48 protein-coding genes (2 of these 48 running past the window's edge) are annotated in these 57671 nt (G+C 66.8%); 24 read left to right on the plus strand and 24 right to left on the minus strand.

The annotated features are described in order from the left end of the window. The 6 genes from QW863_RS12730 to QW863_RS12755 all read left to right on the plus strand — a co-directional run. A protein-coding gene (locus QW863_RS12730) for an acyl-CoA dehydrogenase family protein (protein WP_315713988.1) crosses the window boundary here: on the plus strand, positions 1-958 show its 3' portion. Its footprint begins 209 nt before the window's first position; the window shows 958 of its 1167 coding nt (coding positions 210-1167); its start codon lies beyond the left edge, outside the window; its stop codon occupies positions 956-958. Between the two features lie 9 nt (positions 959-967). Continuing rightward, a complete protein-coding gene (locus tag QW863_RS12735) occupies positions 968-2080 on the plus strand; it encodes a CaiB/BaiF CoA-transferase family protein (RefSeq protein ID WP_315713987.1) in 1113 nt (370 codons plus the stop codon). A 2-nt stretch (positions 2081-2082) separates the two neighbouring features. Then, a complete protein-coding gene (locus tag QW863_RS12740) occupies positions 2083-2931 on the plus strand; it encodes a MaoC family dehydratase N-terminal domain-containing protein (protein ID WP_315713986.1) in 849 nt (282 codons plus the stop codon). Positions 2932-3105: 174 nt separating this feature from the next. After that, positions 3106-4728 (plus strand): benzoylformate decarboxylase, encoded by a 1623-nt coding sequence (gene mdlC, locus QW863_RS12745; RefSeq protein ID WP_315713985.1) that lies wholly within the window; start codon positions 3106-3108, stop codon positions 4726-4728. Positions 4729-4771: 43 nt separating this feature from the next. Next, entirely contained in the window at positions 4772-5047 is a 276-nt protein-coding gene (locus tag QW863_RS12750) for a hypothetical protein (protein ID WP_315713984.1), read from the plus strand. A 4-nt stretch (positions 5048-5051) separates the two neighbouring features. Next, positions 5052-6836, plus strand: a complete 1785-nt coding sequence (locus QW863_RS12755; protein WP_315713983.1) for a hypothetical protein — start codon at positions 5052-5054, stop codon at positions 6834-6836. 398 nt (positions 6837-7234) lie between these two features. On the opposite strand, the gene QW863_RS12760 is transcribed toward QW863_RS12755, so the two are convergent. Continuing rightward, the gene (locus QW863_RS12760; protein WP_315713982.1) at positions 7235-8929 is read right to left on the minus strand and encodes an outer membrane beta-barrel protein; all 1695 of its coding nucleotides are present in this window, start codon (positions 8927-8929) and stop codon (positions 7235-7237) included. Between the two features lie 510 nt (positions 8930-9439). Between QW863_RS12760 and QW863_RS12765 the strand changes: the two genes are divergently transcribed. Further along, on the plus strand, positions 9440-9751 hold the full coding sequence (locus tag QW863_RS12765; RefSeq protein ID WP_409977923.1) for a MarR family winged helix-turn-helix transcriptional regulator: 312 nt from the start codon (positions 9440-9442) through the stop codon (positions 9749-9751). Between the two features lie 765 nt (positions 9752-10516). On the opposite strand, the gene QW863_RS12770 is transcribed toward QW863_RS12765, so the two are convergent. Next, a complete protein-coding gene (locus QW863_RS12770; RefSeq protein ID WP_315713981.1) occupies positions 10517-11311 on the minus strand; it encodes an SDR family oxidoreductase in 795 nt (264 codons plus the stop codon). 24 nt (positions 11312-11335) lie between these two features. Continuing rightward, positions 11336-12031: a PAQR family membrane homeostasis protein TrhA gene (trhA, locus tag QW863_RS12775; RefSeq protein WP_315713980.1), complete on the minus strand. Its 696-nt coding sequence runs from the start codon at positions 12029-12031 to the stop codon at positions 11336-11338. Between the two features lie 191 nt (positions 12032-12222). Between trhA and QW863_RS12780 the strand changes: the two genes are divergently transcribed. Continuing rightward, positions 12223-13686, plus strand: a complete 1464-nt coding sequence (locus QW863_RS12780) for a YcjX family protein (RefSeq protein ID WP_315713979.1) — start codon at positions 12223-12225, stop codon at positions 13684-13686. Continuing rightward, positions 13683-14711, plus strand: coding sequence for a TIGR01620 family protein (locus QW863_RS12785; protein WP_315713978.1), 1029 nt, complete (start codon positions 13683-13685; stop codon positions 14709-14711). Before QW863_RS12780 ends, QW863_RS12785 begins: the two co-directional genes overlap by 4 nt. Before the next feature lie 3 nt (positions 14712-14714). On the opposite strand, the gene QW863_RS12790 is transcribed toward QW863_RS12785, so the two are convergent. After that, positions 14715-16220, minus strand: a complete 1506-nt coding sequence (locus tag QW863_RS12790; protein ID WP_315713977.1) for a glycosyltransferase family 39 protein — start codon at positions 16218-16220, stop codon at positions 14715-14717. A gap of 224 nt (positions 16221-16444) precedes the next feature. On the opposite strand from QW863_RS12790, the gene QW863_RS12795 reads away from it, so the two are divergent. The 3 genes from QW863_RS12795 (at position 16445) to QW863_RS12805 (ending at position 20086) form a co-directional block, all read left to right on the plus strand. Further along, positions 16445-18172 (plus strand): adenylate/guanylate cyclase domain-containing protein, encoded by a 1728-nt coding sequence (locus QW863_RS12795; protein WP_315713976.1) that lies wholly within the window; start codon positions 16445-16447, stop codon positions 18170-18172. Between the two features lie 252 nt (positions 18173-18424). Further along, positions 18425-18625: a cold-shock protein gene (locus tag QW863_RS12800; RefSeq protein ID WP_315713975.1), complete on the plus strand. Its 201-nt coding sequence runs from the start codon at positions 18425-18427 to the stop codon at positions 18623-18625. Positions 18626-18877: 252 nt separating this feature from the next. Further along, positions 18878-20086, plus strand: coding sequence for a CoA transferase (locus QW863_RS12805; RefSeq protein WP_315713974.1), 1209 nt, complete (start codon positions 18878-18880; stop codon positions 20084-20086). 1 nt (position 20087) lies between these two features. On the opposite strand, the gene QW863_RS12810 is transcribed toward QW863_RS12805, so the two are convergent. Beyond that, positions 20088-21662 carry a hypothetical protein gene (locus tag QW863_RS12810; protein WP_409977922.1) on the minus strand — a complete coding sequence of 525 codons (1575 nt, stop codon included), beginning with the start codon at positions 21660-21662 and terminating at the stop codon, positions 20088-20090. 128 nt (positions 21663-21790) lie between these two features. Then, positions 21791-23722, minus strand: coding sequence for a hypothetical protein (locus QW863_RS12815; RefSeq protein ID WP_315713973.1), 1932 nt, complete (start codon positions 23720-23722; stop codon positions 21791-21793). A 1003-nt stretch (positions 23723-24725) separates the two neighbouring features. On the opposite strand from QW863_RS12815, the gene QW863_RS12820 reads away from it, so the two are divergent. Both QW863_RS12820 and QW863_RS12825 read left to right on the plus strand, forming a co-directional pair. After that, on the plus strand, positions 24726-25031 hold the full coding sequence (locus QW863_RS12820) for a hypothetical protein (RefSeq protein WP_315713972.1): 306 nt from the start codon (positions 24726-24728) through the stop codon (positions 25029-25031). Continuing rightward, positions 25028-25585, plus strand: a complete 558-nt coding sequence (locus QW863_RS12825; RefSeq protein WP_315713971.1) for a hypothetical protein — start codon at positions 25028-25030, stop codon at positions 25583-25585. The genes QW863_RS12820 and QW863_RS12825 overlap by 4 nt, the downstream gene beginning before the upstream one ends. Before the next feature lie 117 nt (positions 25586-25702). Here the strand turns inward: QW863_RS12825 and QW863_RS12830 are convergent, their stop codons facing one another. Further along, positions 25703-26347: a glutathione S-transferase family protein gene (locus QW863_RS12830; protein WP_315713970.1), complete on the minus strand. Its 645-nt coding sequence runs from the start codon at positions 26345-26347 to the stop codon at positions 25703-25705. Between the two features lie 86 nt (positions 26348-26433). Between QW863_RS12830 and QW863_RS12835 the strand changes: the two genes are divergently transcribed. After that, the gene (locus QW863_RS12835; RefSeq protein ID WP_315713969.1) at positions 26434-27402 is read left to right on the plus strand and encodes a YafY family protein; all 969 of its coding nucleotides are present in this window, start codon (positions 26434-26436) and stop codon (positions 27400-27402) included. Between the two features lie 120 nt (positions 27403-27522). Here the strand turns inward: QW863_RS12835 and QW863_RS12840 are convergent, their stop codons facing one another. The 6 genes from QW863_RS12840 to QW863_RS12865 form a co-directional block, all read right to left on the minus strand. Beyond that, positions 27523-28020 carry a TPM domain-containing protein gene (locus QW863_RS12840; RefSeq protein ID WP_315713968.1) on the minus strand — a complete coding sequence of 166 codons (498 nt, stop codon included), beginning with the start codon at positions 28018-28020 and terminating at the stop codon, positions 27523-27525. Positions 28021-28037: 17 nt separating this feature from the next. Further along, positions 28038-28940 (minus strand): YgcG family protein, encoded by a 903-nt coding sequence (locus QW863_RS12845; RefSeq protein ID WP_315713967.1) that lies wholly within the window; start codon positions 28938-28940, stop codon positions 28038-28040. A 15-nt stretch (positions 28941-28955) separates the two neighbouring features. Then, a complete protein-coding gene (locus QW863_RS12850) occupies positions 28956-29567 on the minus strand; it encodes a LemA family protein (RefSeq protein WP_315713966.1) in 612 nt (203 codons plus the stop codon). A 289-nt stretch (positions 29568-29856) separates the two neighbouring features. Beyond that, positions 29857-30873, minus strand: coding sequence for an ABC transporter substrate-binding protein (locus QW863_RS12855; RefSeq protein WP_315713965.1), 1017 nt, complete (start codon positions 30871-30873; stop codon positions 29857-29859). A 40-nt stretch (positions 30874-30913) separates the two neighbouring features. Then, positions 30914-31780 carry an ABC transporter permease gene (locus QW863_RS12860; protein WP_315713964.1) on the minus strand — a complete coding sequence of 289 codons (867 nt, stop codon included), beginning with the start codon at positions 31778-31780 and terminating at the stop codon, positions 30914-30916. Between the two features lie 16 nt (positions 31781-31796). Beyond that, positions 31797-32576, minus strand: a complete 780-nt coding sequence (locus tag QW863_RS12865) for an ABC transporter ATP-binding protein (protein WP_315713963.1) — start codon at positions 32574-32576, stop codon at positions 31797-31799. Positions 32577-32695: 119 nt separating this feature from the next. Between QW863_RS12865 and QW863_RS12870 the strand changes: the two genes are divergently transcribed. The 3 genes from QW863_RS12870 to QW863_RS12880 all read left to right on the plus strand — a co-directional run bounded on the left by QW863_RS12870 (position 32696) and on the right by QW863_RS12880 (position 35289). Next, the gene (locus tag QW863_RS12870) at positions 32696-33361 is read left to right on the plus strand and encodes a response regulator transcription factor (protein ID WP_315713962.1); all 666 of its coding nucleotides are present in this window, start codon (positions 32696-32698) and stop codon (positions 33359-33361) included. Continuing rightward, complete coding sequence (locus QW863_RS12875) at positions 33336-34760, plus strand: sensor histidine kinase (protein ID WP_315713961.1); 1425 nt, start codon at positions 33336-33338, stop codon at positions 34758-34760. The genes QW863_RS12870 and QW863_RS12875 overlap by 26 nt, the downstream gene beginning before the upstream one ends. Before the next feature lie 211 nt (positions 34761-34971). Then, positions 34972-35289, plus strand: a complete 318-nt coding sequence (locus tag QW863_RS12880; RefSeq protein WP_315713960.1) for a multidrug efflux SMR transporter — start codon at positions 34972-34974, stop codon at positions 35287-35289. A 12-nt stretch (positions 35290-35301) separates the two neighbouring features. Here the strand turns inward: QW863_RS12880 and QW863_RS12885 are convergent, their stop codons facing one another. The 5 genes from QW863_RS12885 to QW863_RS12905 form a co-directional block, all read right to left on the minus strand. Further along, on the minus strand, positions 35302-36420 hold the full coding sequence (locus QW863_RS12885) for an amidinotransferase (protein WP_315713959.1): 1119 nt from the start codon (positions 36418-36420) through the stop codon (positions 35302-35304). A gap of 241 nt (positions 36421-36661) precedes the next feature. After that, the gene (locus QW863_RS12890; RefSeq protein ID WP_315767824.1) at positions 36662-37723 is read right to left on the minus strand and encodes a linear amide C-N hydrolase; all 1062 of its coding nucleotides are present in this window, start codon (positions 37721-37723) and stop codon (positions 36662-36664) included. 385 nt (positions 37724-38108) lie between these two features. Continuing rightward, positions 38109-40448 carry a xanthine dehydrogenase family protein molybdopterin-binding subunit gene (locus QW863_RS12895; RefSeq protein WP_315713957.1) on the minus strand — a complete coding sequence of 780 codons (2340 nt, stop codon included), beginning with the start codon at positions 40446-40448 and terminating at the stop codon, positions 38109-38111. A gap of 277 nt (positions 40449-40725) precedes the next feature. Continuing rightward, entirely contained in the window at positions 40726-41601 is an 876-nt protein-coding gene (locus tag QW863_RS12900; RefSeq protein WP_315713956.1) for a dihydrodipicolinate synthase family protein, read from the minus strand. Between the two features lie 194 nt (positions 41602-41795). After that, positions 41796-41963: a hypothetical protein gene (locus tag QW863_RS12905; protein WP_315713955.1), complete on the minus strand. Its 168-nt coding sequence runs from the start codon at positions 41961-41963 to the stop codon at positions 41796-41798. 129 nt (positions 41964-42092) lie between these two features. Here QW863_RS12905 and QW863_RS12910 point away from each other — a divergent pair, with 129 nt between their 5' ends. Both QW863_RS12910 and QW863_RS12915 read left to right on the plus strand, forming a co-directional pair. After that, positions 42093-43163 (plus strand): J domain-containing protein, encoded by a 1071-nt coding sequence (locus tag QW863_RS12910; RefSeq protein ID WP_315713954.1) that lies wholly within the window; start codon positions 42093-42095, stop codon positions 43161-43163. Positions 43164-43256: 93 nt separating this feature from the next. Next, entirely contained in the window at positions 43257-44393 is a 1137-nt protein-coding gene (locus tag QW863_RS12915) for a GGDEF domain-containing protein (protein ID WP_315713953.1), read from the plus strand. Positions 44394-44409: 16 nt separating this feature from the next. On the opposite strand, the gene QW863_RS12920 is transcribed toward QW863_RS12915, so the two are convergent. Both QW863_RS12920 and QW863_RS12925 read right to left on the minus strand, forming a co-directional pair. Then, complete coding sequence (locus tag QW863_RS12920) at positions 44410-45339, minus strand: GTP-binding protein (protein WP_315713952.1); 930 nt, start codon at positions 45337-45339, stop codon at positions 44410-44412. Beyond that, a complete protein-coding gene (locus tag QW863_RS12925; RefSeq protein ID WP_315713951.1) occupies positions 45336-46829 on the minus strand; it encodes an amidohydrolase family protein in 1494 nt (497 codons plus the stop codon). Before QW863_RS12925 ends, QW863_RS12920 begins: the two co-directional genes overlap by 4 nt. 216 nt (positions 46830-47045) lie before the next feature. Between QW863_RS12925 and ggt the strand changes: the two genes are divergently transcribed. Then, positions 47046-48719 (plus strand): gamma-glutamyltransferase, encoded by a 1674-nt coding sequence (gene ggt, locus QW863_RS12930; RefSeq protein WP_315713950.1) that lies wholly within the window; start codon positions 47046-47048, stop codon positions 48717-48719. Between the two features lie 3 nt (positions 48720-48722). Here ggt and QW863_RS12935 read toward each other — a convergent pair whose 3' ends face one another. The 4 genes from QW863_RS12935 to QW863_RS12950 form a co-directional block, all read right to left on the minus strand. Next, positions 48723-50273 carry a GMC family oxidoreductase gene (locus QW863_RS12935; protein WP_315713949.1) on the minus strand — a complete coding sequence of 517 codons (1551 nt, stop codon included), beginning with the start codon at positions 50271-50273 and terminating at the stop codon, positions 48723-48725. Positions 50274-50359: 86 nt separating this feature from the next. After that, a complete protein-coding gene (locus tag QW863_RS12940) occupies positions 50360-51694 on the minus strand; it encodes an acyclic terpene utilization AtuA family protein (RefSeq protein WP_315713948.1) in 1335 nt (444 codons plus the stop codon). 113 nt (positions 51695-51807) lie between these two features. Continuing rightward, entirely contained in the window at positions 51808-52932 is a 1125-nt protein-coding gene (locus QW863_RS12945) for a GGDEF domain-containing protein (protein WP_315713947.1), read from the minus strand. A 186-nt stretch (positions 52933-53118) separates the two neighbouring features. Continuing rightward, complete coding sequence (locus QW863_RS12950; protein WP_315713946.1) at positions 53119-53952, minus strand: glucose 1-dehydrogenase; 834 nt, start codon at positions 53950-53952, stop codon at positions 53119-53121. 128 nt (positions 53953-54080) lie between these two features. On the opposite strand from QW863_RS12950, the gene xylB reads away from it, so the two are divergent. The 3 genes from xylB to QW863_RS12965 all read left to right on the plus strand — a co-directional run. Beyond that, entirely contained in the window at positions 54081-55526 is a 1446-nt protein-coding gene (xylB, locus tag QW863_RS12955) for a xylulokinase (RefSeq protein WP_315713945.1), read from the plus strand. Positions 55527-55674: 148 nt separating this feature from the next. After that, on the plus strand, positions 55675-57198 hold the full coding sequence (locus QW863_RS12960; protein ID WP_315713944.1) for a sugar ABC transporter ATP-binding protein: 1524 nt from the start codon (positions 55675-55677) through the stop codon (positions 57196-57198). After that, positions 57191-57671: the beginning of an ABC transporter permease subunit gene (locus QW863_RS12965; protein ID WP_315713943.1), read on the plus strand. Its footprint extends 560 nt past the window's final position; only the first 481 of its 1041 coding nucleotides appear in the window; its start codon is at positions 57191-57193; its stop codon lies beyond the right edge, outside the window. The genes QW863_RS12960 and QW863_RS12965 overlap by 8 nt, the downstream gene beginning before the upstream one ends.

Here is a 57671-nt window from a genome sequence, read left to right on the forward strand (position 1 = left end):
TGCGGCGATCCTCGAGGAGATCCAGCGTGCCGGCTGCAATGGCGGCGGTTGTCACGCCCAGATGTACACGATGGGCACGGTGCTGCGCCACGGCTCCGCCGAGCAGAAGGCGAAGTGGCTGCCGAAGGTCGCCAGCGGCGAGTTGCGGCTGCAGGCTTTCGGCGTCACCGAACCCACTTCGGGCACCGACACGACGTCGCTGAAGACGGTCGCGAAGCGCGACGGCGACAGCTATGTCGTCAACGGCCAGAAGATCTGGACCAGCCGCGCGGAGCATTCCGACCTGATGATCCTGCTCGCGCGCACTACGCCGAAAGAGCAGGCGCAGAAGCGCACCGATGGTCTCTCCGTCTTCATCGTCGACATGCGCGAGGCCAAGAAGGCCGGGCTCACCATCCGCCCGATCCGGACGATGATGAACCACGCCACGACGGAAGTGTTCTTCACCGACATGCGGGTGCCGGCGGAGAACCTGATCGGCGAGGAAGGCAAGGGCTTCCGCTATATCCTCTCCGGCATGAACGCCGAGCGCATCCTGATCGCGGCCGAATGCGTCGGCGACGCCAAATGGTTCATCGCGAAAGCCACCGCCTATGCCAAGGAGCGCGTCGTGTTCGGCCGCCCGATCGGCCAGAACCAAGGCATCCAGTTCCCGATCGCCAAGGCCTATGCGTCGATGCGGGCCGCGGAGCTGATGGTCAAGGAGGCCACGCGCAAATACGAGGCCGGGCTCGACTGCGGCGCCGAGGCCAATATGGCCAAGATGCTCGCGGCCGATGCGTCGTTCGAGGCGGCCAATGCCTGCATCCAGACCCATGGCGGCTTCGGCTTCGCCGAGGAATACGACGTGGAGCGCAAATTCCGCGAGACGCGGCTGTATCAGGTGGCGCCGATCTCGACCAACCTCATTCTCTCCTACGTCGCCGAGCACGTGCTCGGCATGCCGCGCTCGTATTGAGGTCGGGCCATGCTGCCGCTTGAAGGGATCATTGTCGTCGCCGTCGAGCAGGCGGTGGCCGCGCCGTTCTGCTCGTCGCGTCTCGCCGATGCCGGCGCTCACGTGATCAAGATCGAGCGGCCCGAGGGCGATTTCGCCCGCGGCTACGACGCCGCCGCCAAGGGTCAGAGCAGCTATTTCGTGTGGCTCAACCGCGGCAAGGATTCCGTCGTCGTCGACCTTTCAAGACCGGAAGGTCGCGCCGAGCTGGAGAAGCTGATCGCCGGCGCCGACGTGCTGCTGCAGAACCTGAAGCCCGGCTCGATGGACAGAATGGGCTTTGCCCGCGAGCGGCTGCGCAAGGACTATCCGAAGCTGATCTGCTGCACCATCACCGGCTATGGCGACTCCGGTCCCTACGCCGATCGCAAGGCTTATGACCTGTTGATCCAGGCCGAGAGCGGGCTGGCCTCGATCACCGGCGGGCCGGACGGCCCCTCCCGCGTCGGCATGTCGATCGTCGACGTCGCGACCGGCGCGACGGCGCATGCCGCGATCCTGGAGGCGCTGATCAGGCGCGGCCGCACTGGCGAAGGCGCCGACATCAGGATCTCGATGTTCGACGTGATGGCCGACTGGCTCACCGTGCCGCTGCTCAACGCGGAAGCCGGCAATGCGCCGAAGCGCATCGGCCTCGCCCACCCCTCGATCGCGCCCTATGGCGTGTTCACCTCGAAGGACGGCAAGGACATCCTGATCTCGATCCAGAGCGAGCGCGAGTGGAAGACGCTGTGCGCCAAGGTGCTGGACCAGCCCACATTGCCGGACGATCCGCGCTTCGCCAACATGGTCGAGCGCGTGCGCAACCGTGCGCTGACCGACGGCATCGTCGCGGAGCGCTTCGCGGCGCTGTCGCGCGATGAGCTGCTGGGCAAGCTCGCGAGCGCCGACATCGCCTTTGCCGAGGTCAACAGCATGGCCGACCTCGCGGTTCATCCGCATCTGCGGCGGATCGAGGTGAACACGCCGAACGGCGTCGTCAGCTATCCCGCGCCGGCGGCGATCGTGGTCGGCGACGACAGGTGTTACGGCGCCGTGCCCGCGATCGGCGAGGCGGCCTCGCCGCATCAGCGAAAGGGATGATCATGACGGACACGCTCGATCTCGATCACCTCCGGCAATGGGTCGGCCGCAGCGCCGAGGCCACCGACCTCGTCACCCCGCAGCTCACCAAGGGGCTGCGCGCGACGCTGTTCCAGGAGATCGGCGAACCGACAACCGGCGACATCGCGCCCTACACCGTGCACTGGTGTTTGGGCCAGCCGGTGTTTCCACACGATCAGCTCGGCCCCGACGGCCATCCGACCCGCGGCGGCTTCCTGCCGCCGGTACCCTTGCCGCGCCGCATGTGGGCGGGCGGCGAGGTGCAGTTCATCGATCCCTTGCGCGTCGGCGATGTCGCGACGCGCGTGTCGACCATCACCGACGTCGCGCTGAAGAGCGGCTCGACCGGCCAGCTCTGCTTCGTGTCGGTGGAACATGTCGTATCGACGTCGCGCGGGGTCGCGATCCGCGAGCGCCAGGACATCGTCTATCGCGACATGGGTGGCGCCCAGGCTGCGCCGGCGAAGGCGCCGCCGCCTCCGCCGGTCGCGCAGCACAGCGAGACGCGCGTCTCCGATGCCGTGCTGTTGTTTCGCTATTCCGCCCTGACCTTCAACGGCCATCGCATCCATTACGACCGCGACTACGTCACCAGGGTCGAAGGCTATCCGGGCCTGATCTTCCACGGACCTTTGCAGGCCGCGCTGCTGGTCGAGTTCGCCGCCAGACTTAAGGGCAAACCGCCGGCCAAGTTCGCCTATCGCGGCGTGCAGCCCTTGTTCGAGGGCAGCGCGTTCTCGGTGAATGCGAATGACAAGGATGGCGGCCTGGAGCTGTGGACCGCCAACGCCGAGCGACAGCCGACGATGAAGGGCACCGCGAGTTGGTGACGTAGACTCTGTCGTTCCGGGGCGGTGCGTCGCGACAGAATGGCGAAGCCATTTTGGCGCAGAGCACCGAACCCGGAACCTCGAGGTGAGGGAGAAGAACCGCTCGAGATTCCGGGTTCGATGCTTCGCATCGCCCCGGAATGACGACCCACAAAAGCACCCGAGGGAACGCCTTTGGCCAAAACAACGAAAACAACAACCAAACCCGTCACCGTCAAGCAGGCCACCTTCGAGCTGCTGCGCGCCTTCGGCATCAAAAAGGTGTTCGGCAATCCCGGCTCGACCGAGCTGCCGTTCCTCAGCGACTGGCCCGAGGACATCGACTACGTGCTCGGCCTGCAGGAGGCTTCCGTCGTCGGCATGGCCGACGGCTATGCCCAGGCGACGCGCAATGCCGGCTTCGTCAATCTGCATTCGGCGGCCGGCGTCGGCAACGCGCTCGGCAACATCTACACCGCGCACCGCAACCAGACGCCGCTGGTCATCACCGCCGGCCAGCAGGCGCGCTCGATCCTGCCGCTGCAGGCCTTTCTCTATGCCGAACGCCCGTCCGAATTCCCGCGCCCTTACGTCAAATACAGCGTCGAGCCGGCGCGGCCCGAGGACGTGCCGGGCGCGATCGCCCGCGCCTACTACACCGCGATGCAGCCGCCTTGCGGGCCGACCTTCGTCTCGATCCCGATCGACGACTGGATGCATCCGGCGCAACCGATCACCGCGCGCAAGGTAAGCCGCGAGCTCGGCCCCGATCGCGCCGCCATGGACGACCTGGTGAGCGCACTTGCCGCCGCGAAGAATCCCGCGCTCGTGGTCGGCCCCGGCATCGACCGCGCCGGCTGCGTCGAACTGATGGTCGAGGTCGCCGAGAAGGCCAAGGCCGCGGTCTGGGTCAGCCCGTTCTCGGCGCGCTGCTCGTTTCCCGAGCGCCATCCGCAATTCCAGGGCTTTCTGCACGCCTCGCCCGGACAATTGTCCGACGCCCTGAAACCGCACGACCTCGTCGTCGTGATCGGCGCGCCGGTGTTCACCTTCCATGTCGAGGGCCACGCCGCGATCTTCGACGGCGCCACCACGCTTTATCAGATCACCGACGACGCCGAAGGCGCCGCGGTGCCGCCGGTCGGCACCAGCATCATCGCCACGATGCGGCCGGCGCTGTCGCTGCTGCTGGAGCTGCTGCCGGAGACCAGGCGCGCGGCGCCGAAGGGCCGCGTGCTACCCGACGCGCCGAAGCCATCCGATCCGATTCCGGTCGACTATCTCCTGCACACGCTGGCGCAGGCGCTGCCGGCGGGCAGCGCCGTGGTCGAGGAGATCCCCTCGCACCGGCCGGTGATGCACAAGTACATGCCAATGCCCGGCGCGGAGTCGTTCTACACGATGGCGAGCGGCGGGCTCGGCTACAGCCTGCCGGCGGCGGTCGGCATGGCGCTGGGCCGTCGCACCGGCCGCACGGTGTGCCTGATCGGCGACGGCTCGGCGATGTATTCGCTGCAGGCGCTGTGGACCGCCACGCAGCGCAGGCTGCCGCTGACGGTCGTCGTCATCAACAATTCCGGCTATGGCGCGATGCGCTCGTTCAGCCAGGTCATGCAGGTGCGCAACGTGCCCGGGCTCGAGCTGCCCGGCCTCGATTTCGTCAAGCTCGCGGACGGCATGGGCTGCGACGCAGTGCGCGTGAACCATGCCGCCGATCTCGCCGGTGCGCTGACGCGAGCCCTCGCCCATGCCGGCACGAGCCTCGTCGAGGTGATGGTCGACGCCGCGGTCCCGCTGCTCTACGCCCAGAAGGGCTGAGCCGCCGTTCGCACAGCGGACGACTTTCACGACATATGCGACAATGCGTCGCATCTTCAATGGCGGCGGCATGGCTCGCCGCGAAATGCTCATCGGCCCGCCGCAACCGTGCAACCGGCGTTCCGACTGCAACCGTTTGTTTCAAAAGCTTTCTGTTCCCCTGCGCCATCTCGTCGCGGCCGGCTTGCCGCAAACATCGCGAAATCCTGCCGTCAGCTTGCAGGCAGACGCCTTGCTGCTTGCAAGGTCCGACCATTCTGCAAGCCAAAATCATTTTCAAAAGGTTCCATCATCCAATCCAGCGTACCAAGGGAGTTGAGCTGATGGCGGATAAGAAGAATCTTCAAACCGCGGCGTCGAGGACCGATCTCTATCGCCATGTCAGCGTGCTGGCCCTGATGTCCGCTCTGGCGGTGACGGCGCTGCCGCATCAGGCCAATGCGCAGGCCATGACCACCGCCCTTGCCACTTCGGCCACCACCAACGCCGCCGCGAAGGCGGCGCAGGAGGCGGCGGCGAAGGCCGCAGCCCAGGCAGCCGCCAAGGCGGCCCAGGATGCCGCTGCCAAGGCTGCAGCCGCTGCCGCCGCCAAGGCCGCGCAGGACGCCGCCGCCAAGGCTGCGGCAAACGCTGCGGCCAAGGCTGCAGCGAATGCTGCCGCGAAGGCGGCGACCGACGCGGCAGCGAAGGCCGCAGCCAGCGCCGCTGCGAAGGCCGCGGCCGGCGCCGCCGCCAAGGCTGCGAACACCGCTGCGACCACGGCCGCCACCACCGCCGCGGCGACCGCGGCGAGCACCGCCGCCAAGACGGCGGCCGTAACGACCGGCACGGCTGCGGCCAAGCCCGTCGCTGCCGTCGCCACGGCCGCGACGACCGCCGCCAAGCCCGCCGCTGCCGCCACCGCCGCAACGACGACGACCGGTGCGGCCAAGACCGCAGCCGCGACCAGCACCACGACGAGCGCGGCGAAGCCGGCCGCTGCGGCCGCCGCGGCAGCGACCACCACCGTCGCGGTCGCCAAGGCCACCGCGACACCCGCAGCCGCAGCGACGCCGGCCAAGGCGGCTGCCGCGGCGTCGAGCAGCACCGATGCCGTCGCCAAGGCCAACGCAGCGGCCGCGGCCGCCGCGCAGACCGCCGCCGCCGCCGAGGCGCAGGTCGCTGCCGACCGCAAGGCAATCGACGTCGCTCGTCAGGCCGAGCAGAACGCACGCGGCGCCGCGATCGAGGCCCAGGAGCAGGCCGAGAAGAACCCGACCGCCGCCAACCAGGCCGCGGCGACCGCGAACGCTGCGAAGCTGACGGCAGCCTCGGCCGCGCTGCAGGCCGCGTTCCAGAAGCTCGACAAGGACATCGACGTCTCCAACGAGGCCAAGGAAGCCGCCAACGCCGCCAAGGACACCGCGCGCGAGACGGCCGAGGCCGCCGGCAAGGCGGCCCAGCAGGCCGGCCAGGCGGCCGGCAACGCCAACAATGGCGGCAATGCCAACAATGGCGGAGCGGCGGCCGGCAACGGCAACAACAATAACAACAATCAGCAGAACCAGGCGGCCCAGGAAGCCGCCGAGCAGGCCGCGCTGCAGGCGGCGTTGAAGACCGGCGAGCAGGCACGCGCGGTCGCCCAGCAGAAGACCCAGGCCGCGCAGGCGGCTGCGACCCAGAACCAGAAGACGGTCGAGGCCGCGCTGAACCAGAAGATCGGCACGATCGATGCGACGGTGGAAGCGGCCGAGCAGAAGGTGAACGCCGACCGGCAGGCGCTGGAGCAGGCGCGTCAGGCCGCGCAGCAGGCCAAGCAGGACGCACAGGAGGCCGCCGAGGTCCTCGAACGCGCCAACAATGCGGCCAACCAGGCCGCACTGGCGGCGGCCCAGGCCAAGGCGCAGACCACCGCCAACGCCTTCAACCAGGCCAATGCGACGCTGAATGCCGACAATCAGGCCCTGACCCAGGCCCGCGAGACCGGCGAGCAGCAGGAGCAGGCGCTGCGGGCCGCGGCTCAGCAGCAGATCCAGGCCGGCTACACCGCCGCCCAGCAGGCCACCCAGGCCGCCTGGGCCGAGGCGCAGCAGATCGGCAACGCTGCCCTGGCCGCGCTCGAACAGTGAGACCGCTGCGCTCCGCGCCGCCTGTCGGCTTACGCCGGGCGGCGCGGACACGGATAACGATAACAAGACCATCACCAGCCGCATGCCGAACCAATCCGGGACGACCCACGCGTCGGCGACCTGACCTCATCCCGCCGCGTGAGACGCCCGGGTCCCCCCCCCACCCGACCGGCATGCATTGCCTTCAAGCCCCGTCCCCTGCGGGGCTTTTCTTTTGAGCGCGACAGACCAGCCGCTTGTGGTCGATGCAGACCAGCCGCGTCGTTCGCAATCCGGTCAGACATCCGTCGCGGCGTCTGGGTCCCCGTCGGCGTCGCACCCGCGCTGTCGCGCGGCTTGCCCGGGACGACGGCGGAGATGCAGGGCGGCGAAGGTGCGCCACCGGACCCGGCCGCTGCTCAATATTGGAATCGCACGCCGACGACGCCGACCACCGTCATGAAGTTGTTGAGAGCGATGTTGGAGCGGGTCCATTCGGTCCGGACCTCGCTCTTGAGCTGAACGTTGCGGTTCATCTTGTAGGTGCCGCCGGCGGCGACGAACATGCGCTGGTCGACGCGGCCGATGCCGACGAACTGATCCTGGCCGTAGCCGCCGCGCAGCGTTCCGATCAGCCACGGCTCGAACTGATGGTCCATCTGCAGGATCACGTCGCGCGACAGGATGCCCGAGACGTTCATCGCCGGCGTCTCCGAGGCCTGCGAGCGCGCCACCAGCACGAACGTCGTGGCGTCGGTCGCGGCCCAAGCGAGCGTCGCATCCGCGATCACGCCGTTGATGTTCGGCATCAGCGGCGAGTCCATGCGGCGCGAGAGATAGCCGACCGAGGCCTCGCCGGTCAGCGATCCCATGTTGACGACGGCGCCGCCGCGCGCGGTGATGCCGCTGGAATCGCGGCGCTGGCCGTTGAAGTCGACCTGCAGATCGTGGTTGCGCCGATCGAAGCTCATGTCGACGAACGGCGAGATGTTCGGCGTGAGCACATAGGTGACGCGGACCTGCGCGCCCGGCTGGGTGTAGTTGCGGTCCTGCGTCCGCAACGGCACGTTGGCCAAGATCAGCGCGTCGTTGAACATGACGCGGTCGGCCGATCCCTTGAATGCGATCTCGGCGGGACCGATCTTCTGCAGCACGCCGGCGCTGCCGCCGAACGTCGTGGCGCGCGGCAGCTTGAGCGCCCCCGGAAGCGCCAATGCATCGTTGACGAAACGCGCCTCGCCGGTGATCGCGGTGCCCTCGGTGACGTCGTAGCGTCCTTGCGCCCGCGCCTCGAACGTCGGATGACTGAGCGAGCGGACGTTGCTGTCCTCGGTGTAGGCGCCGCGGAAATCGGCGTTGAGCTGATGCCGCTCCCATTGCGAGCGGACCGCGACCTCCGTCGCCACGATGGCGACCGGTGAGCCCTGCCCGCCGTTGCGCCGCGTGGGATTGGTGTCATAACCGGCCTGGATCTCGACGGCCGGTTTCACCAGGAACGACCCGACCGTCACGCCCGTCGGATCATAGGGCTTCGCGTCGGCGGTCACCGGCTGCGGCTTCACCGTATTCAGGTTGCGATCGGGAAGAACGTCACGGTTGCGCAGCACGGCCGCGGGCTGGGCGGTTGCCACGGTCTCGTCTGGCTTGGCCGGCGGCGCCTCGGCGGCTGCCGCGGGCTTTGCCGCGATCTGCCGCGCAGCCGGTTGCGGCGCGGCGCGTTGAGCGTCTCCCGCCGGCTCGGCCGTGGCCACGCGCGCGCCACGGGCGGGCTGAAACGCGGAGAATCCGAAGCTGCCTACCGGCGCGCCGGGCCTGCCCGGCGCGGCCAGCGACGGCGCACCGGCCTCGCGCACCGGACGCAGCAATGCGCTCACGCCACGCGGGTCCTGGCGCATCATCAGCGTCCGGCTGTCGTTGGTGATCCGCGGAACGTTGTAGTAGATGCTGCGCGCCGTCACGTGACGAAAGAACAGCCGGTCGGCGCGTCCCGGGACGACGTCCGTCGGCTTGGCCTTGATGGTCTGCTGCGCGGACGCGCCGTCCACCACCATCACGGTCAGCAGCAGCACCTCGACGAGCGCGAGCGTGACCCCGCGGTGGGATCGCGTCACCATGAGCCGCTTGGTCCGCACCGCGAACGCGCCGGTCTTGTGTGGTGAATGAGCCTGCAAAGCAAATGCCGGGGTATGCCAATATCACGCGACGAGGTCGGGTCAGGGCGCCGTCGCGATGAATACGCAGCGCATGCACGCGACGAAGCCCCTTGCCTTGGAGATAGCCGGCAAACGTCGGCGGAAGTTTTGCCGAGCTGGGAACATTTCAGGCGAGATTGAGAGCTGTTCGCAACGAGCCGCCGCGGAGCGGCGCCTAAGCATCTTCGCGTTCGTAGAAAGCACTAATTAGTTGAAACGGTGACGATCGCTGCGCGGCTTCGCGGAAGCTGGCGAAATTCCGACTTCAGCATGAAGCTGTTTCGACCACGATCGCTCGCGTCCGAGACCGCTCGGCGATCGCGGGCCTTGCGCCATCGGCGACAGCCGACGCCTTTCAGATTCAGACCGCGAGGAAGCCGCCGTCGGCCGCCAGGACGTGGCCGACGACGTAGGGCGACGCGTCTCACCGCGATGCAGCTCGGCGCGGTCCTGCACCTGGAAAAATCCGGCGTCAGCCGCATGGTCCGCAAGCTGATCGACAGCGGCGAGTTGCAGGAGACAATCGATTCCGGCGACGCCCGCATCAAGCCGCTCTGCCTCACCGCGAAGGGACGGAAGAGGGTGGCCACGCTGCACGCCTTCGGCCGCCAGCAGGTCCGCGGCGCCCTGTCGGCCCTGTCGAAGACCGAGCGGCGCACGGTGCGCGAGGGCCTGTTGCTGTACGCCCGCGCGCTCGAAGCCTGGCGCGCGGCAGAGCAGGACATGCAACCGTCGGAGCCATGAGGGCGCCCGACGGGCAGATTGCGCATACACACCATGACGAAACTGCCCGTCGTGTTGAAATGCCGCAGCATGCGGCCTTGCGCCGTCGGGCAAATCAGGACGATCTTTCCGCGCATCCCGCCTCACCACGGAGGGGCGTTGCGCGCGATCGTCACGACACGCGAGGCGGGATGCGATGGCCGTGGCCATGCCGCAGCGTAGCTTGCTACGCGGACGAACGGCGTGGCCGCGGACGTGAAGTCGCAGCGTCCTGACACCCCGATGCTGGTGTTTCGTTCGCGATGGCGCTGATGCACCGCGCGGACAATGGTGGCCAACAGCCCGGCGCACCAGGGAGACTGCGTATAAGCGTGAAGACCATCGCGCAGGGAATGCCGGTGATCGGCTGCACCTGTGGTACCTGCCGCCTGCATTTTTTGCTGCAGGCGGGCCATGGGTGAGGCCTTCACCCGGCATTCCCTGCGCCCTTCGAATCTTGAAGGGACAAGTCAACTGTACAGCTCGGGCATGATGTGCCGCGAGAAGGCGCAATGATGTCTATCGATGTCGGATCAAGTCCGCTGCCCATGATGTCCGCACGATCTCTCCTTAGCGTCATTCCGGCGAACGCCGGATCCATACGCCGCGGTCGAAAACCTCGGGCGAGATGGTCGACGCGCGTGGCTCGAACTGCACCCTGGGACTATGGGTCTCCGTGGTCGCGGGGACGACCGCGGAGGGCGTTGAGGCCGGGCGCCGTCACGTCGACCGACGATGGTCGCAGACCTACTTCCCGAACTCCTCGCGCATCTTTGCCTGGATCTTCGCCATGCCGCCGAGCCAGCGGTCGTAATTCTCGGTCTTCTTGCGCATGTAGCCGAGGACCTGCGGATGCGGCAGGATCAGGAAGCTCTCCTCGGCAAGGCCTTTCAGCACGTCCTGCGCGACCTGCTCAGGGCTCAGATCGCCGTCGCCGGATTGCGGGCCCTTCGGAATCGATCGCAGCATGTCGGTGTCGACGCCCTGCGGGCACAGGATCGAGACCTTGATGTTGTCGGCCTTGTGCGAGATCGCGAGATTCTCCGCAAATCCCACCGCGGCATGCTTGGTGGTGGAGTAAGGCGCGCTGCCGACCTGCGACAGCAGGCCGGCCGCGGAGATCGTGTTGAGGAAATAGCCGCCGCCGCGCGCCTTGTAGCGCGGGATCAGATGCCGCGCCGCGTAGACATGCGCCATCACGTGAATGGCCCAACTGCGCGCCCACGGCTCGTCGGAGGTGCCGCCGACATTGACCGACAGCGGGTCGAAGCCGCCGCCAATGCCGGCATTGGAGCAGAACAGCGCAATGGGCCCGAACTGCCGCTCGGTTTCCTCGATCACGTGCCGGATGTCGGCTTCCTGGGAGACGTCGCATCTGAAGGCGGCGCCGCCGATGCCACCAGCGACGGCCTTGGCGCCGGTTTCGTCGAGATCGGCTACGATCACCTTGGCCGCACCGGCGGCCGCGAAGGCCTCGCACAGCGCCTTGCCGATGCCGCGGGCTCCGCCGGTGACCACAACAATCTTGCCGGTCACCTGCATGCAAAGCCCTCCTCGTGGAATTTTCTAGGTCAAGACCAGGTCGAGCACTGCGGTATAATGAAAGCCGGCGCCCAGCAACACGAAACCATGCCAGATCGCGTTCTGGAAGCGCAAGCGCCGCCACGAATGGAAGATGACGCCGAGGCTGTAGAGGATGCCGCCGGTGAGCACGAAGGCCAGGACCGAGGGCGGCATCACCGAGATCACCCGGTCGTACATCATGACGCCGCTCCAGCCGAGCGCGAGATACAGCCCGATCGAGAGCGCGTCGAAGCGGCCCGGCCAGCGCAGCTTCAGCACGATGCCGAAGATGGCGACGCCCCAGACCCCGAGCAGCAGCGCGGCCGAGAACACCGTATCCTTCAGGGCGGCGATGAACGGCGTATAGGTGGCTGCGATCAGCACATAGATGGCGGAGTGGTCAAAGCGGCGCAGCACCCATTTGGTCGGCGACACCGGCCACAGATTATAGGTTGCCGACAGCGTCAGCATCGAGAGCAGTCCCGCGACGTAGATCGACACCACCACGATGTCGACGGCGCTGGCATAGATCGAGGTCAGCACGACGAGCACGGTTGCGGCGACCAGGCCGGCGGCGATGCCGACGACGTGGACGACGCCGTCCGCGATCATCTCGACCTTGTCGTAGTTCCAACGCATCGCGCCGGTGGCGGCATGGACGGAGGTCGAGGCGAACTGCTTCAGTTGAAATACGGTCATGTCAGAACCTGGTGCCGGTTTTCCGGGACAATTGTGCCGGAAGGATTATGGTTTCCAGTGGTCAACGTTCCGTTCAAAGTCTGGTTCTATCCGGAAACGGGCCGGAATTGTGAGCTTGAATCCGGCGTTTTGCATCGCCACCTGTCAAAAATCGCTCACGCCCTTTTCAACTGGCGAATTCCCCTCCTCCCATGGTGACCTTTTCCGAACTCGTCGAGGAAGCGCGGCTGTCGGCCCGTGCCCTGCTTGATTATGGCGAGAGCTTCCTCAACCCGACCATCCGCCTTGGCGTCACCGGGCTGTCACGGGCCGGCAAGACCGTGTTCATCACCGCGCTGATTCATGACCTCGTGCGCGGCGGGCGCATGCCGGTGTTCGAGGCCTTGGCATCGGGCCGCATCGCCCGCGCATATCTGACGCCGCAACCCGACGACGGCGTGCCGCGCTTTGCCTATGAGAGCCATTTGCGGGCGCTCGTCGCCGAGCGGCGCTGGCCAAGCTCGACCGTCGACATCAGCGAGCTCAGGCTGGTGATCGAATTCCAGCGCGCCAACGGCGCCGAGCGGACGCTCACGCTCGACATCGTCGACTATCCCGGCGAATGGCTGCTCGACCTGCCGCTGCTGAACAAGAGCTATGAGCAGTGGGCGCGGGAAAGCCTCGCGCTGTCGCGCAGCGAGCCGCGCGCGCATGTCGCCAAGGACTGGCACGCGCATCTGGCGACGCTCGCCCCCGAAGGCCGCGAGGACGAGTCGGCGACACTCGAGGCCGCACGGCTGTTCACCGACTACTTGCGTGCCTGCCGCGACGAGCGCTTCGCCATGAGCCTGCTGCCGCCCGGCCGCTTCCTGATGCCGGGCAATCTCGCGGGCTCGCCGGCGCTGACCTTCGCGCCGCTCGATGTCCCGGCCGACGGCCAGGCGCCGGCCGGCTCGCTATGGGCGATGATGGCGCGCCGCTACGAGTCCTACAAGGACATCGTCGTCAGGCCGTTCTTTCGCGACCATTTCGCCCGGCTCGATCGCCAGATCGTGCTGGTCGACGCGCTGGCGGCGTTCAATGCGGGCCCCGAGGCGCTGCACGATCTCGAGGCCGCGCTGACCGGCATTCTCGATTGCTTCCGCGTCGGACGCGGAAACATGCTGACGGCGCTGTTTCGGCCGCGCATCGACCGCATCCTGTTCGCGGCGACCAAGGCCGACCATCTGCATCACACCAGCCACGACCGGCTCGAAGCCGTGCTGCGGCGCGCGGTCAACCGCGCGGTGGCCCGCGCCGAGAGCACGGGCGCCGCAATCGACGTGGTGGCGCTGGCCGCCGTCAGGGCGACGCGCGAGGCGCTGGTCGCCCGCGGCCGCGAGAAGCTGCCGTCGCTGCTCGGCACGCCGGCGGCCGGCGAAAGCGCCAATGGCGAGATCTTCGACGGCGACACCGAGGTGGCAACCTTTCCGGGCGAGCTGCCGGCCGATGCGGAGGAGCTGTTCAAGGGCGGCGCCTATCGCGGCCTGTCGAGCGCTGCCGCCGACGGCACCGACTTCCGCTTTCTTCGCTTCCGTCCGCCTTTGCTGGCCCCCGATCCTGGCGGCGAGCCCGCTTTGCCCCATATCCGCATGGACCGCGCCCTTCAGTTCCTGATCGGAGACCGGCTGCAATGAGCGAACGCGCCAAGCATCGTCGTCCCCAGACCTTCCGGCTCGATGATCCCGACGTCGTCGTGGTCGATGCCGAAGAGGCCGCCCGGCCGGGCCGCGGCACCATCCAGATCACGCCGGAGGCTGATCCGGCGCAATTGCCGGTGCCGGTCGAGACCGTCCTGCCGACGCGGCGCAGCTTCGGCTGGGGCGCACTTTTCTGGGGCTCGGTCGCAGGCCTCGTCCTGCTCGGCCTCGGCCTCGGCGTCGTCAGACTGATCGAGGATCTGTTCGCACGCAGCGAGGCCCTCGGCTATGTCGGCGCGGGGTTCGCGGCCGCAGCCGCGATCGCATTGGCGGCCGTCATTGCCCGAGAGACTTACGGGCTGGTGCGTCTCGCCACCATCGAGAAGCTGCACCAGCGCGCGGCCGCGGTGCTGCTGTCCGACGATCGTGCCGAGAGCCGCGAAGTGGTCGCCGAGCTGTTGCGGATCGCACATGCCAATCCCCGCCTGGCGCGTCCGCGTGCCGCGCTCGCCGGCCACGCCGACGACATCATCGACGGCGGCGACATGATCAAGCTTGCCGAGCGCGAGCTGATGGCGCCACTCGACAGCGAGGCGCGGCGTCTGGTGTCGGTTGCGGCGCAACGGGTTTCCGTGGTCACGGCCGTGAGCCCGCGCGCGCTGATCGACGTGCTGTTCGTCTTCGTGGCAAGCTTGCGGATGATCCGGCAGCTCGCGCGGCTCTATGGCGGCCGTCCCGGCGCGCTTGGCATGATCAGCCTGTTGCGCCATGTCGTCGCGCATCTCGCCATCACCGGCGGCATGGCCGCGAGCGACAGCCTGATCCAGCAGGTGCTGGGCCATGGCATCGCGGCAAAACTGTCGCAGCGCCTCGGCGAAGGCGTGCTCAACGGACTGCTCACGGCGCGGCTCGGCCTCGCGGCCATCGACGTGACGCGGCCGATGCCGTTCGCCGCGCTGCCGCGGCCGGCGCTGGCGGATCTCGCCAAGGATCTGCTGCGCAAGCAGGACGACCGGGAATGAGGCTCAGGCCCGCAGCGTGGAATCGAACCCACCGGCGAGCCAGCGCCATTGGTACAAGGGCGAGTCCGGTGGCGGCGCCAGTTCGGGAGTCCAGCCCGTCAGCCTGCCGAACGCGTAACTGTCCATGACGCGGCCGCGCCAGCTCCGCTCGACGTGTCCGAGCGGCTCGCGGTGCGCGGTCGTGTCCGACAGCAGCGGGCCGGTATTGTCCGGCTCGCGCACGACATAGAGGCCGGCATGTCCCGCGATCAGGTCCATGCCGGGATCACGGAAGCCGATGAAGCGGGCCCGCTCGTTGATCTGGACCACCGGCACGCGGCCGCGAAAGAACCACCGCATCATCGCATAGGTGCGATAGTCGGAGGTCGCGATCCAGGTGGCGCCGGTGCTTGCCAGTTCCTGCTCGGCGCGTGCCGCCACCTGCTGATAGCCCGCCTCGGCGCCGATCGGATCGGCCCGCCCGAGAAAATTCCACGGCGCGACGACGTAGTAGAGAAAGATCAGGACCACCATGGCAATGCCGCTAACGACGGCGATCCGCGCCCAGCGCACGGTCGATCGGACGAACCAGGCGGACGCGCCGTCCTGCGGCAGCTTGACGATGTTGATCGCGACCGCCGCAAACCCGATCGGCCACATGAACATCGGCCAGGTGTCGCCGATCCGCAAGGTAAACGATTTCCAGAGGAAGTAGAGAAACGGCACCAGCACCGCCGTCGACAGCAGGATCGCGACCGGCTCACGCGTGCGATAGCCGCGCCAGGCCGTGAAACTCAGCGCCGACAATGTGACCGGCAGCAGGACGAAGCCGACCTGTCCGAACTGCAATCCGAGATAATCGCCGAGCGTCCGCAACGAAAACTCATGCGGCGCGGTGGCGCGAACGAACTGGAAGCGGAACGAGGCCCAGTCGTGCTGTACGTTCCAGATCAGCACCGGCGAGAACACGGCCAGCGCAATCAGTGCTCCGCACCATGGATAGGGACTCAGAAGCCAGCGGCTGCGCCAGGCCGGAACGAGCAGGAACGCCGCCACGCCCGGCAGCAGCATGACCACCGTGAATTTGGACAACAACGCCAGTCCACCGAACAGGCCGGCCGCGAGCCACCAGCGGCCGTCATCGCTCTCGGCGAGGCAAACCAGCGCCCAGATCATCGCGAGTGCAAACGGGATCGCCGCGACGTCCGGCGCCACCTTGGCCATCAGCAGGCCATAGTAGAGCGCGGCCTCGGGCAGCAGCACCGCGAGGATCACGGCCCGCATATCGTGAGTGGTACGGCGAACGATGTCGGCGAGCAGGAGCTGCGTCACCCCCATCGCGAGGATGCCGGCAAAGCGAACGCCGAGATTGGTATCGCCGAACAGGGCAGTGCCCAGCCGGATGAACCAGGCGATCATGGGCGGATGATCGAGGAAGCAGAGCTGCAGCTCCTTCGACCATGTCCAGTAATAGGCCTCGTCGGTGCGCAGATCGAGCGTCCCGGCATAGACGATGCGGATGATCGTCATGCTTGCGATCACGGCCGCAGCCATCAGCCACGCAGCGCGCGTGGATCGAGACTTTGGGCTGTCGATGCCTGGGGAAATGGCCGTCACGCGGTGCTTTTCCCCGACTCCGGCGGGCGAGTCAACGTTCCCGCGCAGCTCGCGCCGCCGGATGACCGCCGCCACCAGCCCTCTAGGACAACAGGGAATAAATCTCTAGCATTGCGGCTCCAGATCATACGGACCACATGACCATTTCGATTTACCATCGTTTGCGGTCGACCTGTCGCGGCATCGGTGTGCGGCAGGTGCGGCTGATCTGCGGCTTCATACTCTTCAGCTACCTGCTCAGTCATTTTTTCAACCATGCGCTCGGCAACATCTCGCTGCAGGCGCTCGCCGAGGGCGTGTCCTATCATGTGGCGTTCTGGCAGTTTCTTCCGATCGCCGTGCTGTTCTATGCGGCCGCTCTTACCCATGGCGGGCTCGGCGTGTGGGCGCTTTATCAGCGCCGGCAATTCAGCCGCAACACGATGGAGCCGCTGCAACTGCTGCTCGGCCTAAGCATTCCGGCGCTGATCTTCAGCCACATCGCCGGCGTCCGCATCGGACAGACCCTGTACGGACAGGAGAAGCTGTACCCGCAGGTCCTGTACTCGTATTGGACCGGCCCGTCCTGGCGGATCTGGTTGATGTCGGCAGCCCTGCTGACGTCATGGACGCATGGCTGCATCGGGCTGCACTTCTGGCTGCGGCTCAAGCCGTTCTACAAGCGCGCGGCGCCGTGGCTGCTCGCCTGCGCCGTGCTGCTCCCGGCGCTGGCGCTGCTCGGCTTCTATCGTGGGGGCCGAGACGTCATCGCCGCCAACGCAACACCGCAGTGGCGCGCCGAAAATCTTTCGTTGAGGCAGACCGGCACGCCATCTGAACAGGCGGTGCTGGAGACCATCATGAACGGCTTCCTGATCGGCTATGGCGGCCTGATCGGCTTGGCGCTCGCCGCGCGCGGCGTGCGAGCAGTCCATGAGCGACGTGGCGGCATGGTCACGCTATCCTACAACAATGGCCGCTCCATCCGGGTGCCAAAGGGTTTGTCCGTGCTCGAGGCCAGTCTGCGCAACAACGTACCGCATGCCAGCATGTGCGGCGGCCGCGCACGTTGCTCGACCTGCCGCATCAGGGTGATCGGAGATCCCGGCGCGCTGCCGCCGCCCTCGCCTCGCGAGGCCTTCGTGCTCGCGCAGATCGGCGCGGCGGACCCGTCGGTCAGGCTGGCCTGCCAGTTGCGCCCCACCGGCGATCTTTCATTCTTCCAACTGTTCATGCCGAACCCGACACCCGGCGAGCGCGGCAGCTCGCGCGCCGGAATCGGGCAGGAGCGCTACCTCGTCAGCCTGTTCGTCGACATGCGTGGATCGACCGGCCTCGCTGAGAAACGGCTGCCGTTCGACGTGGTGTTCATCGTCAACCGCTTCCTCAGCGCCGTCTCCCAGGCCGTGCTGGCGAATGGCGGGCAGCCCAATCAGTTCGTCGGTGACGGTATGCTCGCGCTGTTCGGACTAGCCACCGATTCACATGTCGCCTGCGGCCAGGCGATCCAGGCGGCGCGTGACATCGCGGCCAATATCGCCGAGCTGAACGCGTTCCTCAGCCATGATCTGCATGACCCGATCCGCTTCGGCATCGGCATTCACGGCGGCGAGGTGATCGTGGGCGAGATCGGTTATCGCGACCACATGGTGTTCACCGCGCTGGGCGACGCCGTCAACGTCGCATCACGACTGCAGGACATGACGAAGACCCTCGGCTGCCAGGTCATCATCTCGGACGAGGTCTACGCGCGGGCGCGACTCGGCTCCGACGTGCTGCCGGAGCGCGAGGTCGAGATTCGCGGCCGCGCCGAGCCGATGCGCGTCAGGACGGCCATGGACGCCGCTGAACTCGCGATGCTCTCGGACGAGGGGACGGCTGCGTGACGAGTTGCGTTGAACCTGTTTGCAGCCTGCGCTGTCATACCGAGAACGGTTGCAGCGGGTCCGCGGTGACTGGCGGAACGGTGGCACTGCGGTCAAAAGCCGCAAAGCCGCCACGATATCGATCATTTCGGGCCAAAACCGCCCGCTGTTTGCGCTATCACGCCTGTCACAACCGCAGTAGTCTCGAATTCCGGGCCTGACGGTTTGCGGGGACCGCGGCTCGTACTCGGATTGGTCCCGCGGAGGCGACGTATGGCTAAAGGTACGGTCAAGTGGTTCAACCCGACCAAGGGCTATGGCTTCATCCAGCCCGCGGCCGGGGGCAAGGACATTTTCGTTCACATCTCCGCAGTGCAGAAGGCCGGGCTGGCGACCCTCAACGAGGGCCAGACCATCGAGTACGACGAGATTGCCAACCGCGGCAGGAGTTCGGCCGAGAACCTGAAAGTGTAGCGGATCAATTGGCGCGCCATTCCGCCTCGCGGCTTTTCGGCGCGATCGTTTCCCTCACCAAACCAGCATGATTGTCGACACGTCGAAATAGACAGGAGCGGTGCCCGCTCCTGATCACATCTTTGCGTTTGTTTGTAGTTTCAGCTCCCTCCCCGCCATTGCCTCGCCCGCCCGACCCGGGTCAAATGCGCCTCGAACCGCGCCGTCAACGTAATTCCAGCGCGCGGAAACAAGCGACGGGAGCGACGCAACATGGACGACAAGGGCATTTTCCATGGCCTGAAGGTGCTGGACTGCGCGAGCTTCATCGCGGCCCCCGCAGCCGCCACCGTTCTTTCCGATTTCGGCGCTGACGTCATCAAGATCGAGCCGCCCGGCGCCGGCGATCCCTACCGCAACCTGCCGAACCTGCCGGGCTATCCGCGCAGCGAGCATAACTACGCGTGGTATCTCGAAGCCCGCAACAAGCGCAGCCTCGCACTCGACCTGTCGAAGCCGGAAGCGCAGACCGTGCTGCAACGGCTGGTAAGTGAAGCCGATGTCTTCATCACCAATTTCCCGCCGTCGGTCCGCGCCAAGCTCGGCCTCACCCACGAAAAGCTGGCGCCGCTCAATCCGCGGCTGATCTATGCGTCGTTTACCGGGTATGGCGAGAAAGGCGAGGAAGCCGACAAACCCGGCTTCGATAGCAATGCCTATTGGGCGCGCTCCGGACTGATGGACCTGGTCCGTGCCGACGAGAGCACGACACCCGCCCGCTCCGTCGCCGGGATGGGCGACCACCCCTGCGCAATGGCGTTCTATGGCGCGATCGTCACGGCGCTTTACCAGCGCGAGAAGACCGGCAAGGGCTGCCACGTCGCCTCCAACCTGATGGCCAACGGGGTCTGGGCGGCCTCCGTGCTTGCTCAGGCCAAGCTTTGCGGCGCGACCTTCGTCGAGCGGCGGCCGCGCGAACGCGCGCTGAACGCAGTCGCCAATCACTACAAATGCCAGGACGGCCGCTGGATCATGCTCTCGCTCCTCAATGAGGAGAAGCAGTGGCCGATCCTCGCCCGCTGCCTTGGCCGAGAGGAGCTGATCGACGATCCGCGCTTCGTCACCAAGGCCGATCGCCACGCCCGCTCGGTCGAACTGATCCACGAGTTCGACGCGGTGTTCGCGACCAGGCCGCTGGCCGAATGGCGCCGGATCCTCGACGGCAGCGGGCTCGTGTTCGGGGTGGTCGGGATTCTCGACGACATTCCAAACGACAGGCAGATGATCGAGAACGAGGTGCTGGTGCCGTTCGAGAACGACACCATGCTGACGGTCAACAGCCCGATCTTCATCGACGGCCAGCGCAAGGTCACCCCGCGCAAGCCGCCCGGCATAGGCCAGCACAGCGACGAGATCCTGCGCAGCGCCGGCTTCGACGACGAGGCCATCCGCGACCTGCGCGCGCGCGGTGCGGTGGCCTGAGCTAGCGCGTCGCGATGAAGCACATGCCGAACCGCGTCGCCGGGCCGGTCTGACAGGACAGGTTCGCGGCGCAGGTCCAGGTCGAGAAGCTCTTGTCGTTGTCCGCGGCCGCGGCGTGGCTCGCGTAGCAATGCCCGCCCCAGCCGTCGTTGTAGACCGTGCCGGCGAGCTCATCGCTGCCGCGCAATTGCGGGCGGCTGGCGAAGCCGCGCGAGAAATCCGGAGTCCGCCCCTCGGCAAAGGCGGTGAGGATGTCGCGCCGGCGGACCTGGTCGCCGAAGAAGTGCGGCGAGCCCGGCACCACGACGGTGTTGGACGGCTTCTCCGCCATCCAGTCGACGCCGGGAAAGTGAAAGCCGCCGATGCCGCGGGTCTGATGGCAGCCGCCGCAGCTCGAATCGTTGAGGCGTCGCTCGAAGCCCGCGACCGACCGGATGTTCTGCAGCACGATGCCCTGCGCGGCCGCCTTCTCCAGCGCACCGACCACGTCGGCCTCGGTGAACACCGCGCCCTGCCCGGCCGCGCTCCCCTGCACCAGCCCGTAGGCCGGCAGCAGATCGGAATTGACGAATCCGACCGGGGTCGGCGCCACCGCAACCTTGGCCAGGAACTGCTCGGGGATCACCGCGGTGCCGCGGTCGAGCTCACCGAGATGGACGGGGTCGAGCAGCCAGGCCTTGAACTCGCGCGCCAGCGCGGCATCCGCCAGCAGCCGGTCGCGATCGACCTGATCCTCCAGCACCGCCTCCTCGAACGTCCCGCTCGCGGCCTGATAGTCGAACACCTTCATCATGTAGTCGGTGCGGAAATCGCGGATCGCCGATTTCGGCGCATGCGCGATCTGCAGGTTGGTCTCGATGCGATGGATGTTCTCCGACCTGATCAGCGCCAGCGGGCCGTCCGGCGCCGTCAGCTTCGCGGCAAGCTCAGGCCCGGTCAGTTGCAGATCGGACGTCGCCAGCCACCGCTTGGCGATCTCGGCACAACTCGGCGAATTGCTCTTGGCCTCCGCATCGCTGCGCGCCTTGAGCACGATGTTGAGCGTCATCGGCAGCCGCGGCGAGGCGACCTCGCCATCTTTGGCCTCGGGCGGCGTGGTCCGCGTCAGGCGGTACAGCAGCCGCACCTCGCCGCAATGGTCGGGATCGACGAAGGCGCGATCCATGCGATTGACGACGCCGGCCAGCACGAAGCGGGCATCGGGCGAATCGAGCACAGTGCGGTCGAACAGCTGGAACGCGTAGGACGTACCGATGCCGATGCTCTCGTTCGGCAACGTCGTCTTGTGCTTGTCGACGTAGCGGTCGAACTCCGTGTCGAGCGCCTTGCGTACGGGCATCATCGACGGCAGCGCAAACAATGCCGCGTCGGTCAGCGGCGCATCACTGGCGTGCGCAAGCATCTTCCCGAGGCCGAACGCGCCGTTGTCGAGCTCACGCAGCGCGAACGGCTCGAGGATGGCGGCGCCGCGCTCGACCGGCGGGCTCTCGTCCGCATGAGCGAGCGGGCCGCAGCACAGCATGACAAGGCCGAATACCGACAGTCGCAAGACGCGCCTCCTCACTTCCACGAACATGCAATTGAGGGCCTGCTAGTCCTCGAAGATAGCCGAAAGGCGGGCGGCTTCGGACAATTGTGCGACGAGGCGCCTCACGTCGCGGTGAGGCGCCTCGTCCAGATTCGTCTCCAAAAACAGATGGTCCGTCAGCGCGCGACGACAAGCCCCTTGGTGGTGACGACCACCCAGCGACCGTCCTGCTTGCGAATCGCGTCGACCTTGCCGAGGCCCGGCACGGGATCGCCGGCATAGACCTCGTAGAGGCCACCGCGGCCCTCGATCAGCGCGCCGCCACGACCGACGTCGCGCAGCACCCAGCCCTCGACGACCTTGGGCTTGGTGGCCTCCGTGCGGTTCGGCTCGGGGCGAGCGGTCTCCGCCCTGGCCGGCTCGGCCCGGCTCGCCTCTGCCCTTGCTGCTTCGGTCCTGGCTGCCTCGGTGGTCCTGGCCGCGTCGGCCCGGCTCGCCACGCCCGCGGGCGGCGCCGCCGCATTGATCGCCCCCACCGCCTGCGGCGCGGACGCGGCGCTGTCACGCGCGGGGGCTTGCGCGGTCGCGGACGCCTGCGCGGCGCGCAGCCGGTCCACGGCCTCGCTCAGACGCTGCAACTCGCTCGGCTTGGCCGACGATTTCGTCGACAGATCACCGAGGATCTTCTCGAGCCGGTCGAGACGCTCCGCGGACTTGTTGAGCTCGACGAGGCTCGTCTGATTGGTCTGGTCGAGGCTCGCCTTCAGCGCGGCGACATCATTGTCGATTCGCGCCACGGTCGCGCCAAGCGTGGAATCCGCAGCCTCGCCGGCCGTCGCATCGGCCGCGTCGCCGCCGCCGGAGCGCGTGACGAATTTGGCCGTGACCAGACCACCGGCAACGCCGCCGACAACCATCGACAGCAGCAGGATCGCAGCCATGGCCGGTAGGCCGAGCCTGCCGTTCACGGCATGCGGCGGCGGGGTCTGGCCCGGCTGCGGAGGTGGCAGCGTCGCTCCCGCAGCGGCCGTGCTGGCCGCCGTTGCGGCAGCGGCCGCCGGCTTGGACGCCGCATTGAACTTGAAGGGCTCGGTCTTGAACTTCGCTTTGGCCCAGGCCGCGGCCTTGTCGACCGCGGCAAAAGCACCCGCCCTGGTCGCCGGTCCGGCATCCGCCTGGACTGGCGTGACCGGGCGCGTCGCGGACGCCCCGGGTTTGGCCGCGGATGCCTGCTTGGCAACGGGCTCCGACTTGGCATCCGGTTTGGCATCCGACTTGGCAACAGTCTCCGGCTTGGCAGCCGGCTCAGGCCGAACGACGGCTTCTGTCTTGGTGGCAGCCACCGACTTGATCGGCGCGTCCGGCTTGATGGCCGTCTCCGGCTTCGGCGCGGCCGCTGCCATCGGGCCGACTTTCGGCGCATTGGCCGCGAGCATCGACAGCTTTGGTGTCTCGACCTTGAGGAGCTCACCGGCCGCAGCCGTCTTGATCGGGTCCGACTTGACCGGCTCCGTCCTGATCAGATCCAGGATCGTCGAGGGAGGTTTCGCAGCACTCGAGGCTACTGCAGCTTCGACTTTGCCCGGCGCCGCAACGTTGCCCCCCACCGCCTGGGGCTTGGTCAGCTCCGGCTTGACCTTGTCGGATTTGCCCTTGTCGGACTTGACCAGGTCGAGCCGCGCGGGCTCGGGTTTGGCTCGCTCCGGCTTCACCGCTTCGATCTTGGAGGGCTCGATTTTTTCCTGCTCGGCCGTGAGGGTTTCGACCTTGACCTGCTCGGGCTTGACCGGCTCGACCTTGGTCGTCCCGATCTCGGTGTCGGCCATCACCTCGGTCTTGATCTCGGACTGGCTGGCCTCCGGCTGTGGCTCGGGCGCGGTCACCGCTTCCACGATCTTCGCCTTCGGGTCGATGCCCGGACGGTCAGCCGCCGGCGCTTCGTGATCCGGCGCGATCATGGGCGGGGCGACGGTCGCGATCGCAGGCACGGCCAGATCGACTGCATCGGGGACTGCGGATGTCTTCGGCATCGGGTCGACACTCGCACTGGCCTTGCCAGTGGTACCGGCCACGCCAAGGCTGGCCCGTTCGGGCTTTTGGTCGCTCACGTTCAGAGTCTCCGCATGACGTTGAGCACTTGGTAACCTTAGTTAGCGTTCGATTGATTGCCAAAATCTTACTTTTGGAAGGCTTACCTGAGTTTTAGGGATTCATACGGGGCGGATTTGCGCCGACAAAGTGGAGCAGATGTGGCGGACGTTGCCCGATTATTCAGCTCTGGCGGACGCGCCCGGGGGCAGCAAGCTCGATCGGCACGCGGCGCAGCGCGGTCGACGCGGCGTCAAACGGAGCCGCTCTCGCGGCGCGATTGCGCCCGAGCTTTGCCGATCATTCCCTCCTCGTCAGTCGGAGGGCGCAGGGAAGGCCGGGTGCCGACTGGCACCCGTGGCCCCCGTGCGGAAAGATTGCACGGGGCAGGAACCACAGGTTCAGCCGGAGCGACCCAGCCTTCCCTGCGCGATGGTGTTACGGCTGCTTCGTAGTCTCCCCGGTGCGCCGGGCTTTCTGGTCACCGTCATCCGCACGAGGCGAAGCCTGCATGCGAACTTGGCATCGGCGTCGGGATGCCAGGACCCTACGACTTGACCGTCCGTACCTCGCTTGCTCGCCGGCCCGCTCGCGCAGAGCCCCAAGCCTGATACGGCCACCGCTCCCCGCTGCTACGCCTCGTGACGATCGGCCGAGCCGCCCCTCCTCATCGCGAACGGGATGGCCGGGATCATCGTCGTGATTTGCCCGACGCTGCAAGGCGGCACACATGCGACAAACTGGCTCGACGGGCAGTTGGCGCATGGACGGATTGCCGGAATTGCCCGTCGGGTGGGTGGGCGATGGGCGACTGCAGGCTCGCGAATGTTGTAGTCCTGCAATGCAATCGACAGATGGAAGGCGTGCACCGTCAGCGAAATCACCTCCGGCCGAAGCGGCAACCACCGATTGCATAATGTCCCGTACAGCCCGCCGTTTTCGATGAACGCTCTGGTTGCTTTCGTAGACTAACACTCTGCGTTCGGGCTATTTTTCATTTCCAGCATTTCAAGGGGAGCGCTCATGCGAAAGCTCATTTCTTCGATCGGATTTTTGTGCGCCGCGTTTTTGATCCTTGCCTCGCCAGGGGCTCACGCGCAGGCGACGCGGACCTGGGTGTCCGGCGTCGGCGACGACGTCAACCCGTGCAGCCGCACGGCGCCCTGCAAGACCTTCGCCGGAGCGATCTCGAAGACCGCCGCGGGCGGTGAGATCGACGTGCTCGATCCCGGCGGCTACGGCGCCGTCACGATCACCAAATCGATCACGATCGACGGCGGGGGGACGATGGCCTCGATCCTGGCATCGGCGACCAACGGCACAACGTGAATGCCGGCGCCAACGACGTCATCATCCTGCGCAATTTGAGCATCAACGGCGCCGGCACGACCCTCGGCCTCAATGGCGTCAATTTCCTGGCCGGCCGAAAGCTCGTCGTCGAGAACTGTACCTTCGAGAACTTCTCGCAAAGCGCGATCTCGGTCGCGCCGACCGGTGCGGCCCAGGTGGTGATCGCGGACTCCTCGCTCAAGGCGTCCGCGTTCGGCGTCACGGTCTCGACCGCGAATTCGAGCAGCGCGATCAGCGTGCTCGTCTCGAACACCAAGGCCATCGAAAATGGCAATGCCGGGATATCCGCCACGGTCCCGGCCGGAAAGCCGGGGATGGGCGTGTTTCTCGACCGGCTGACCTCCGAGTTCAACAACACCGGCGTTCTGGCGAGCGGCAGCGGCGCCATCGTGACGTTGGGAAATTCCGTCATCCAGGGCAATTCCAACGGCGTCGTCCAGACCGGCGGCGGCTCCGTCTCGTCCTTCAAGAACAACGCAATCAGCAACAACGGCGTCGACGGCACGCCGCTCACGGGGATCAGCCTGAACTAGCGACGCCGCCGCGGGAAACCCGGCATTTGGCGAGCTGCGCCTGCCGGACAACGTGCAATCACATCAGTGAGGTCCCGTTGCCGGCGGGACCTCGCTCGATTGCGTCAATGCTGGCGCTCAAACGCCGGTGGCGGCCGCGTGCTGGGCCGCCATCTCGGCATCCGCGGCGGTGACGCGCTGGAACGCCGGACGCTGGGTGATGCGCTCGGCGTAACGCGCGAACACGTCCTTGCGCGGCACGACGCCGAACATCATGGTCCAGTTGAAGGCGACGCCCCACAACACGTCGGCGGCGGTCATGCGCTCGCCGAGGAGATACGGCCCCTTGGCGAGCTGCTGCTCCAGCGCGCCCAGCATCGTATCGTAGTCGGCATAGGGTGACTGCGTGATCGGGGCCGGTTCGCGCTTCATGAAATGGTCGATCACGGCGGGCTCGAACGACGCACCGTAATAGGCGATCCAGCGCAGATAGGGCCCGCGCATGGCATCATCGAGCGCCGGCGTCAGGCCCGCTTGCGGAAACAGATCGGCGAGATAGATGAAGATCGCGACCTGCTCGGTCACGATCTGGCCGCGATGTCCGATCGTCGGCACCTTGCCGAGCGGATTGACGGCCAGGAACTCCGGCTTGCGCTGCTCGCCCGCCTTCATGTTGAGGACATGCAGATCGTAGGGCGCGCCCAGCTCCTCGAGCAGGACGCGGGTGCCGGCGGCGCGGGTCTGCGGCGAGTAATACAGCGTGATCTTGTCGTCGGCGGTCATGATGGTGTCCTCCCATTGCCGGCTGCGGTGCTGGCTTGTCGCACACCATACCTGACAAGGTGTGTCAGGTATGTTTAAAGAAGGGCATGCGCGCGAGCCGGCTGCTCTCCATCCTCACCACCTTGCAGGCCAAGGGACAGGTCACGGCGCCCGAACTCGCAGGCGCCTGCGAGGTCTCGGTGCGCACGATCTATCGCGACATCGACGCGCTCGCCGCGGCGGGCATCCCGGTCTATGCCGAGCGCGGCGCCGAAGGCGGGTTCCGTCTGCTCGACGGCTATCGCGTGCGGCTGAACGGACTGTCCCCAGCCGAGACCGACGCACTGTTCATGGCGGGCCTGCCGGGCCCCGCCGCCGCGCTCGGGCTCGATGGCGCGATGAGCGCGGCGCAGACCAAGCTGGTGGCGGCACTGCCGCAAAGCCTGCGCGCCAATGCCGGCCGCATGCAGGCGCGCTTCCATCTCGACGCGCCTGGCTGGTTCGGCGAGTCCGAGGAGCCGACGCATCTGCGCGCCATTGCCGACGCCCTGCTCCGCGACGTCATGGTCGACGTCCGCTATCAGACCTGGCGTGCCGAGAAGCGCCGCCGCGTCGCGCCGCTCGGCCTCGTGCTGAAGGGCGGCAATTGGTATCTCGCCGGGCAGGTCGAGCGCAGCGTGCGCACCTATCGCGTCGCGCGCATTCTCGACTGTGCCGTGACCGACGAGTGCTTCGCGCGACCTGCAGACTTTGACCTCGCCGCCTATTGGCGCGCCGCGACGGAGCGGCTGGAGGCGGAGCTGCATCCGAAGCAGGCGACGGTGCGCCTGTCAGCGCTCGGTGTGAAGCTGCTGGAGGTGTGGAGCCAGCCTTACGTGCGCGCCCGCACGCGCCTCGCCGACGACACCGATGCCGATGGCTGGCGCATCGTGACGATCCCGATCGGAACGACGCTGTGGCATGCCGCCGGCGAGCTGCTGCGCTTCGGGCCCGAGGCCGAGGTGCTCGACCCGCCCGAGCTGCGTGCGAAAATGGCCGAGCTGGCGCGGGCGATGGCGGAACGCTACGGCGCATGAGCTGCGACGGCGTGAGTTGCGGACGTATTTTCCATCCGCATCATTGGCGAGAGGGGTGCGCGCTCACGTCCAGCCGGGATGAGCGCGACCGGCAAGTGAGCGCGACCCGTATGATCGGAGCTAAAGCACCACTGGTGTGTCGGGCAGCTCGTTGGGATCGCCGGCATGCGGCGGGTAGTGCCTGGCGAGCTCGCGTGACACCGCGGCAATGCCATCGACCACGCCCCGCTCAAAGCGGCCTGCGCGAAACTCCGCTTCCATCGCGCGGCAGATCGTCTCCCAGCCTTCGGCGCCGACATGTCGATGAATGCCGCGATCGGCGATGATCTCGACGTCGCGATCGGCCAAGAGCAGGTAGATCAGGACGCCATTGTTGTGCGCGGTGTCCCAGATCCGCAGGTTGGAAAAGATGTCCAGCGCGCGCTCGCGCGGCGGCTGGTCGCGCCACAACGGCCGGCCGTCGAGCGCGCCCTCGACGACGAAGCGAAGCTGGCCGGCATGGGTGCGCTCGCCGTCCTTGATCGCCTGCTCGATGCGTGCCAGCACAGCCGGCGTGAAGATGCGCTTCAGCTGCCAGTGATGATGCAGGAGATGCCGGCCGATCCGCCTGATGCTCATGGTCGCGCGCCTCGTCCTCACCAGTTGCCCGAGGCGCCGCCGCCACCAAAACTGCCGCCGCCGCCCGAGAAGCTGCCGCTGTCGCTCGAGCTGCCGCTGCTCCAGCCGCCGGATGACGAGCCGCTCGACCAGCCGCTGCCGCGGCGCCCGCCCGACGTCGGCATCGACGAGGACAAGCCGCCGGCGATGAAGGCAATGACGATGCCGGCCACGCTGGACAGCAGCGCAAGCGTGATCGATCCCACGAGCACCCAGGTCAGAATCCCCAGCGCGCCGCCGGTCGCAAGCGAACCCAGCAGCCGCCCGAACAAGGCCCGCAGCACGCCACCAATAAAGATCGCACCGAAGAAGGCGACAGGTGCGAACGAGGAGATGGTGTCGATATCAAGATCCGTGCCGTGCGAGGCCTGCGGCTGCGGCACCGGCAGACTCTCGCCATTGATCACGCCGATGATGCGGTCGACGCCGGCGTCGATGCCGCCGGCGAAATCGCCGCTGCGAAATCTTGGCGTGATGACCTCGTCGATGATGCGCCGCGCGGTGACGTCGGTGAGGCTACCTTCGAGGCCGTAGCCGACCTCGATGCGCAGCTTGCGGTCGTTCTTGGCGATCACCAGCAGCGCGCCGTCGTCGACCTTCTTGCGCCCGATCTTCCAGGCCTCGGCGACGCGGAGCGAAAACTGCTCGATGGTCTCCGGCTGCGTCGTCGGCACGATCAGCACCGCGACCTGGCTCCCCTTGCGGGTTTCCAGGTCCTTCAGCTTCTGCGTGAGGCCTGCGATGTCCGAGGAGGACAGCGTGCCGGTCTGGTCGACGACGCGGCCGGTGAGCTGCGGCACCGCGACGTCCGCCAGCACGATCGTCGCGAGGCAGACCAACAGCGTCGCAAGCAGCGCCTTGAGGACGGGCAGCGCGCGCACGATTCCCTGCTCCGGCTATTTCGACGGAGCAGGCGACGGCGCGTTGAAATCGACCTTCGGCGCGACCGATATCTCACGCTCGTTCTCGACGGTGAAGTTGGCCTTTTCCTTGTAGCCGAAGACCATCGCGGTCAGGTTGTTCGGGAAGGTGCGGATGCCGACGTTATACTCCTGCACCGCCTTGATATAGCGGTTGCGCGCCACCGTGATGCGGTTCTCGGTGCCTTCGAGCTGGGACATCAGGTCGCGGAACAGCGCGTCCGATTTGAGCTGGGGGTAATTCTCGGTGACGACCAGCAGCCGCGACAATGCTCCGGTCAGTTCGCTCTGCGCCGCCTGGAACTTCTGCAGCGCCGCGGGATCGTTGACGACGTCGGGCGTGGCCTGCACGCTGCCGACCTTGGCGCGGGCGTTGGTGACGCCGAGCAGCACGTCCTTCTCCTGCTGGGCAAAGCCCTTGACGCTGTTGACCAGGTTGGGCACGAGGTCGGCGCGGCGTTGATACTGGTTGACGACCTCGGACCAAGCCGCCTTGACCTGCTCGTCATTGGTCTGGATGGCGTTGTAGCCGCAATTGGTCAGGCTCAGCGTCATCAGCGCCGCCAGCACGGTCAGCAATCTCCGCATCGCGCGTCCCCCTCTTCATCCGGTTGTACCGCCTTCACACAGCACAGCTTTGGCGACGGCGCAATGACGGCAGCCAGCCGCCGGACATGGGTCGCGGCGGCCGGTGCGTCGGTTCAGGAAGTTCCGGGTCTGCCGCGGATGCGGGTCATTCGCGCGGAATGACCGGCGGAGAGAGGCAATGTCGTCTTTGCAGCGGGACTGGCGGCTCGATGATGGGCCTGCACCAACCACACACTCCGTCATTCCGGGGCATCCGCGCGCCCCCGGACGACACCATAGGCGCTTACGCTCAACTGCCCTTGCGGTCGCGTAGCTGGGTCACGAACATGTCCTGCCAGCTCGCCGGCTTGACCTTGATCGAGCCGACGCCGTGCATGAACTCGGCGATCTTCAGCACGCCCTCCGGCGTCGACGAGAACCAGGTGTCCTTGTCCTGCAGCATCTCCAGCACGTCCTCCTTGGTGGTCTTCACCTTGGCGGTGCGGGCATAGATCTCGGCCGCGGCAGCCTTGTCGTTGGCGATCAGCGTGCAGGCCTCGTCGAGCGCGTCGAGGAACGCCTGCACGACCTTGGGATTGGCGTCGACGAAGCGCTTGGGCGCGAACACCACGTCCATCGTCATCCGCCCGAGCACGTCGGCGGAATTGGCAACGCGGCGAATCTTCGAATCCTTCAGCTCGATGTAGGAGAACGGGGGCGAGGTGAAATGCGCCGTGATCTCGGTCTTGCCCGAGGTGAGCGCCGCCAGCGCCTCCGGATGCGGCAGGCCGACGGTCATCGGATCGAGCTTGGCGTAGTTCTCCTTGCCGAACTCCTGCGCCGCCATCATCTGCAGCATGACCGCCGACAGCGAGGTCTTGATGCCCGGCAGGGCGATCTTGTCGCTCGGCTTGAAATCCTTCAGCGACTTGATCTCAGGATTGTTGGTGTTCATCCACAGCGAGGTCGAGCTGAGGCCGCTGACGCCGACCACCTCAACCGCTGGAATGCCCTTGGCCTTGGCCCACAGCGTGATGAAGCCGGGCGCGCCGGTGCCGGCGATGTCGAGCGAGCCGGCCATCATCGCGTCGTTGATGATGTTGCCGCCGTCGAGCATCTGCCAGTTCACCTTGAACGGACCGAGCCCGGCCTTCTCCGCCTGCTTCTCCATCAGCTTCTGATCCTCCATCACGATCAGCGGCAGATAGAGGATGCCGTAGCCCTTGGAGAGCCTGATCTCCTTGACCTCGGCCTGCGAAGCGCCGGTGGCGCCGAGCAGCGCGGTGAGGCCGAGCGCGGCGGCCGTGAATGATTTGCTCCAGGACATGGTCGTCTCCTTCCCTGTTGTTGTGCTTATAACTCGAAGTTCAGTGCTGCATGCCCCAGCGCCGCACCGTCTTGCGCTCGATGGTCGCGAACACGACGTTCTCGACGACGAGGCCGATGAAGATCACGGTGAACAGGCCGGCGAAGACGTTGGCCGTCTCCAACTGGTTGCGGTTCTCGAAGATGAACCAGCCGAGGCCGCCGGAACCCGAGGATACGCCGAACACCAGCTCGGCCGCGATCAGGGTGCGCCAGGCGAAGGCCCAGCCCACCTTCAGGCCGGTGAGGATGGCCGGAAATGCAGCCGGGATCAGGATGAAGCGCACCAGCTTCAACCCGCGCAGGCCGTAGTTCAGGCCGACCATGCGCAAGGTGTTCGACACCGAGCGGAAGCCGGAATGGGTGTTGAGCGCGATCGCCCACAACACCGAATGCACCAGCACGAAGATGATGCTGCCCTTGCCGAGGCCGAACCAGATCAGCGCCAGCGGCAGCAATGCGATCGCCGGCAGCGGATTGAACATCGAGGTCAGCGCCTCCAGCATGTCGGCGCCGATCCGCGAGCCGATCGCGATCGTGGTCAGCACGGCCGCCAGCGCGATGCCGATGCCGTAGCCGATCAGCAGCGTCTCCAGCGACACGAGGGTGCGCGCAGGGATGATGCCGTTGCCGATGTTCTCGAAGAAGGCTGAGAGCGTGTCGGTGAAGGTCGGAAACAACAGGGGATTGCCGAGCCACAGGCCATAGGCCTGCCACAGCGCGGCGAGCGCCACCAGGATGATGGCCTTGCGGACCGCACCGATATGGTAGATGCGTTCCAGCCAGGACAGGCTCGCCTCGACCTTGACGTCGCCGAGGGGCGTGTCTGCATTGACGATTTCGGGGCGCAGCGCCAGCGTCTCGCTCATGGATGCTCTCCTCGTCTCAGTGTTGGCCGAACAGCATGTCGTTGATGCGCCCTTCGAGGGCGACCTGTTCGGGCGAGCCCATCGTGCCCGGCGGCACGCTGTTGAGCTCGGCGCGGACGCGGCCGGGATGCGGCGACAGCAGCAGGATGCGGGAGCCGATCTTGATCGCCTCCTCGATCGAATGCGTCACGAACAGCACGGTGAAGCGGGTGTCCTGCCAGAGCTGCAGCAGCTCGTCCTGCATCTTGCGCCGGGTCAGCGCGTCCAAGGCGGCGAACGGCTCGTCCATCAAGAGCACGTCGGGCTCCATCGCCATGCCCCTGGCGATCGCGACCCGCTGCTTCATGCCGCCGGAGAGCATATGCGGATAGGAGTCGATGAACTTGGTGAGGCCGACCTTGTCGATATAGGACTTGGCGCGCTCGTTGGCTTCCGCGGTGCCGAGCCGGCCGCTGGCGGTCAGCGCGAACACGACGTTCTCGCGCACCGTCTTCCACGGCAGCAGCTGGTCGAACTCCTGGAATACCATCATGCGGTCCGGGCCGGGCTCGCTGACATCGTGGCCCTTGAGGCGGATGCGGCCCTCGGTCGGCTTCAGATAGCCGCCGATCGCCTTGAGAAGCGTGGATTTGCCGCAGCCGGAGGGGCCGAGCAGCACGAAACGGTCGGAATCGAAGACCTTGAAGTCGACGCGGTAGGTCGCCGTGACCAAGGTGTCCGGCGTCTTGTACTGGAGCGTCACGCCCTCGACCGAGAGCAGCGGCTCGAACTGAGATGGCGATTGATGGACGGTCATCGTCCTCCCCTCCTTTATATTGCAATGCGAAATTTCGCTCGGTGCACTTCGGCGCCCTTATTCGAAGTGATAGAGGAGGAGACTGACGCGAACCTGACTCCGAGGCGGACAACAAGACCTTGCGCATCCTGCTGGTGGAAGACACGCCCGAGATCGGCGCCGCCGTGACCAGCCGGTTCGAACGGATCGGCTATGCCGTCGACTGGGAAAAGGACGGCCGCACCGCGAGCGAGCTGATCGAGGTGCAGACCTATGACCTTATCGTGCTCGACGTGATGCTGCCGAACATGGACGGCTTTGCTGTGCTCAAGCACCTGCGCAAGCGCGGCCTGCGCACGCCGGTGCTGGTGCTGACCGCGCGCTCGGCGGTCGACGACCGGATCGGCGCGCTCGACCTCGGCGCCGACGACTACCTGATCAAGCCGTTCGACTATCGCGAGCTGGAGGCGCGGGCGCGGGCGCTGCTGCGCCGGGCCGCCGGCCAGTCCGACAATCTGCTGACCCTGGGGCCGCTGGTGATCGACCGCGCCGGGCGCACCGCCAGCGTCGCCGGCCAACCGCTGGACCTGACGCGGCGCGAGCTGACCGTGCTGGAAATCCTCGCCGCACGCCCTGGGCGTTACGTCGCCAAGGAGGAGCTGGTCGAGCAGCTCTTCAGCTTCGACCAGGATCCGAGCCCCAACGCCGTCGAGCAGTTCGTCGCGCGTCTCAGGCGCAAGCTGGCGGCGACATCCGTCGAGATCAAGACCGAGCGCGGCCTTGGCTATCAGCTCCACGCTTCGTGACCTCAGGACCTCGCTGCGCGCGCGGCTGCTGATCGCGATCGGCGCGATCCTGGCCGTCGGCGCCGTCGTGCTGAGCCTCGCCGCCTGGCAATATGCAGCCACCGCCGCGCGCGACGCCTATGACAAGCTGCTCGCCGGCGGCGCCGTGCAGATCGCCGAGAACATCTACATGCAGGGTGGCGTCGTGACGCTGGATCCGCCGGCGGCAGCGTTTGCGACATTGTCGGCCTATGACCTCGTGTTCTATCGCGTCACCGATCCGCGCGGCGTCGTCGTCGCCGGCTATGACGATCTCGCCGTCACCGCGCCCGCCAGGGCGCTGCGTGAGGGCGTCCTGCTGCGCGACGGCATCTATCGCGACCAGGCGGTGCGCATCGCGGCCGTGGCGCGCAAGCTCGACGGCGCGCCCGGCGACGGCTGGAGCGAGATCGTGCTGGCGCAGACCCTGCGCGCCCGCGACGCGCTGACCTGGGACCTCGCCTCCAAGGCGATCGGCCTGATCGCTGCGATGAGCCTGCTGGCGCTGGTGGCGACTGCGCTGTGCCTGCGGCTGGTGTTCGCGCCGCTGACGCGGATCGAGGCCGAGATCGTCAAGCGACGGCCGGACGATCTCAGTCCGATCGCGATCACGCCGCCGCGCGAGGTGCGCGCGCTGGTCGGCGCGATCGACGGCTTCATGCAGCGCCTCGCCGAGCGCATCGCGCTGATGCAGCGCTTCATCGCCGACGCCACCCACCAGCTGCGCACGCCGCTGGCGGCGATCGATGCCGAGGTCGAGCTGCTGAGCGATCAGACCAAGGACCCGAGGGCGTTCGACAGGCTGCGCGGCCGCATCGCGGATCTCGCCCGCCTCACCAGCCAACTGCTCGATCACGCCATGATCCAGCACCGCGCCCAAGCACCGCGCTTCGCCGCGGTCGATATCAACGCGCTGGCGAAATCGGTGCTGTCGCAGAGCGTGCCGCTCTCTCTCGATCGCGAGGTCTCCGTCAGCTTCGTGCCATCGGAGGACGAGGTGATGCTCGCCGCCGACGCCATCAGCCTGCGCGAGGCGCTTGCCAATCTCATTCACAACGCGCTGGCGCATGGCGCGCGGACCCGGCTGATGGTGACGGTGGAGCGAGCGGCGGCACATGTCGCGATCGTCGTCTGGGACGACGGACCTGGGATCGCAGCCGACGCGCAGCAACGCCTGCTGACCCCGTTCCAGAAGGGCGACGGCTCCCACGGCTCAGGCCTCGGCCTCGCCATTGCGAGCGAGGTCGCGCAGGCCCATGGCGGCCGTCTGCGGTTCAGCGGAGTGGCAGGCGACTTCAGTGTGCGACTGGAGCTGCCGGTCGATCGGTCGACGGCAGTCGATCCACGTCCAGATTCACAGCTCAAACAGCAGCAGACATGACGTCGTCGTCCCGCGGCGGACCACGCCCGGGTCTTGCGATCGACATGCCCTTTCGAAGATCGAGAGCGCGCAGGGAACGCCGGGAGCCTTCCAGCGTGCACTTGCAAAGTGTAAAGGCTTGGCGGAATGAGTTGGCAGAATAGCGAGACCGTGGAATTCTGACACGAACTCCGTCGAGGATCGTTAAGCCCATCTTTTGGGAGAACCTCTCATGGCCTGGGTGATCTTATTCATTGGCAGCCTTTGCGAGGTGGGTTGGCTGATCGCTCTCAAATATTCCGAAGGTCTCTCGCGCCTGCCGTCGATCCTGGTCACCGTGGGTTTTATGGGCGCCAGCGTCGGTTGTCTTGGCCTCGCCGTGAAGACGATCCCGATGGGCACGGCCTACGCCGCGTGGACCGGCGCGAGCATCGCCGTCGCCACTCTCTTCGGAATCTATCTGTTCGACGAGCCGACGACCGCGACCCGGCTCGCCTCGATTGGTCTCATTGTACTTGGCATCGTCGGACTGCGCCTCGAGTCCGGATAGGCGTGCCAATCCTCAAAAATAGCTCTCGAGCGCCCCGCGCCGCCTGATGTCGAGTGTCGCGCAATGGAATGCGCCGCCAAATGCGGCGTAATGCAGGAATTCGCAGGGGATCGGCTCGAAACCCCATTGCTCGATCGCACGCATCGTTCGCACATGATGCGGATCAACGATGATGCGCTTTTCGTCCACCATCAGTACATTCATGTTGAGCCATTTTCCGCAGAGCGACGTGATATTGAGCAAGCGATCGGTGATCGGATCAGGCTCGGGAGCGACGAGAATGTCCCATTTCTTCAGTATGTCCGGGAGGCGGCTGACGTCGATGTATTCGGGATTGATCAGAAGCCTGCCCGGCCCCAGCGGCAAAATGGTCGTGTCGATGTGCATCGGGTTACGACAGCGGCTCTCGATCTCGTGGATGCGATAGCCGTCGCCGAGATGGCGGCGCAGCCATTCGATGCCGGATGCATTGGTGACATTGCTGAGGGTTACAAACAGATCGCGCCCGCAGCGGACGAAATCGGCAGCGTCGAACACCGGTTCGAATTCAGTCAGAATATATGACATCGGCTCACCGTTTTCGGGCCGTCTGAAATCGGCGTTATACAGTTCGTCCGTGAGTTGCGGCCGTGGCGCGGCAGTCCAGCGGGCGCCGCGACGGAAATAGTCCTTCAGGACCGGACGAAAGGAATGGGTCTCGAAATAGCGGCTGGGCCACGCCATGGGCGTTTCAATGATTTCGTCTCCGATCACCAGCATGCTATCGCGCGGGCAGGAGTTGCAGAAACCGCGCGAAGACCATTCGGGCGTGCCGAAGCGCTTCTTGAAATCAACCGGTTCCGGCCGGGTGACCACCACGCCAAGCGACTGCAACAGCGCAATAAAGCCATCGAGCTCGCGCTGAGCCGGTTCAATCATCATCCTTGGATAGCGAAAGCCCCCGAGCAGCGCTTGCGCCCGTGCAGCCATTCCCGGAATGTTACAGGCGACGACCGGATGAGCGGATGGAATCGTCGCGCCTTCGAGCCTTCCGACAATCACTTCCTCGAGTGGATCCCACTCATTGTGCGAGTTGACCGGAGAAATCCTTACCTTGCGGTCGGCATCCGGGCCGCTGTCGTGCGTGATCATGGCATGACCAAAGCAAGAGGTGCTGATGTGGCACGAATACTCTAATGCGGTAGCATCGCCGGCGCATAGCCTCAGTTCAGCAATGCACCACAATCCGTCCTTAACAAACGGCGCGGCGCTTCCAGCCCAGTGCGGTGGCAGGGCTTCACGGCGAGCGCTCCGCAGTCATGTCGCGCGGCGTGCGAGCGCCACAACGCGGATATAAAGATGACGTTGTATCTGTCCGTAGGGCTCTGCCCTGTCAGGAGCCGCCTTTCTTGAATTCCAGCGGCGCGGCCGGCTTGAACTGGCTGCTCACCTCGCCGACCAGATCCCTGTCCGCCCCGGACAGGTCGAGCTTGCGGATCGGAGCGCCGACGGAAAGGTCCAACAGCGGCAAGTTGACCCAGACGATGTTCGGGCTGAGGGTCGATTCGAAGAAATAGAGCCGGTCGGTCGAGTCGGCGACGGCGCGCCAGATCGTATGCGACGCCTCCGGTCGCTTCGGGTCTGGCCGCACGAAAGGCTGCGCCACGTTGCGCATGACGGACAACATGCGGGCCACGGTCTGGCGGGTGTCCGACGGCTTGGTCTGGTTCTGGATGTAATAGGCGGCGCGGACGAAGCGGTCGGCCGCTTCGCTCGTCCCCGGCAGCGCTTCGGTGCCGCCAAAGACGTGGTATTTCTTCAGATTGGCGAGCTGCTCGGGGAAGGGCGGCGAGTTCGTCATGACCAGATAGCGGCGGTCGTGATGAACGCGCACCTTGCCGCCATCGACGATTTCGATGATCGCCGAATCGCCCGTCGCGTCCGAAAGCGACAAATGCACGGTCGCCGTCGCGTATCCGGGCATGCCGGCGGCGATGAGTTGATAGCGACCGGTTTCGATGTCGGCCACCGCCTCGGCAACGGTGGCAAAGTTGTCGAGGTTGTATTGCGCCCATAGCGACAGCGCGAGGCCGGGGCGCTTGAGATCGCGCTTTCCGTAATCGCTCTCGGAGAGCCACAGCAGGTTGGCGACAAGACCTTTTTCATTCATGCCGTCGGCGATCGCCAGATTATAAACCGCCCCGCCGACGCTGCCGTATTTCGACGTCCAGCTCAGTTCGTTGTCGTCGCCGCTCTCGCCTTTGCGCGCAAGGCCGCGTGGGAAGGCCCAGAGATCGGTGCGCATGTCTTCGGGCCAATCCATGTTGCGCCCGGTGACAACGGCCTGACCATTATCGGCCCAGAGGACGCGCGAACACGCGTCCGCCAGAGATGATCCAAACGCGACGATTGCCAAAGCCATCGCCACGCTCATCACGCCCGCACACCGCCGCATGGTCGCGCTCCTCGTTGTGTTGGATACAATCTAGAGGCGAGTGCGCGTCGGCGACCTTGATCTGGGTCAATCATCGTCGGTCGCAGCGCCGCGACGATTCGCATGAGATCGTTGTCTTGCCGGGCGCGGCGGGGCGATCCGACAGCATCGTCCCCTCAGATGCACAATTGCACCGAAAATCTCGAGACTCCGGATTCAGCCCTGACGGGCTGGCCCGGAATGGCGGGCTATGACGCAGCGAGATCAGTCGCCGCTGCGTATGCAGGGGCGCAACCAGATGCTGGCGTAACCCTCGCCGCCTCATCACCGAACAGCTCGGCACAGATCGGCGCGTTGAGCGACGCAACAGGAGCATGTCCGGCGCGGGAGCGTCCCGCGCGCTCGCTCAGGCCGACGCTTTGACCTTTGCCGCCTTCGCCTCGGAGATCGCCGCCCACACCTTCTCCGGCGTCAGCGGCGTCTGCAGGTTGGTGATCCCGAGCTCGAACAGCGCATCCATCACGCCGTTGGTGACGCAGGGCGGGCCGCCGATGGCGCCGGATTCGCCGCAGCCCTTGGCGCCCAGCGGGTTGGTCTTGCACGGCGCGGAATCGTCGAGCGTGACCACGATCGGCGGCACGTCGTCGGCGCGCGGGATGCAATAGTCCTGATAGGTGGCGGTCAGGAGCTGGCCGTCGGCATCGTAGGCGACGTTCTCGTACAGCGCCTGGCCGATGCCCTGGGCGACGCCGCCATGGATCTGGCCCGCCACCAGCATCGGATTGACCGCGACGCCGACGTCGTCGACCGTGGTGTAGCGCACCACGCGGCTGATGCCGGTCTCCGGATCGATCTCGACCTCGCAGACATGCGTGCCGTTCGGCCAGCTCGGACCGTCGACCTCGCCCTCGCTGTCGACCGACAGCTTGGCGCCCTGCTCCTTCCCGGCGATGTCGAACAGGCTGATGCGGCGGTCGGTGCCGACGACGGTGAGGAAGCCGTCGCGATACTCGATGTCCTCGACCGCGGTCTCCAGCAGGTTCGACGCCTTTTCCCGCGCCTTCGCAATCAGGTCGTTCGACGACACCGCCACCGCCGTGCCGCCGACGAACAGCGAGCGCGAGCCGACGCTGCCGAAGCCGGTGGCGAGATCGGTGTCGCCCTGCACGACGTCGATCTTGTCCAGCGGAATGCCGAGCGTGTCGGAGATCATCTGCGTATAGGTGGTCTGCAGGCCCTGCCCCATCGCCATGGTGCCGGAATGCAGGATGACGCGGCCCTCGGAGGTCGCGTGCAGCGACACCTTCTCGGTGTGGGCGCGGCCGCCGGTCCATTCGATATAGCTGGTCAGGCCGCGGCCGTAGAGCATGCCGCGCTTCTTCGCCTCGCGCTTGCGCGCGTTGAAGCCGTCCCAATCGGCAAGCTTGGACGCGCGCTCCAGCATGTGGGCAAAGGCACCGGAATCATACACCTGGCCGACGGCGTTGGTGTAGGGGAGCTGCGCCGGCTTGATGTAGTTGGTCTTGCGGATGGCGCGCGGATCGATCCCGATCTGGCGCGCGGCCGCATCGAACAGCCGCTCGACGATGAACACCGCCTCGGGGCGTCCGGCACCGCGATAGGCGCCGACCGGCGCCGTATGCGTCATCACGGTCTTGACCTCGAAATGCACCAGCGGCAGATCATAGACGCCGGTCTGCACGAATGGCCCGAGCACCAGCGGGATGATGTTGGCCGCGCCCGACGAATAGGCGCCGGTGGCGCCGATCGAGCGCACGCGATAGGCCAGCACCCTGCCCTTGGCGTCCAAAGCGAACTCGGCGGTGGAGGTGAGGTCGCGGCCATGCGTGCCGCCGACGAACTCGTCGGTGCGCTCGGCGCGCCAGCGGATCTTCTTGTTAAGCTTGGTGGCGGCATAGGCGACGATGCCGTCCTCAGGATAGAGGTTGGTCTTCTGGCCGAAGCCGCCGCCGATGTCGCCCACCAGCACGCGCACGCTCTCCTTCGGGCGCTTCAGCACGGCTTCCGCCAGCACGTCGCGGGTCGAGGCCGGGGTCTGCGACTGCACGTGCAGCAGCAGCCGGCCGGTCTTCTTCTCGATCTCGGCGATGGTCGAGCGCGGCTCCATCGCCGAGGGCACCAGGCGCTGGCTGGTGATGTCGAGCGAGACCTTGTGCGCAGCGCCGGCGAACGCCGCCTCGACCTTGGCGGCATCGCCATAGCTCATCGCGGCGACGACGTTGTCGGGCGCCTCCGCCCAGACGACGGGCGCGCCGGGCTCGATCGCCTTCACCGGATCGGTCACCGCCGGCAGCACCTCGTAATCGACGACGATCGCTTCCGCGGCCTCCTGCGCGACCGTGCGCGAGGTCGCGACCACGGCGGCGACCGCCTCGCCGGTGAAGCGGACGATCTCATGGGCAAGCAGGCGGCGCGGCGGCACCGTCATCGGCTTGCCGTCGGGACGCTTGAAGATTGCCAGGGTCGGAATGGTGCCGACATCGTCAGCGACGAGGTCCGCGCCGGTGTAAATCGCCTGCACGCCCGCGATCTCGCGGGCGGCGGCGGTGTCGATCGACAGGATCCTGGCATGCGCATGCGGGGAGCGCAGCACGTAGAGCCACAGCGCGCCGTCCTCCGCCTTGTCGTCGATGAACTGCCCCTTCCCGGTCAGCAGCCGCTGATCCTCCAGACGCTTGAGGGGCTGCCCCGCACCAAACCGCATATTGTTGGGAAGAATGTTCATTCGTCAGTCCTTGGTGAGTTCAATGAATTTGGCAGGGTCTTAGCGGATCGGCGGTGCGGTGGCCAACACGTGTTTAAGCTGGTGCGTCATGACGAACCGTCATTCCGGGCGCGCGCAGCGCGAGCCCGGAATCCATAACCACGACCGGTAGTTTGGAGGCTCGATGTCTCCATGTCTGCCCAACCGAGAGGCCGCGGAGTATGGATTCCGGGCTCAGCCCTTTGGGCTGCCCCGGAATGACGATGAGGAGAGAGCGGGGGCCAAAGCCGGGGCTAGCTCACCCCAGGCTGCGCAGTACCTCTTCGACGACCTTGCGCTGCTCGGGCGAGAGCGGGGCCTGCGGCGGCACGGGATCGCCGACGTCGTAGCCCTGGATCGACAGGCCGGCCTTGATGCAGGCCGCGAGGTTGAAGCGGGCGAAGGCCTCGTTGACGCGCCACAGCTTCTTCTGCAGCAGCATCGCATCGTCCCAGCAGGACGCCTTGCAGAGATTGTAGAGCGCGACGCTCTGGCGCGGGATGATGCAGGCCGGCCCGGCCATCCAGCCCTTGCCGCCGATCAGCATCACCGCGGCCGGAATGTGTGAGGACGCCGCGAACACCTTGATGGCGTCGCCGCAGCGATTGATGATCGACAACAGCCGGCCGGTGTTGGTCGAAGCGTCCTTGATGTAGTTGATGCGCGGATGCTCGGCGAGGCGCGCGATGACGTCGAGCGACAGGTCGGAACGCTGGAACTGCGGATTGGTGTAGATGACGACGGGAACGTCGACGGCATCGGCAATCGCCCGGAAATACGCCTCGATACCGGTGTCGTTGACCGGGAAGTAGGCTTCGAGCACCGCCAGGATGCCGGTTGCGCCGCGCTTCTGGTAAGCCTTGGCCTGAGCCACCGCGTCAGCGGTCGCAGTCGAGGCCACGCCTGCGATCACGGGAACGCGGCCCTGGGCGGCATCGATGGTTGTCTCCACGACGGTCATGCGCTGGGCACGATCGAGATAGGCGAACTCGCCGGTGGAGCCGAGCGGCGTCAGGCCGTGCACACCGGCAAGGATCAGATCGTCGCAAAGACGCCCCAGCACCTCCGTACGGATCGTTCCATCCGCGCCGATCGGCGAGGCCAGGTAGGGAAAGACACCGTGAAATTCAGTCATGCGGCCGGTATAGCGGCCGGGCCGCTGGTTCCGCAAGGCGGCCGCCGAAGCGAGAGGCGCCCTTCTCAGGCCCGGCCTGTTGCCCGCAGCGACATCTGCCTCAGGGACCTGACACCAGCGGACAAGAGCCGGTGTGTAGCAGCGCCACACTGCCGCGATGGAATGCGGGGTGTTGCCGCAAACCGAGCTGCCAATCAGCTCACGTTAAATCCGGCTTCAAACTTTCTCTCCACCATAGGTGCATGTCCCGCGGCGGAGGCGGTCAGAGGGCAGCGATTCAATCTGGGATTGCGCGCACCGTGGCGAAGAAGGACGAGCGCGATGACCTCAAACACGGCAAAAATGGCTACGAACTTCGCCATTTTCAGTCATTTTTCCGCCGGATTGACCAACCATCATGCGAAGCGGAAAGAGTTAGTACGAGTGCTCCAGCGTAAATTCGCCGTAGGAATTTCGATCGGAGACGAGGGAAGCCTGCAGCGAGAACGACGATGAAGACGCTTTACGATTTACTCGGAGCTCTTCCGGACGATGACGCTGACGATATCCGGGCGGCCTTCCGCAAAGCGGTCAAAGAGAGCCACCCCGACGTCAATCCCGGCGATCCGGATGCCGCGCTGCGGTTTCGACAGATCATCCGCGCCAACGACATTCTCGGCGACAAGGAGCAGCGCACGGCCTATGACCGGCTGCTCGGCGCCGCGCAGGACGAGCATCAGCAGGATTCCAAGCTGGCCGTCGTCGCCAAGGTCCACAAGGTTGCGTCCGGCGTGATGGCGCTGGCCGGTGCGTCCGCCGTGGCGCTAACCGGCTACCTGCTGTTCACCCACATGTCGTCGGCTTCCGTCGCGCCGCTCAAGCCGATCGTGGTTGCGACCAACAAGGTCAAGCCGAACGAGGTTCCCGCCAAACCGATCGATAGCGCCACTGAGGCGGCGACGGCCGGCGATGCGGCCGCGAATTCCGGCGGCGAGACGGCTGCCAGCGCAACGGTCGGCAGCGCATCGGGCAGCAATGCCTCGGTATCCGCCGATCCGCTTCCGCTACGCGTCAGCAAGATCGACACGGTCTATTCTGCCGAGCAGGAGCGTGCGCCCTGCGCGGCAGGCGCGACCGCGCCATGCACGGCGGATGCAATGCTCGCCGGGGGTACGGCTTCGAACGAGGCCCAGGCCCATCACGATCGCGGCATGGCCGCGTTCCAGAAGGGCGACTTCGCGGCGGCGCTGGCCGATCTCGACGCGGCGATCCAGCTCGATCCCCGCTACCATGAGGCCTATATCGACCGCGGCATCGTGTTCTATCGCATGCGCAAGTTCGACCGCGCCTTTGCCGACGTTGCGGCCGCAAAGCGCATCGAGAAGACGAACCGCGCCGTACTCGACGCGATGGCGAAGCGTCAGCCGCTGCGGCCGCTGAAGCTCGAGCCGCCAAAGTCCGACATCAAGGCGGAGACGCCGAAGGCAGAGGCGCCGAAAGTGGCGGCGGCGGCGCCGATGCCCTCGCGGATGTCGACGGCGACGCCGGTCTATCCAACCACCGACCCCAGCCGCGCCCCCTGAGCGATTGACGAAGATTTAAGGTAACTCCGAACCTTCGTCGCGCGAATCGTTCGCGCCCATCAACTGTTAGGAAAGGTGTCCCATGGTGTTCCCATGGGACATGGGCTGCTTTCCAGATTCATCCATCCGAACCCGGCGATCCGGCGCGAGCTCGTCGATCTGCTGTACACGTCTCTGCCGCAGGTCATGTCGATCAACGCGGCCGCCATCACCGGCTCGGTCACGCTTGCGGTCCTGCACGGCGATCCCGGCTACATCGCGATCACGTTCGCGATCATCGTCAACGCCATCGGTCGCGTGGTCAGCCTGCTGCGCTACAAACAATATGCGGGACGCCTGTCCGATCGCGACGTGATCCTCTGGGAGAAAGTCTACGCCGCGGGCGCCGCCGCCTTCGGCCTTGCGCTTGGCGCTCTCACCTTCCGCGCGTTCCAGCTCAACGATGCTCCGGGCGCATGGATCGCCTTCGGCCTGTCGATGTCCTATTGCGTCGGCATGGTGTCGCGCGCGGCGATCCGCCCGTGGGTCGTGCTGACGACAACCGCCGTGCTGCTCGCCCCGACGCTCATCGCCGGGTTGATGCGCCCGGAGCTGCCCTATCAGCTCGGGGCCGTCCTGCTGGTGCTGTTCTGGTTCTCGATCCGCGAAGCCTCGCGCCATCTCAGCACCGCGTTCATCGAGCGGCTCGAGGCCAAGCACGCGCTGGCCCGCCAGGCCAACCATGATTTCCTGACCGACCTGCCCAACCGGGCGGCCTTCCTGGCTGCGCTCGAACGCACGACCCGGACTGTCGCGATCATTGCCATCGATCTCGACGGCTTCAAGCCCGTCAACGACCGCCATGGCCACCACGCCGGCGACGACCTGCTGCGTCAGGTCGCAGCCCGGCTGTCGAGCTGTGTCGGCCAGGGCGGTCTCGCCGCGCGCTTCGGCGGCGATGAGTTCATGCTGCTGAAGCCGGTGACGGGCGGCGCGGACGGACGCGACGAGGCGCTGGCGCTGGCGCGCGAAGCAATCCGCTCGCTGTCGATGCCATTCCTGCTGTCCGACATCCCCGTGGTGATCGGCGCCAGCGCCGGCCTGCTGGTGAACGACCGGCCGCTCACGGACGAGTCCATGGACGAGGTGCTGCGCCAGGTCGACAGCGCGCTCTATGCCGCCAAGCGCGCCGGGGGCGGCTGCTGTACCTGGGCCGAGGCCGCGGACGGCGCATTGCGGCAGGCGGGCTGACGCGCGGCCTTCGATCTCAGGCGACGATCACCTCGTGCAGCAGCGCGTCGATCTCGCCGGCGTCGAGCTCACCTTCGCGTCCGATCAGCACGAGCTGGGCCGTGAGGCCATCGGCGGGCGACACCGGCGACGGCGCCAAGGTGCCGCGCGTCGCCACCGACTGAAACAGGATCGGCTGTCCCGGATGGTCGGTGAACAGCAGGATGCCCTTGATGCGCAGGGTGCGCGGCGCGAGCTTTCCGATCACCTGCTGGAAGCGGGCCAGCGACAGCTGAGCACGGGAGGTCCAGGTGAGGGTTGCGAAAGGTTGCGACATCGTCGGCACCTGCTTGGGCAGCTCTCGCGGCGCGCGAATGTCGCGGCTGAACAGCAGGTCCGGCGCGACGACGCCATGCGCGATCTCGAAGATCGCCGATTGCGGCTTGGTGCCGCCGACGACGGCGCGGGCCGCATCGAGCGCGGCGCGGTCGAGCAGATCGGCCTTGGTCAGCAGCACGAAATCCGCGGCCCGCAACTGCGAGCGCCACAGCACATCCTGTTCGATCTCGGGATCATCGCGCAGCCGCTGCGGGTCGACCAAGGTGACGACGGTCTCGAGCGGCGCCACCTTGAAGATCACGGGATCCATCAGGCTGCGGATGATTTCGGCGGGATCGGAAATGCCCGATGTCTCGATCGCAATCGCGTCGGGTGCCGGATCGCGCTTGATGACGGAGGACAGCGTGCGCAGCAGGTCGCCCTGCAGCGAGCAGCAAATGCAGCCGTTCTTGAGGCTGATCACCTCCTCGGTGACGGTGCCGAGCAATTGCGCGTCGATGTCGACCGCGCCGAAGTCGTTGACAATGGCGGCGATGCGCCGTCCGTCCGGATTGGCGAGCAGATGATTGAGCAGGGTCGTCTTGCCGGCACCGAGCGATCCGGCGACCAGCAGGACCGGGACGATCATGACAGGACCGGACGGCGTACCGCCTGCCCCGGCCTGACGTCGCGAACGAGCTCGCCATCGGTGATGACGGAGCGGCCATTGACGAGCAGATGCCGCACGCCCTCGGACGGCCGGTTCATGTTGAGGAAGTCGGCGCGGTCACGCAGGCTGGCGAGATCGAGCACCGCGATGTCGGCGTCGCAGCCGGCCTGCAGCCGTCCCTTCTTGCGCATCGCGGGCGTCGACGGTTCCAGAATCCGGGCCGGGATCAGCGTGCACTTGGCGAGGCCCTCCATCAGCGGCACCGCCTTGCGGTCCAGCACCCATTCGCGCAGGAATTTCGTGAACGTCGCCGATGAGCGCGGATGCGACACCGCGTCATCCGGCAGCGGCCAGGCGTCGCCGGTGTAGTCCGTGCCGTTGGACAGGATCCACGGCATCGCATCGGAGGCGATGGCGCCGCCCGGAAACAGCACGGAGACATCGAGCAGGTCGCGGTGGCGCTGGTTGACGGCGACATCGAGGAAATGGATCAGCACCAATGCGCCGGGATCGTCCTGCTGCCGCGCGAGCAATTCGTCGCGGCTGCCGAGCCGATGGCGCTCGGCGACCATCTCGATTGCGTCATAGCCGGTGCCCATGCGCTGGCAGAACGCGGGATCGGCGAAGAAGCCGGCGCCGACCACGGTCGAGCCGGTGCCGTAGGGATAGGCTTCGGTCGTGACCTTCAGGCCTTGCTTCTGCGCGGTCTGCACCAGCTCGGCGCAGCGCTCGACATCCTGCAGGCTGGTGCTGTTGAAATGGCAGATGTGCATGTGGGCGCCGGTCGAGCCGGCCAGCCCGATCAGCCGCGTGTAGGCATCGACCGAGCTGCGCGGATCGACGTTCGACATATAGGCGATGTGCGTGTAGGTCGGCACGTCGTGCTTGGCCGCCAGGCTGCACAGCTCCGACAGCTCCTTCATGCCGGTGCCGGGCGCGTAGGCGTTCGGGAAGGCAATGCCGAGACCGCCCTGCTCCAGACCCTGCCGCGTGCGCTCGACGATCTCGGCGGTCTCGGCAGCCGTGGCGACCTCCTCGACCCAACGCTTGTCGCGCATCGCCTCGCCCATGCCGGCGATGTTGGACGCGGTCTGCTGCGTCGTCATCGTCGCGATCCGCGCGAACACCCAGCCCGACGCTGCGCCATAATTCAGCAGGCGGCCGATCGCCGCCTGCTCGTCATACCAGCGCGCCACCGGCATCACGCCGATTTCGAGCTCGAGCGTGGTGGTGACGCCGTCGAAAGCCTGCATGCGGTCCGCCGGCAGCGACTGGCCATGGGCGTGCAGATCGATGAAGCCGGGCACGACGGCAAGGCCGGCCGCATCGACCACCTGATCGGCGGCCCCGCCGACATCGCCCACGGCAGCGATCGCGCCATCCTTGATGGCGACATCGGCCGTGGCGTCGAGCTTCGTTTCCGGGTCGAGCACGCGACCGCCGCGAATGATCAGATCGTAGTGAGGCATGAAATCAGCTGGGCTCGCGAAGTGGAACTGCGCGCAGGCCTAACACAGATGCGCGGCGATGAGAACGCGGCGGGAGAGATCGATGCTCTCCGAGCCATGCGTGGCGCACTTATCAGTTCGTCGAACTGGGGCGCCGCTCTTCCCCTTGCGCAAGGGATCGGTCAGGATTGCGAAGAACGACCTCTCGGCATCCGCCGTTCGACAGAGGAGACCCGAATGGCTTCGCACACACGGCGCATCGCCGACTTCACCTGCGAGAAGCAGCCGGCGACGGGCTCGCGCGGCATGGTGGTGACCAATCATCCGCTCGCCTCCAGCGCCGGTGCCGAGATGCTGATGCGTGACGGCAACGCGATCGATGCCGCGGTCGCCGCACTGTTCGCGCTGACGGTGGTCGAGCCGATGATGGTCGGCATTCTCGGCGGCGGGCTATCGCACATCCGCCTTGCGGATGGACGGCACATCGTGCTCGACGGATTGAGCACCGCGCCGCGGCGCGCCACGCCAGGAATGTATGATCCGGTCTCCGACGAGATCACGCTGGCGCGCGAGACCCGCGGCCGCCGCAACGTCGCAGGCGCGCTCGCGGTCGCCGTGCCCGGCGCGCTGAAGGGATGGTGCGAGGCCCTGTCGCGCTTCGGCCGGCTGCCGCTGGCCGAAGTGATGGCGCCGGCGATCCGGCTCGCTGAGCACGGCTTCATCGCCAGTCCCTATCTCAACGATTGCGTGCGGCTGGTCGCGGACGACCTCGCGCGCGATCCGCATCTGTCGACGCTGTTCCTGCCGGGCGGCGAGCCCGTCAGGCCAGGCACGCGCGTGATCCAGACCGACTATGCGGCATCGCTGCGGCTGATCGCGGAGCAAGGACCGGACGCTCTCTATGGCGGGCCGCTCGGGATCGCGCTGGCCGACTACATGGCCGACAATGGCGGGCTGATCGATGCGAGCGACCTCGCCGCCTACAAGGTGATCGAACGCGCGCCGATCCGCGGCCACTATCGCGGCCATGAGATCATCGGCCCGCCGCCGCCCTCCTCCAGCGGCGTGCACATCGTGCAGATGCTGAACATCCTCGAGGGTTTCGACGTCGGCGGGCTCGGCTTCGGTTCGGCCGATGGCGTGCACGTGCTTGCCGAAGCCTTGAAGATCGCCTTTGCCGACCGGGCGGTCGCCACCGCCGATCCCGCTTTCGTCGACGTGCCGGTCGAGCGGCTGACGTCGAAGGCCTATGCCGCGCAGCGGCGGGCGCAGATCGACATGAGCCGGGCCCGGAGCTTCGGCCCGGGCCTTGCGCCGACGGAGTCCGCCAACACCACCCATGTCACGGTCGCCGATGCCGAGGGCAACGTCGTCGCGGCGACCCAGACCATCAACGGCCTGTTCGGCGCCTGCGTACAGATCCCGGGCACCGGCATGACCGCCAACAACTACATGTACAATTTCGATCCGCATCCGGGCCGCGCGCTGTCGATCCAGCCGGGCAAGCGCGTCTTCACCTCGATGGCGCCGATGATGGCGCTTCGCGACGGCCGCTTGCGCTATGCGCTCGGCCTTCCCGGCGGCCTGCGCATCTTTCCCTCGGCCTTCCAGGCGCTGGTCAACCTGATCGACCACGGCATGTCGCTGCAGGAGGCGGTCGAGGCGCCGCGGCTCTGGACGCAGGGCGGCGTGCTCGAGCTCGAGCCGGCGTTTCCCGACCATGTGGCGCGGGAGCTCGCCGCACGCGGGCACGAGATCAAACGCGAGCCGGTCGTGGCCGGCGGCATGAACGCGATCGCGTTCGGCGACGACGGCACGCTGACGGGAGCCGCGTGCTGGCGCGCCGACGGCACCCCGATCGCGATCTCCGGCGGGCGCGCCCGCGGCGGGCTTCGCTTCGCCATCGCGTGAGCTCTACAGGCGCTCTCGCATCATCCGCGCGATCGCCTCGCCGATCACGACGGTGGTGAAATGCGTGTTGGCGCGGCAATCGGACGGCATGATCGAGGCATCGGCGACGCGCAGGCCGGCAATGCCCTTCACGCGGCCGTCCGGATCGACCACGCCGTCGCCATCGTCGAATCCGCTCATGCGGCAGCTCCCCGCCGCATGCTGGATGTCGCCGGTGACCTGCCGCAGCAGCGCATCGACCTCGGCCTCGGGCAGCGCAGCCGCCTGCGGCAGCGTGAACTCCGTATCGCCGAGGCGAATCCAGTCGGCGATGTCGCGCAGCGCCGGCTGCACCGTGATCACGGCCAGCCGCTTCACCGCGTCCCGCATTCGCGCCACGTCGCGCGGATCGGCCAGCATGTTCTCCTCGACGATCGGATCCACGCTCGGATCGGTCGAGGCGAGCTTGAGCGTACCGCGCGAGAAGGCGTTGAACAGTCCGGCGCCGATCGCGCCGGGCACGCCGATGCCGCGATGGTTGAACGCGATCAGGATCATGTCGCGCTTGCCGCCGCCGGCGAGGCCCGACGAGTAGGTGACGCAGCAATTGGTATGGCGCGTGTCGCGGTCGGTCGGACGCAGCGCCTCGCGGAGCTGGATGGTGGTGCGGAACAGCGGATGATCGAAGAAGTGCCGGCCGACCGGAAGATCACGCACGACCGCAATTCCCATCGCCAGCAGATCGGTCGCAGGGCCGATACCCGAGCGCAGCAGGATCGCGGGGCTGTGGATCGCGCCGGCACACAGCACGACCTCGCGCGCCGCGACGTTTTTCACGCCTTCACCTTCGACGTGGACGCGCACGCCGGTCGCCCTGCCGTCGCTGATCAGCAGCCGATCGACCAGCGCCCGTCCGCGGATCTCGAGGTTCGGACGGCCGCGGGCCGGCTCGAGATAGCCCTCATTGGTGGAAATACGACGGCCGGCGCGGCTGTTGATCGGATAGCAGGCGACACCCTCGCCATCGGGCCCGTTGAGATCGTCGCACCAGCGATAGCCGCTCGCCAGCGCGGCATCGCGCAAGCCACGATCGATCGGGCCCCATGTGTCAGGCGGTGCGCGAGTGACTGGAAGCGGGCCGCCGCGACCGTGCCCCTCGCGATCACCGAATGCGAGATCGTCCTCGATCACCGCGAACAGCGGCATGATGTCCTTGGCCGACCATCCCTTGCAGCCATTGGCCGCCCATTCATCGAACGCATCGGCCACGCCGCGGATCGCGATCTGGCCGTTCATCATCGAGCTGCCGCCCAGCCCCTTTCCGCGCCAGTAGAAACGCATGTCCTGCCCGGCGACGCGGCGGGACATCAACTGCGGCCACTGCCATTTCTCCTGGAAGGCGCGATCATGGATGATCGGAATCGGGTTGGGCGTCACGATCTCCCACGGCGCGTCGTCCGCGCGCCAGTCCGCGCCGGCTTCGAGCAGCAGGACCCGCGTCCGGGGGTCTTCGGACAGGCGCGCAGCGACGACCGCTCCCGCGGAGCCGCCGCCGACCACAATGACGTCATACATGGACTGAATTCTCGCTTGTTCTCAGGCACCGCAACCATGACGGCCAGCTTGCGCTGCCGAGAGCGATCCGTGAAGCCCTTGAAAACTCAGGCCGTCAGCATGCCGACGCAGAGCTGCGGCGCATCCTCGGCAACGAGACAGGAGGCGACGGCGATCACCTCGCGCGCCGATTTCCAGGCGCCGCCGCCACCTGCCGGGCCATTGGTGTAGAGCGTCTCGACCTCGTTGCCGATGCGGATCGCCTCCGCCATCGTCTCGGTCCGCCCGGCGACACGAACGCGCACCTCGTAGGGCTCGGCGCCCTGTGCGCGATCGTCGCCATGCAGCGCATTCAACCCGATCAGGTCGCAGCGCAGCTCGTTCACCGCCACGCCGGTGAGCGCGAGGCGCTCCCTGACGACATCGAGCGCAAGGCGGCCGCGCGTGACCGCGCCAGGGCCGGCATAGGAGATCTGACCCTCGCCGACATAGGAATCGAGATAGCCGACCGAGGTCTTCAGCAGTCCCGTCTTCGGCCGGCCGCGACCGCCGACCACCCTGACCCGGTCCGGACCAAGCTCCTCGACGGTCACCTGCGAGAAATCCGCCACGACGTCGGGTTGGAAATATTGCACGGGATCGTGGATCTCATAGAGCAGTTGCTCCTTCACGGTCGCCGGCGTGACGCAGCCGCCGGAGCCCGCGACCTTGGTCACGATCAGTTCGCCATCCTCGCGCACCTCGCCGATCGGAAAGCCGAGCCGGGCGAGATCGGGAACATCCTTCGCTCCGGGATCGGCGAAATAGCCGCCGGTGATCTGTCCAGCGCATTCGAGCAGATGACCGACGACGGTGCCCTGCCCGAGCCGGTCCCAATCATCCAGGGCCCAGCCGAACTCGTGGATCAAAGGTCCGAGAAAGAGCGCCGGGTCGGCGGCGCGCCCGGTGATCACGACATCCGCGCCGGCCGCGAGCGCCTCCGCGATCGCGCCCGCCCCGACATAGGCGTTGGCCGAGACGACCCGATTGCCGAGGGCCCGGATCGTGTCGCCGGTGTCGAGCACGACATCCGCTGTCTTCAACGGCTCCAGAACATCGTCGCCGGTCACGGCCGCGATCTTCAGCCCCGTCAGTCCAAGCCGGCGCGCGATGGTGCGGGTGGCTTCGGCCGCGGCGACCGGATTGGCCGCCCCCATGTTGGTGATGATACGGACCTTGTTGGCGCGGCAGATCGGCAGCACGGCCTGCATGCGCGCCGCCAGCAGCGGATCATAACCGGCGGCCGGATCCTTCATGCGCGCCTGCTGCGCCAGCGCGATCGTGCGCTCCGCCAGGCACTCGAACACGAGATAGTCCAGGCCGCCCTTCGCCGCGAGCTCCACCGCAGGCTCGATCCGGTCACCGGAATAGCCCGCTCCGGCGCCGATCCTGATGCTCCGCATCGGCCGCTCCTCCTGACATCGTGCGCCGTTCGTCGGCTTCTGCCGGCCACATTAGCGGCCACGGTCCGAGCTTGCCAGCGTCCGCGTGGAACGGTCAGGCTGCCATCGTGCTGCTAGTCCGCGAGCGCCAGCGTCGGCGCCTCGCTGCTCGCCGTGCATGCGACGGCAACGGCCATGTGGTCGTCGGCCCAGCACCAACGCTGGCCGCCGGCACGCTTGGCCGCATAGAGCGCGCGATCGGCCTGGTCGAGCAGCGCCTCGGTGTCCGCCTGCCGATCCTCGGTGACCAGGATGCCGGCGCTGGCGCCGATCTGAACGCGCGTTCCAGCCAGCGTGAAGGGGTGCGACAGCGCCGTCACCGCCGCTTGCGCGAACACGAGAGCGGCGTCACGTCCCACCGCGGGCAGCAGCAGCATGAATTCGTCGCCGCCGAACCGCGCCGCCAGGCCCGTTTCGCCGAGGCAATCCTGCAGACGTGCGCCGACCTGGCACAGCAGCTCGTCACCGGCCTGATGGCCGAACCGGTCGTTGACGAGCTTGAAGCCATCGAGATCGACCGCGATGATGGCGACGGGGCGATCGCACCGGCCGAGCGCGGCGATGAACGCGGCGCGGTTCGGCAGGCCGGTGAGGAAATCGCGCAGCGCCTGCCGCGCCAAGGCCTGCTGCGCCGTGATCCGCTCCGTGAAGGCGGCCGTGAGTCGATACGACGTGCCGCGCAGCGTGATCCAGAACAGCACCACCATGCCGGCGCCCATCCGGTACACCGGCTCGGGCTGCATCAGGCAGGCCACCACGGTCGGAATCAGCAGCACCGCCGAGGAGGTCATGACGATCCATGGGCTGACACGCGACACGATGCCGACGCAGAAGGCCATCGACAGGCCGAAGCACATCCAGATGCCCGGCCCGTCGCCGATCTGAAACGCGCGTGCCGACAACGCACCGACGGCCAGACCGAAGACGGCGGCGCCGAGGCCGTAGAGGCGTTCCCAGCGAATGATCGCATCGTGATCGAGCCGATCGAAGCGCGCGGCGAACATCCGTAGCTTGAGAACACGAAGGGCGCCGATCACCAGCAGCACCACCGTGATCGCGGCGTAGCCCGGATCGCGCGCAACCCAGGCCATCACGCTGCCGATCACGACGGCGGCGGCCGAGATCGTCCCGACCAGCGGCATCGAGCTGTACAGCAGATGCGCGAGATCGCGACGAATGTCCGGGTCCAATCGATGCATCGCAATTCCAGTTCGCCAAGCGCGCGCACTCTCGTACCCACGCCTTAACGAAATCTCGCTGCACCCGCGAAGGGCTGCCATGCGCCGCGGATGCTTAAGAGATCCTCACTGCGACGATGACAATGCAAGTGGATAGAATGCGAATGATGGTACGCGCACGCGCGCATGAGCGATGCAGGGCCGGGATCAGCTCGCCCAATTGTCTCGGAATTCGCCGAACAGCGTGATGCCGCCGCATGCATAGATCGTCTGTCCGGTGATGTAGCTCGCTTCGGACGAGGCGAGAAAGGCGAACACGCCGGCGATCTCTTCCGGGCTCGCCACCCGCCCCATCGGAATGTGGGACTCGACCGCGGCGCGCTTGGCCGGGTCCCCGGTCCAGGCCGCGTTGATCGGCGTGTCGACGGCGCCCGGCCCGACCGAATTGACGCGGATGCCGCGCCCGGCGAATTCGAGCGCCAGGGTCCGCGTGAGGCCCGCCATCGCGCTCTTACTGATCGAATAAGCGAGATAGCCGGGCTTCGGAATGATCTGGTGCACGCTTGAGGTGTTGATGATGTTGCCGCCGCCGCGCGTGACGAAATGCGCCAGCGCGTGACGCGCGCAGAGCACGGCACCGTTGAGGTTGACCTCGAGGATCTTGCGATACGTGTCGACGTCGAGCGCCTCGCTGGGCGATTCCCGCTGAAAGCCGGCATTGTTGACCAGGCAGTCGAGCCGGGGCCAGCGCTTCAGCACCGTCTCGAACATCTCGGCGATCTCGGCCTCGACGCCGATGTCGGCCTTCACGGCAACGTGATCACGCGAGCCGTGACCATGCGCGGCAGAGGCGGCCTGCACCAGCGCCAGGGTTTCGTCGCCGGACGGCGACGGGCCGCCGAAATTGATCGCGACATGCGCACCCTCCTCGGCAAACCGCACCGCGATCGCGCGGCCGATGCCTTGCGTTGCGCCCGTCACCAGCGCGTAGTGTCCGACGAGACGCGACGCCCGTTCGGCTGGTTGGTCAGATGGCTCCATGTCTCGACTCCGTGAAAATGATCTCGCCTCAGCGCGCTGCGATGACTCGCGTTCGGATGACAAGGCTATCAGGAGTCTGGTATCGCTCCACTCCGTATCCGTCGTTGCGCACGCAGGCGTGAGACGTCATGTATCTCGGCATCGATCTTGGAACATCCGCGGTCAAGACGATCATCGTCGATGACACGCAGCGCGTCGTTGCGAGCCGCAGCCACGCCTTGACGATGGACGTGCCGCGACCGGGCCGGGCCGAGCAGGACCCCGCCGCATGGATCGGCGCGGTATTCGCCACGCTCGATGCGCTGAAGGCGGATCATCCCGGCGCGTTGGCGGCGGTGGACGCCATCGGCCTGTCGGGCCAGATGCATGGCCCGGTGCTGCTCGATGCCGCGATGAATCCGTTGCGGCCCTGCATTCTCTGGAACGACGGCCGGTCGGAGCGCGAATGCGCTGCGCTGGAGCAGCGCTGGTCCGCCTTGCGCACGATCACCGGCAACAAGGCGATGCCCGGCTTCGCCGCGCCGAAGCTGATGTGGATCGCGGCGCACGAGCCCGAGATCTTCGCGGCCACGCGGCTGGTTCTGCTGCCAAAGGCCTATGTCCGGCTGGTGCTGACGGGCGATGCGATCGAGGACATGTCCGATGCGTCCGGCTCGCTCTGGCTCGATGTCACCAGGCGCGACTGGTGCGACGAGGGCCTCGCCGCCACCGGCCTCACCCGTGCGCAGATGCCGCGCCTCGTCGAAGGCTGCGCGCCGGCAGGCCGGTTGCGCAGCAACCTCGCGGAACGCTGGGGCATGACGAAGCGTCCAACCATCGCGGGAGGCGCCGGCGACAACCCGGCCGGCGCCATCGGCATCGGTGCTGTCCGGCCGGGCGCCACATTCATCACGCTCGGCACGTCCGGCGCCGTGATCTCGCCGGTCGACGCCGTCACGGCCAATCCCGAGCGCGTCGTTCACACCTTCTGTCATGCCATCCCGGCGATGTGGCTACAGGCTGGCGCGATGCTGTCGGCGGCCTCATGCCTCGCCTGGGTCGCGCGGCTGCTCGGCGCGAGCGAGACCGAGCTGCTCGCCCCGCTGGGCGCGGGCCCCGCCGCGCCGTCGCCGGTCAGCTTCCTGCCCTATCTCGCGGGCGAGCGCACGCCGCATGACGATCCCCATGTCCGCGGCCTGCTCGACGGCCTGAGCCACGCCACCGACCGCAACGCCATCGTCCAGGCGGTGCTCGAGGGCGTTGCCTTCGCACTGGCCGACTGCCGCGACGCGCTGACGGAAACCGGGCTCGTCATTGCCGAAGCGGATGCGATCGGCGGCGGATCGCGCTCGGACCTTTGGCTGGCGATCCTGGCGAATGTGCTCGGCATTCCCGTTCATCGGCTGGCCGAGGGCGAGACCGGCGCCGCCTTCGGCGCGGCGCGGCTGGCACGTCTTGCCGTCACCGGTGAGGACATCGGCGCGGTCTGCACGCCGCCGGCGCGCGTGCGGACCTTCGCTCCGGACGTCGCGCTGTCGGCAGCCTATGCCGAGCGGCGGCGGCGCTGGCGACAGCTCTATCGTCGGCCGAGCTAACCGGATCTCCGAAAGGCATTCGTCGCGGCGACGTGTTGCGGCGGCGTCTCTTTCATATTGTATTCGGCAACAGCCTCTAGTTTAATGGCTTCCCGCGCCAGCGATCAACGAGCCGCGGACGACGAGACGACGTGCATTGGGAGGCACGATGAGCGGTCCGATCCTCGAGATGCGCGGGGTGTCGAAGTCATTCTTCACCATCAAGGCCCTGCACAAGGTCGACCTCACCGTCTACGCCGGCGAAGTCCATGCGCTGATGGGCGAGAACGGTGCCGGCAAATCCACGCTGATGAAGATTCTCTCCGGCGCCTATCGCCCGGATCCCGGCGGTGAGATCCGCATCGAGGGCCGGCCGGTGCGCATCGAAGGGCCGATGGGCGGCCGCAACGCCGGCATTTCGATCATCTACCAAGAGTTGTCGCTGGCGCCGAACCTGACGGTCGCCGAAAACATCTATCTCGGCCGCGAGCTGTCGCAGAGCGGCCTGCTCGCGCGCAGCACGATGCGCGAGGGCGTCGGACCGATCCTGGACCGGCTCGGCGCCGATTTCACGGCCTCCACCTTGGTGGCCGAGTTGTCGATGGGCCAGCGCCAGCTGGTGGAGATTGCCCGCGCGCTGCATGCACGATCCAAGATCCTGATCATGGACGAGCCGACCACCTCGCTGTCGGCCGGCGAGAGCGAGAAGCTGTTCGCGCTGATCCGCCAGCTCCGCGCCGAAGGGCTCGCCATCATCTACATCTCGCATCGCATGGACGAGGTCTATGCGCTCGGCGACCGCGTCACCGTGCTGCGCGACGGCCGGCTGGTCGGCTCGCTCGACAAGCCGGAGATCCGCGCCGACAGCATCGTCCGCATGATGGTCGGCCGCGACGTGTCGTCGTTCTACAAGAAGGACCACGACCCGCACGCCAAGCGTGATCGCGCGGTGCTCAGCGCCGTCGACCTCGGCGACGGCCATCGCGTCAAGAATTGCTCGTTGACCGTTCATGCCGGCGAGGTGGTCGGCCTCGCCGGGCTGATCGGCGCCGGACGCACCGAGCTCGCGCATCTCATCATCGGAGCCGCGCCGAAGACGACCGGACACATCGAGCTCGACGGTGAGAAAGTCAGCATCGACACGCCGCGCGATGCGCTCGATGCCGGCATCGCCTATCTGACCGAGGACAGGAAGGCGCTCGGGCTGTTCCTCGACATGTCCTGCGCCGACAACATCAACCTCGCCGTGATCGGACGGGACGCGAAGCCCGGCGGCATTCTCGACCGCGACAAGGCGCGCGCACGCGCCGACGAGGCGTTCAGCGCGCTCGGCATCCGCGCTCCCAATCCGGGCGTCACCGTCGGCGGCCTGTCGGGCGGCAATCAGCAGAAGGTGCTGCTGTCCCGCCTGCTTGCGACCGCGCCGAAGGTCCTGATCCTGGACGAGCCGACCCGCGGCGTCGATGTCGGCGCCAAGTCCGAGATCTATTCGATCATCGACAATCTCGCCAAGTCCGGCACCGCGATCCTGGTGATCTCGTCCGACCTGCCGGAAATTCTCGGCATCTGCGACCGCGTGCTGGTGATGCGCGAAGGGCATCTGGCCGGCGAGTTGCAGCAGAGCGCGACATCCCCCATCACCCAGGAAGACATCATGGCGCTGGCCACCGGGACGGAGCACGTCGATGCCTGACAACAGTTCGTCGCAAGCCAAGACCGCGCCTTCATCCGGCCTGCCGTCCGCATCGGACAACAAGCAGCAGCGGCTACGGCTGATGATCCGCGCCGCCGGCATGCTGCCGGTGCTGCTGATCCTCTGCGTCGGCTTCCACATGCTGTCCGACGGACGCTTCTTCTCAGGACAGAATCTCGGCATCGTGCTGCAGCAGGCCGCCGTGAATACCGTGCTCGCCGCCGGCATGACCTTCGTCATCCTGACCGGCGGCATCGATTTGTCGGTCGGCTCGATCCTCGCCGCGGCTGCCATGGCCGGCCTGACACTGTCGAAGATGCCCGATCTCGGCGCACTGTGGCTGCCGGCCGCGGTGCTGACGGGCCTTGCCTTCGGCGTCGTCAATGGCGCGTTGATCGCGCTATTGCGGCTGCCGCCGTTCATCGTGACACTCGGGTCGCTCACGGCGGTGCGCGGTCTCGCCCGCCTGATGG

Source organism: Bradyrhizobium sp. SZCCHNR1017, from assembly GCF_032381375.1.
In the GTDB taxonomy this organism is placed as follows: Bacteria; Pseudomonadota; Alphaproteobacteria; order Rhizobiales; family Xanthobacteraceae; genus Bradyrhizobium.

Excerpts from the sequence above, each read along its gene's own strand:
- QW863_RS12905 (WP_315713955.1), bottom strand. The coding sequence starts at position 41,963 with ATGGCGAAGTTCGTAGCCATTTTTGCCGTGTTTGAGGTCATCGCGCTC.
- QW863_RS12950 (WP_315713946.1), bottom strand. The coding sequence starts at position 53,952 with ATGGAGCCATCTGACCAACCAGCCGAACGGGCGTCGCGTCTCGTCGGA.
- QW863_RS12830 (WP_315713970.1), bottom strand. The coding sequence starts at position 26,347 with ATGACCGCCGACGACAAGATCACGCTGTATTACTCGCCGCAGACCCGC.
- QW863_RS12835 (WP_315713969.1), top strand. The coding sequence starts at position 26,434 with ATGCGCGCGAGCCGGCTGCTCTCCATCCTCACCACCTTGCAGGCCAAG.
- QW863_RS12805 (WP_315713974.1), top strand. The coding sequence starts at position 18,878 with ATGGACGACAAGGGCATTTTCCATGGCCTGAAGGTGCTGGACTGCGCG.
- QW863_RS12735 (WP_315713987.1), top strand. The coding sequence starts at position 968 with ATGCTGCCGCTTGAAGGGATCATTGTCGTCGCCGTCGAGCAGGCGGTG.
- QW863_RS12940 (WP_315713948.1), bottom strand. The coding sequence starts at position 51,694 with ATGCGGAGCATCAGGATCGGCGCCGGAGCGGGCTATTCCGGTGACCGG.
- QW863_RS12840 (WP_315713968.1), bottom strand. The coding sequence starts at position 28,020 with ATGAGCATCAGGCGGATCGGCCGGCATCTCCTGCATCATCACTGGCAG.
- QW863_RS12820 (WP_315713972.1), top strand. The coding sequence starts at position 24,726 with ATGCGAAAGCTCATTTCTTCGATCGGATTTTTGTGCGCCGCGTTTTTG.
- QW863_RS12810 (WP_409977922.1), bottom strand. The coding sequence starts at position 21,662 with ATGTTCGTGGAAGTGAGGAGGCGCGTCTTGCGACTGTCGGTATTCGGC.
- QW863_RS12885 (WP_315713959.1), bottom strand. The coding sequence starts at position 36,420 with ATGATCACGCACGACAGCGGCCCGGATGCCGACCGCAAGGTAAGGATT.
- QW863_RS12860 (WP_315713964.1), bottom strand. The coding sequence starts at position 31,780 with ATGAGCGAGACGCTGGCGCTGCGCCCCGAAATCGTCAATGCAGACACG.
- QW863_RS12865 (WP_315713963.1), bottom strand. The coding sequence starts at position 32,576 with ATGACCGTCCATCAATCGCCATCTCAGTTCGAGCCGCTGCTCTCGGTC.
- QW863_RS12795 (WP_315713976.1), top strand. The coding sequence starts at position 16,445 with ATGACCATTTCGATTTACCATCGTTTGCGGTCGACCTGTCGCGGCATC.
- QW863_RS12780 (WP_315713979.1), top strand. The coding sequence starts at position 12,223 with ATGGTGACCTTTTCCGAACTCGTCGAGGAAGCGCGGCTGTCGGCCCGT.
- QW863_RS12960 (WP_315713944.1), top strand. The coding sequence starts at position 55,675 with ATGAGCGGTCCGATCCTCGAGATGCGCGGGGTGTCGAAGTCATTCTTC.
- QW863_RS12800 (WP_315713975.1), top strand. The coding sequence starts at position 18,425 with ATGGCTAAAGGTACGGTCAAGTGGTTCAACCCGACCAAGGGCTATGGC.
- QW863_RS12765 (WP_409977923.1), top strand. The coding sequence starts at position 9,440 with ATGCAGCTCGGCGCGGTCCTGCACCTGGAAAAATCCGGCGTCAGCCGC.
- QW863_RS12850 (WP_315713966.1), bottom strand. The coding sequence starts at position 29,567 with ATGCGGAGATTGCTGACCGTGCTGGCGGCGCTGATGACGCTGAGCCTG.
- QW863_RS12740 (WP_315713986.1), top strand. The coding sequence starts at position 2,083 with ATGACGGACACGCTCGATCTCGATCACCTCCGGCAATGGGTCGGCCGC.
- QW863_RS12770 (WP_315713981.1), bottom strand. The coding sequence starts at position 11,311 with ATGCAGGTGACCGGCAAGATTGTTGTGGTCACCGGCGGAGCCCGCGGC.
- QW863_RS12880 (WP_315713960.1), top strand. The coding sequence starts at position 34,972 with ATGGCCTGGGTGATCTTATTCATTGGCAGCCTTTGCGAGGTGGGTTGG.
- trhA (WP_315713980.1), bottom strand. The coding sequence starts at position 12,031 with ATGACCGTATTTCAACTGAAGCAGTTCGCCTCGACCTCCGTCCATGCC.
- QW863_RS12910 (WP_315713954.1), top strand. The coding sequence starts at position 42,093 with ATGAAGACGCTTTACGATTTACTCGGAGCTCTTCCGGACGATGACGCT.
- QW863_RS12920 (WP_315713952.1), bottom strand. The coding sequence starts at position 45,339 with ATGATCGTCCCGGTCCTGCTGGTCGCCGGATCGCTCGGTGCCGGCAAG.
- QW863_RS12790 (WP_315713977.1), bottom strand. The coding sequence starts at position 16,220 with ATGACGATCATCCGCATCGTCTATGCCGGGACGCTCGATCTGCGCACC.
- QW863_RS12895 (WP_315713957.1), bottom strand. The coding sequence starts at position 40,448 with ATGAACATTCTTCCCAACAATATGCGGTTTGGTGCGGGGCAGCCCCTC.
- QW863_RS12900 (WP_315713956.1), bottom strand. The coding sequence starts at position 41,601 with ATGACTGAATTTCACGGTGTCTTTCCCTACCTGGCCTCGCCGATCGGC.
- QW863_RS12945 (WP_315713947.1), bottom strand. The coding sequence starts at position 52,932 with ATGCATCGATTGGACCCGGACATTCGTCGCGATCTCGCGCATCTGCTG.
- xylB (WP_315713945.1), top strand. The coding sequence starts at position 54,081 with ATGTATCTCGGCATCGATCTTGGAACATCCGCGGTCAAGACGATCATC.
- QW863_RS12760 (WP_315713982.1), bottom strand. The coding sequence starts at position 8,929 with ATGGTGACGCGATCCCACCGCGGGGTCACGCTCGCGCTCGTCGAGGTG.
- QW863_RS12750 (WP_315713984.1), top strand. The coding sequence starts at position 4,772 with ATGCGTCGCATCTTCAATGGCGGCGGCATGGCTCGCCGCGAAATGCTC.
- QW863_RS12915 (WP_315713953.1), top strand. The coding sequence starts at position 43,257 with ATGGGACATGGGCTGCTTTCCAGATTCATCCATCCGAACCCGGCGATC.
- QW863_RS12890 (WP_315767824.1), bottom strand. The coding sequence starts at position 37,723 with ATGCGGCGGTGTGCGGGCGTGATGAGCGTGGCGATGGCTTTGGCAATC.
- ggt (WP_315713950.1), top strand. The coding sequence starts at position 47,046 with ATGGCTTCGCACACACGGCGCATCGCCGACTTCACCTGCGAGAAGCAG.
- QW863_RS12855 (WP_315713965.1), bottom strand. The coding sequence starts at position 30,873 with ATGTCCTGGAGCAAATCATTCACGGCCGCCGCGCTCGGCCTCACCGCG.
- QW863_RS12755 (WP_315713983.1), top strand. The coding sequence starts at position 5,052 with ATGGCGGATAAGAAGAATCTTCAAACCGCGGCGTCGAGGACCGATCTC.
- QW863_RS12925 (WP_315713951.1), bottom strand. The coding sequence starts at position 46,829 with ATGCCTCACTACGATCTGATCATTCGCGGCGGTCGCGTGCTCGACCCG.
- QW863_RS12935 (WP_315713949.1), bottom strand. The coding sequence starts at position 50,273 with ATGTATGACGTCATTGTGGTCGGCGGCGGCTCCGCGGGAGCGGTCGTC.
- QW863_RS12785 (WP_315713978.1), top strand. The coding sequence starts at position 13,683 with ATGAGCGAACGCGCCAAGCATCGTCGTCCCCAGACCTTCCGGCTCGAT.